This is a genomic window from Pseudomonas sp. SDO5215_S409 (assembly GCF_054071325.1).
On record NZ_JBSVWN010000002.1, the window covers coordinates 53,547 to 110,658 of the forward strand.

General features: G+C 63.3%; 51 protein-coding genes (2 of these 51 only partly in view). 22 read left to right on the top strand and 29 right to left on the bottom strand.

Going from position 1 to position 57,112, the window contains the following annotated elements:
* A protein-coding gene (locus ACW9H9_RS01090) for an MFS transporter (protein ID WP_457341157.1) crosses the window boundary here: on the bottom strand, positions 1–90 show its 5' end (the start). It extends 975 nt beyond the left edge of the window; the window shows 90 of its 1,065 coding nt (coding positions 1–90); its start codon is at positions 88–90; its stop codon lies beyond the left edge, outside the window.
* A 41-nt stretch (positions 91–131) separates the two neighbouring features.
* Positions 132–908 carry an SDR family NAD(P)-dependent oxidoreductase gene (locus tag ACW9H9_RS01095; RefSeq protein WP_457341158.1) on the bottom strand — a complete coding sequence of 259 codons (777 nt, stop codon included), beginning with the start codon at positions 906–908 and terminating at the stop codon, positions 132–134.
* Positions 909–1,047: 139 nt separating this feature from the next.
* On the opposite strand from ACW9H9_RS01095, the gene ACW9H9_RS01100 reads away from it, so the two are divergent.
* Complete coding sequence (locus tag ACW9H9_RS01100) at positions 1,048–1,953, top strand: LysR family transcriptional regulator (protein ID WP_457341159.1); 906 nt, start codon at positions 1,048–1,050, stop codon at positions 1,951–1,953.
* 45 nt (positions 1,954–1,998) lie between these two features.
* Here the strand turns inward: ACW9H9_RS01100 and ACW9H9_RS01105 are convergent, their stop codons facing one another.
* Together ACW9H9_RS01105 and ACW9H9_RS01110 are read right to left on the bottom strand one after the other, a co-directional pair.
* Positions 1,999–2,865 carry an NAD(P)-dependent oxidoreductase gene (locus tag ACW9H9_RS01105; RefSeq protein WP_457341160.1) on the bottom strand — a complete coding sequence of 289 codons (867 nt, stop codon included), beginning with the start codon at positions 2,863–2,865 and terminating at the stop codon, positions 1,999–2,001.
* Between the two features lie 29 nt (positions 2,866–2,894).
* Positions 2,895–3,584, bottom strand: coding sequence for a GntR family transcriptional regulator (locus ACW9H9_RS01110; protein WP_457341161.1), 690 nt, complete (start codon positions 3,582–3,584; stop codon positions 2,895–2,897).
* 121 nt (positions 3,585–3,705) lie between these two features.
* Between ACW9H9_RS01110 and ACW9H9_RS01115 the strand changes: the two genes are divergently transcribed.
* Complete coding sequence (locus tag ACW9H9_RS01115) at positions 3,706–4,152, top strand: NUDIX hydrolase (RefSeq protein ID WP_457341162.1); 447 nt, start codon at positions 3,706–3,708, stop codon at positions 4,150–4,152.
* On the opposite strand, the gene hpxZ is transcribed toward ACW9H9_RS01115, so the two are convergent.
* Genes hpxZ through ACW9H9_RS01155 form a run of 8 tightly spaced genes read right to left on the bottom strand, consistent with a single transcriptional unit; the run spans position 4,149 to position 11,602 of the window.
* On the bottom strand, positions 4,149–4,538 hold the full coding sequence (gene hpxZ / locus ACW9H9_RS01120; RefSeq protein ID WP_457341163.1) for an oxalurate catabolism protein HpxZ: 390 nt from the start codon (positions 4,536–4,538) through the stop codon (positions 4,149–4,151). The genes ACW9H9_RS01115 and hpxZ overlap by 4 nt on opposite strands.
* A complete protein-coding gene (locus ACW9H9_RS01125) occupies positions 4,538–5,209 on the bottom strand; it encodes a cysteine hydrolase family protein (RefSeq protein ID WP_457341164.1) in 672 nt (223 codons plus the stop codon). Before ACW9H9_RS01125 ends, hpxZ begins: the two co-directional genes overlap by 1 nt.
* Positions 5,206–6,741 (bottom strand): ABC transporter ATP-binding protein, encoded by a 1,536-nt coding sequence (locus tag ACW9H9_RS01130; RefSeq protein ID WP_457341165.1) that lies wholly within the window; start codon positions 6,739–6,741, stop codon positions 5,206–5,208. The genes ACW9H9_RS01125 and ACW9H9_RS01130 overlap by 4 nt, the downstream gene beginning before the upstream one ends.
* Before the next feature lie 2 nt (positions 6,742–6,743).
* On the bottom strand, positions 6,744–7,430 hold the full coding sequence (gene biuH / locus ACW9H9_RS01135) for a biuret amidohydrolase (RefSeq protein ID WP_457341166.1): 687 nt from the start codon (positions 7,428–7,430) through the stop codon (positions 6,744–6,746).
* A 4-nt stretch (positions 7,431–7,434) separates the two neighbouring features.
* Positions 7,435–8,451, bottom strand: a complete 1,017-nt coding sequence (locus ACW9H9_RS01140; protein WP_457341167.1) for a formamidase — start codon at positions 8,449–8,451, stop codon at positions 7,435–7,437.
* 27 nt (positions 8,452–8,478) lie between these two features.
* Positions 8,479–9,393: an ABC transporter permease gene (locus ACW9H9_RS01145; protein WP_457341168.1), complete on the bottom strand. Its 915-nt coding sequence runs from the start codon at positions 9,391–9,393 to the stop codon at positions 8,479–8,481.
* Positions 9,386–10,483 carry an ABC transporter permease gene (locus ACW9H9_RS01150; protein ID WP_457341169.1) on the bottom strand — a complete coding sequence of 366 codons (1,098 nt, stop codon included), beginning with the start codon at positions 10,481–10,483 and terminating at the stop codon, positions 9,386–9,388. The genes ACW9H9_RS01145 and ACW9H9_RS01150 overlap by 8 nt, the downstream gene beginning before the upstream one ends.
* Positions 10,484–10,492: 9 nt before the next feature.
* Positions 10,493–11,602, bottom strand: a complete 1,110-nt coding sequence (locus tag ACW9H9_RS01155; protein ID WP_457341170.1) for a BMP family ABC transporter substrate-binding protein — start codon at positions 11,600–11,602, stop codon at positions 10,493–10,495.
* 294 nt (positions 11,603–11,896) lie between these two features.
* Between ACW9H9_RS01155 and mnmA the strand changes: the two genes are divergently transcribed.
* The 20 genes from mnmA to nuoN all read left to right on the top strand — a co-directional run bounded on the left by mnmA (position 11,897) and on the right by nuoN (position 34,926).
* Entirely contained in the window at positions 11,897–13,021 is a 1,125-nt protein-coding gene (gene mnmA / locus ACW9H9_RS01160; protein ID WP_457341171.1) for a tRNA 2-thiouridine(34) synthase MnmA, read from the top strand.
* Positions 13,018–13,641, top strand: coding sequence for a high frequency lysogenization protein HflD (gene hflD / locus ACW9H9_RS01165; protein WP_457341172.1), 624 nt, complete (start codon positions 13,018–13,020; stop codon positions 13,639–13,641). Before mnmA ends, hflD begins: the two co-directional genes overlap by 4 nt.
* Positions 13,642–13,767: 126 nt before the next feature.
* Entirely contained in the window at positions 13,768–15,138 is a 1,371-nt protein-coding gene (purB, locus tag ACW9H9_RS01170) for an adenylosuccinate lyase (RefSeq protein WP_457341173.1), read from the top strand.
* 84 nt (positions 15,139–15,222) lie between these two features.
* Positions 15,223–16,389, top strand: coding sequence for a ribosomal protein uL16 3-hydroxylase (locus ACW9H9_RS01175; RefSeq protein WP_457341174.1), 1,167 nt, complete (start codon positions 15,223–15,225; stop codon positions 16,387–16,389).
* A complete protein-coding gene (locus ACW9H9_RS01180) occupies positions 16,382–16,804 on the top strand; it encodes a GNAT family N-acetyltransferase (protein WP_457341175.1) in 423 nt (140 codons plus the stop codon). Before ACW9H9_RS01175 ends, ACW9H9_RS01180 begins: the two co-directional genes overlap by 8 nt.
* Positions 16,805–16,910: 106 nt before the next feature.
* Complete coding sequence (locus tag ACW9H9_RS01185; protein ID WP_457341176.1) at positions 16,911–17,648, top strand: secretin N-terminal domain-containing protein; 738 nt, start codon at positions 16,911–16,913, stop codon at positions 17,646–17,648.
* Positions 17,649–18,135: 487 nt separating this feature from the next.
* Positions 18,136–19,461, top strand: a complete 1,326-nt coding sequence (gene aceA / locus ACW9H9_RS01190) for an isocitrate lyase (RefSeq protein ID WP_457341177.1) — start codon at positions 18,136–18,138, stop codon at positions 19,459–19,461.
* A gap of 525 nt (positions 19,462–19,986) precedes the next feature.
* A complete protein-coding gene (locus tag ACW9H9_RS01195; RefSeq protein ID WP_457341178.1) occupies positions 19,987–20,400 on the top strand; it encodes an NADH-quinone oxidoreductase subunit A in 414 nt (137 codons plus the stop codon).
* Between the two features lie 10 nt (positions 20,401–20,410).
* Complete coding sequence (locus ACW9H9_RS01200; RefSeq protein ID WP_457341179.1) at positions 20,411–21,085, top strand: NuoB/complex I 20 kDa subunit family protein; 675 nt, start codon at positions 20,411–20,413, stop codon at positions 21,083–21,085.
* 73 nt (positions 21,086–21,158) lie between these two features.
* A complete protein-coding gene (gene nuoC, locus ACW9H9_RS01205) occupies positions 21,159–22,943 on the top strand; it encodes an NADH-quinone oxidoreductase subunit C/D (protein WP_457341180.1) in 1,785 nt (594 codons plus the stop codon).
* Positions 22,944–22,945: 2 nt separating this feature from the next.
* Positions 22,946–23,443, top strand: coding sequence for an NADH-quinone oxidoreductase subunit NuoE (gene nuoE / locus ACW9H9_RS01210; protein ID WP_457341181.1), 498 nt, complete (start codon positions 22,946–22,948; stop codon positions 23,441–23,443).
* Positions 23,440–24,795: an NADH-quinone oxidoreductase subunit NuoF gene (nuoF, locus tag ACW9H9_RS01215; protein ID WP_457341182.1), complete on the top strand. Its 1,356-nt coding sequence runs from the start codon at positions 23,440–23,442 to the stop codon at positions 24,793–24,795. The genes nuoE and nuoF overlap by 4 nt, the downstream gene beginning before the upstream one ends.
* A gap of 134 nt (positions 24,796–24,929) precedes the next feature.
* Positions 24,930–27,644 carry an NADH-quinone oxidoreductase subunit NuoG gene (gene nuoG, locus ACW9H9_RS01220; RefSeq protein WP_457341183.1) on the top strand — a complete coding sequence of 905 codons (2,715 nt, stop codon included), beginning with the start codon at positions 24,930–24,932 and terminating at the stop codon, positions 27,642–27,644.
* Positions 27,641–28,648, top strand: a complete 1,008-nt coding sequence (gene nuoH, locus ACW9H9_RS01225; protein ID WP_457341184.1) for an NADH-quinone oxidoreductase subunit NuoH — start codon at positions 27,641–27,643, stop codon at positions 28,646–28,648. The genes nuoG and nuoH overlap by 4 nt, the downstream gene beginning before the upstream one ends.
* 11 nt (positions 28,649–28,659) lie before the next feature.
* Positions 28,660–29,208, top strand: a complete 549-nt coding sequence (gene nuoI, locus ACW9H9_RS01230) for an NADH-quinone oxidoreductase subunit NuoI (protein ID WP_003174725.1) — start codon at positions 28,660–28,662, stop codon at positions 29,206–29,208.
* Positions 29,209–29,217: 9 nt separating this feature from the next.
* On the top strand, positions 29,218–29,721 hold the full coding sequence (gene nuoJ, locus ACW9H9_RS01235; RefSeq protein WP_457341185.1) for an NADH-quinone oxidoreductase subunit J: 504 nt from the start codon (positions 29,218–29,220) through the stop codon (positions 29,719–29,721).
* 2 nt (positions 29,722–29,723) lie between these two features.
* Positions 29,724–30,032, top strand: a complete 309-nt coding sequence (gene nuoK, locus ACW9H9_RS01240) for an NADH-quinone oxidoreductase subunit NuoK (protein WP_457341186.1) — start codon at positions 29,724–29,726, stop codon at positions 30,030–30,032.
* Positions 30,029–31,882, top strand: a complete 1,854-nt coding sequence (gene nuoL, locus ACW9H9_RS01245; RefSeq protein ID WP_457341187.1) for an NADH-quinone oxidoreductase subunit L — start codon at positions 30,029–30,031, stop codon at positions 31,880–31,882. Before nuoK ends, nuoL begins: the two co-directional genes overlap by 4 nt.
* Positions 31,883–31,922: 40 nt before the next feature.
* Positions 31,923–33,455 (top strand): NADH-quinone oxidoreductase subunit M, encoded by a 1,533-nt coding sequence (nuoM, locus tag ACW9H9_RS01250; protein WP_457341188.1) that lies wholly within the window; start codon positions 31,923–31,925, stop codon positions 33,453–33,455.
* A gap of 7 nt (positions 33,456–33,462) precedes the next feature.
* Positions 33,463–34,926 carry an NADH-quinone oxidoreductase subunit NuoN gene (nuoN, locus tag ACW9H9_RS01255; RefSeq protein WP_457341189.1) on the top strand — a complete coding sequence of 488 codons (1,464 nt, stop codon included), beginning with the start codon at positions 33,463–33,465 and terminating at the stop codon, positions 34,924–34,926.
* Between the two features lie 68 nt (positions 34,927–34,994).
* Here the strand turns inward: nuoN and tagF are convergent, their stop codons facing one another.
* From tagF to ACW9H9_RS01340, 17 genes are all read right to left on the bottom strand, one after another.
* Positions 34,995–35,675: a type VI secretion system-associated protein TagF gene (tagF, locus tag ACW9H9_RS01260; RefSeq protein WP_457341190.1), complete on the bottom strand. Its 681-nt coding sequence runs from the start codon at positions 35,673–35,675 to the stop codon at positions 34,995–34,997.
* 11 nt (positions 35,676–35,686) lie between these two features.
* Positions 35,687–39,250, bottom strand: a complete 3,564-nt coding sequence (tssM, locus tag ACW9H9_RS01265) for a type VI secretion system membrane subunit TssM (RefSeq protein ID WP_457341191.1) — start codon at positions 39,248–39,250, stop codon at positions 35,687–35,689.
* Positions 39,251–39,254: 4 nt separating this feature from the next.
* Complete coding sequence (icmH, locus tag ACW9H9_RS01270; RefSeq protein WP_457341192.1) at positions 39,255–40,541, bottom strand: type IVB secretion system protein IcmH/DotU; 1,287 nt, start codon at positions 40,539–40,541, stop codon at positions 39,255–39,257.
* Positions 40,542–40,557: 16 nt separating this feature from the next.
* Positions 40,558–41,889, bottom strand: coding sequence for a type VI secretion system baseplate subunit TssK (gene tssK, locus ACW9H9_RS01275; protein WP_457341193.1), 1,332 nt, complete (start codon positions 41,887–41,889; stop codon positions 40,558–40,560).
* Positions 41,890–41,917: 28 nt separating this feature from the next.
* A complete protein-coding gene (gene tagH / locus ACW9H9_RS01280) occupies positions 41,918–43,339 on the bottom strand; it encodes a type VI secretion system-associated FHA domain protein TagH (RefSeq protein ID WP_457341194.1) in 1,422 nt (473 codons plus the stop codon).
* Positions 43,340–43,357: 18 nt separating this feature from the next.
* Entirely contained in the window at positions 43,358–45,319 is a 1,962-nt protein-coding gene (locus ACW9H9_RS01285; protein WP_457341195.1) for a type VI secretion system Vgr family protein, read from the bottom strand.
* 59 nt (positions 45,320–45,378) lie between these two features.
* Positions 45,379–46,122, bottom strand: coding sequence for a hypothetical protein (locus ACW9H9_RS01290; protein WP_457341196.1), 744 nt, complete (start codon positions 46,120–46,122; stop codon positions 45,379–45,381).
* Positions 46,123–46,277: 155 nt separating this feature from the next.
* Positions 46,278–46,919 (bottom strand): YopT-type cysteine protease domain-containing protein, encoded by a 642-nt coding sequence (locus tag ACW9H9_RS01295; protein ID WP_457341197.1) that lies wholly within the window; start codon positions 46,917–46,919, stop codon positions 46,278–46,280.
* A 5-nt stretch (positions 46,920–46,924) separates the two neighbouring features.
* On the bottom strand, positions 46,925–49,561 hold the full coding sequence (tssH, locus tag ACW9H9_RS01300; protein ID WP_457341198.1) for a type VI secretion system ATPase TssH: 2,637 nt from the start codon (positions 49,559–49,561) through the stop codon (positions 46,925–46,927).
* The gene (tssG, locus tag ACW9H9_RS01305) at positions 49,554–50,573 is read right to left on the bottom strand and encodes a type VI secretion system baseplate subunit TssG (protein WP_457341199.1); all 1,020 of its coding nucleotides are present in this window, start codon (positions 50,571–50,573) and stop codon (positions 49,554–49,556) included. Before tssG ends, tssH begins: the two co-directional genes overlap by 8 nt.
* The gene (gene tssF / locus ACW9H9_RS01310; RefSeq protein ID WP_457341200.1) at positions 50,558–52,435 is read right to left on the bottom strand and encodes a type VI secretion system baseplate subunit TssF; all 1,878 of its coding nucleotides are present in this window, start codon (positions 52,433–52,435) and stop codon (positions 50,558–50,560) included. Before tssF ends, tssG begins: the two co-directional genes overlap by 16 nt.
* Complete coding sequence (gene tssE, locus ACW9H9_RS01315) at positions 52,432–52,941, bottom strand: type VI secretion system baseplate subunit TssE (protein WP_457341201.1); 510 nt, start codon at positions 52,939–52,941, stop codon at positions 52,432–52,434. Before tssE ends, tssF begins: the two co-directional genes overlap by 4 nt.
* A gap of 67 nt (positions 52,942–53,008) precedes the next feature.
* A complete protein-coding gene (locus tag ACW9H9_RS01320; RefSeq protein ID WP_457341202.1) occupies positions 53,009–53,491 on the bottom strand; it encodes a type VI secretion system tube protein Hcp in 483 nt (160 codons plus the stop codon).
* 33 nt (positions 53,492–53,524) lie between these two features.
* A complete protein-coding gene (gene tssC / locus ACW9H9_RS01325; protein WP_457341203.1) occupies positions 53,525–55,024 on the bottom strand; it encodes a type VI secretion system contractile sheath large subunit in 1,500 nt (499 codons plus the stop codon).
* A 77-nt stretch (positions 55,025–55,101) separates the two neighbouring features.
* On the bottom strand, positions 55,102–55,602 hold the full coding sequence (gene tssB / locus ACW9H9_RS01330; protein ID WP_457341204.1) for a type VI secretion system contractile sheath small subunit: 501 nt from the start codon (positions 55,600–55,602) through the stop codon (positions 55,102–55,104).
* 44 nt (positions 55,603–55,646) lie between these two features.
* Complete coding sequence (gene tssA / locus ACW9H9_RS01335; RefSeq protein ID WP_457341205.1) at positions 55,647–56,669, bottom strand: type VI secretion system protein TssA; 1,023 nt, start codon at positions 56,667–56,669, stop codon at positions 55,647–55,649.
* Between the two features lie 93 nt (positions 56,670–56,762).
* Positions 56,763–57,112: the final stretch of a catalase family peroxidase gene (locus ACW9H9_RS01340; protein WP_457341206.1), read on the bottom strand. It continues 709 nt past the right edge of the window; the window shows 350 of its 1,059 coding nt (coding positions 710–1,059); its start codon lies beyond the right edge, outside the window; the stop codon is at positions 56,763–56,765.

Below are 57,112 nucleotides of genomic sequence, written 5' to 3' on the forward strand. Positions count from 1 at the left end.
TACCGCCGCCACGCTGCGCCCCCGCGAGAGGGCCAGCCGGTGGCCTTTGCCGGTCGCAGCCGGTGCGTCATGTGTTGCTACAGAGTCCATGAATCTATCCAGATTAAAGTGAAAAAAAGACCGAACAGGCCTCAGTGCAACGGCATCGCAACGCCGGACAACTGCGCACATTGCGCCAAAAAACGCTCCTGAAGCGCGGTGTCGAGCGCCGCCTTGAGTGGCACAGCGGCACGCTGGTGGTAGAAGTAACCGCCGGTCACGTAGCTGTCGCGGGCAACACCGGCGGCCAGCCAGGCCTGGGTGCGCGGGGCCAGTTCCAGGTCATCGATCGCACCCGGCCCGCCCAGCTTGGTCGCGACCCAGCCGGGCTCCAGCGAGTTGGACAGCACGTCCGGCCAGCGCCGGGCCACTGCAAAAGCCAGCAGGATGTTGTGCAGTTTCGAGTCGGAATAGGCCCGCGCACCGTTCCAGGGGCGCTGCTCCCAGGCCAGGTCCTGCAAGGACACATCGGCGCAGTAATGCATGCGTGAGCTCACATACACCAACCGGCTCGGGCGCTTCACCAGCGCCGTCAGAATGTACGGCGCCAGCGCGTTGACCGCGAACACCCGGGGCAAGCCATCCACCGTGGCAACCCGCGTCTGCTCTTCAAACCCGACACCGGCGTTATGCACGATGGCATCGAACGCCCCCATCGCATTGATGCGCCCGGCCAACTCGCGGGTTTCTTCAATGCTGGACAAGTCGGCGTAAAGGGCGGCTTCAGCACCGGGTACTTGCGCCATCGCGTCAGCGGCGCGCCGTTGATTACGGGCATGCAGCACCACACTGTGACCTTCTTCCACCAGTTGCCGGGCGGCCATCTGCCCAAGCCCATCGGACGAGCCGGTAATAAGAATTCGCGCCATGTTGATATCTCCTGAACTGAGGGGTTGGCCCGACAAGCCGGTGAAAGCCCCGGAATGCTTGCGTTGGAGAAATTTTGCAGGCGCAGGCTTATGATTGCGATAGCATGAAATGCATAACCTTTATGCGCCGGAGTCAAGAATGCCAACGTTCAGTTCACAGCTGCTGGAAGGCGTGGATGTCATGGCCGCGATTGTCGACACCCGCAGCTTCGGCGGCGCCGCCGAGGTACTGGACATGTCGCAATCGGGCATCAGCCGAGCGGTCGCGCGCCTGGAGGCGCGGCTGGGCATCCGGGTCTTCGAGCGCACCACGCGCTCGGTAAGGCTGACCGAAGAAGGCCGCCACTTTTACGAACAGGTCATGCCCCTGATCGCCGCGCTGGCAGACGCCACCGGCAGCGCCGCAGGCGACGCGCAAAAAATCAGCGGGCGCTTGCGCGTCAACGTCGACCCACTGTTCGCCCAACACATCCTCGCGCCGCGCCTTGGCCTGTTCATGGACACCCACCCAGACCTTGAGGTGGAACTGCGTTGCCTCGATGAACTCGGCGATCTGGTGGCCGACGGCTTCGACCTGGCCCTGCGGTTCGGCCACCCACACCCTTCATCGCTGGTGGCGCGCAAACTGTTCGATACTCGTGTGCTTACCGTGGCCTCGCCGGCGTACCTGGCGCGCTTCGGCCACCCCGTCCACCCCCGGGACCTAGAAGATGGGCACCATCGCTGCATCATGTTTCGCGAACCCATTACGGGCAGGCCTTTTGCGTGGGAGTTTCATCGCGGCCGCAAAAAACAGGTGGTCAAGCCCAAGGGCGCGCTCACGCTGAACGAGACCGGCACGTTGTTCAGCGCTTGCCTTGCAGGATTGGGTATCGGGCAACTGTTCGAGATGGGAGCCGAGCAATACATCGCAGCCAACGCATTGGTGCCGGTGTTTCCCGAGTGGTCGGACCTGCGGTTTCCGCTGTATGCGTACTACCCGTCACGTCATCATGTGCCGGCGAAAACCCGTGCGTTGCTGGAGTTTGTCGGCAAGCTGGTGTGAAGCCTTCCCTGAAAAGGCCCGGTGAAGGCACCGGGCCAGGCAGGCTCACTGCGGGGTGAACAACTTGACCACACCGGTCATGTTGAGGTCGCCCAGCCCCTGCTCGACGGCCGCGCTGAACACCTTGCGCGACGCTTCGATCGTGGGCGCCGACGCAGCGCCGCCTGCCGCATTCACCACATAACCAAAATCCTTTTCAATCAGTGCCACTGGAAACTGCGGGGCAAAGTTGCCGGCCGCCATGGACGCGACGCTGCGCTGGGCCGCGACGCTGGAAACGGACGTCGCCGCCACCGCATCAAAGGCCTTGGCCAAGTCCACACCCTGATTACCCAGCATGCCGAACAGCTCGGCCAAGGCCGTGACCTGGACGCCCAGCAGCGCATTGGTGGCCAGTTTGACCAGCGTCCCGGCGCCAAGCGGCCCCACGTGATGCAGCGCAGAGCCCATCGCCATCAGCGCTTGGCGGGCCTGCTCGACTGCCGAGCCTTCGCCGCCCACCAGAAACACCAGTTGCGCCGCTTCGGCCTGCGGGCGCGAGCCGGACACCGGCGCGTCGATCAGTTGCAAGCCCAAGCCCTGCAGCGCCTGGCTCAAGGCCACAATCCACGCGTGGGAAACCGTCGACGACTCGATAGCGATGCTTGCTGGCGTCATGCCAGCGGCCGCGCCATGCTCGGGGTTCAGCCATACATCACGGGACGCTGCGTCGTCGCGCACCATGCTCAAGACCATCGACGCCCCGCTGGCCGCCTCTTTTGGCGTGGCCGCGTGCCGTGCGCCCGCGGCCACCAGCTCAGCCACCGCGCCTGCGCTGCGGTTCCACACCGTCACCGCATGCCCCGCCCGCAACAGGTTCAACGCCATGCGCGAGCCCATTGCCCCAAGCCCCAATACTGCGATAGTTGCCATTGCTCACACTCCGATACGCTGATTAATCGTCACACTGAATCATCACAGCCCTGCGCCTTGAGCCCCGCCATCAGGGCCGCCGACGTTTCGCGAATATGCGCCGTCAGAAGCCCGGTGGCCCGGGCCACGTCTTTGTCCAAGGCCGCGTCCAGCAGGGCCTTGTGCTCGCCGCAAAGGTCCCGGTGCGCGGCGGTGAACGCCACCGACATCGCGCGGTAGCGGCTGTTCTGTTCAAACAGCATCGTGCGCATGCGCGACAGCCAGGCATTCGGGCAGGCGCCCACCAGGGCTTCATGAAACGCCCCATGGGCCGCGTTCCAGGCGTCGGCCTCGTAGTGGTCAGCGCTTTCCGGCCCCGGCACCCGCGACAGGCGGTGATAAGCCGCCACCAACGCAGATTCCCAGGCGATATCGGCATTTTCCAGGGAGTGGCGCAGGCAACTGGCATCGATCTCGACACGTGCCTGCGTCAGGTCCGCAAGGTCCGCCAACGAGATAGGCGCAATACGAAAGCCCTTTTGCGGCTCAGCCACCACCAACCCTTCGGCGGTCAAGCGCGACAGCGCTTCGCGCACTGCGCCGCCGCTGGCCTGATAGCGCTCGGCGAGTGCCTTGAGATTCACCCGGCTTGCGGGGCGCAACACACACGACAGCACCTCGGCGCGCAGGCGCTCGTAGGTCGCTTGAGTCAGGCTTTTGGCGGAGTTTTGCGCGGTCATGCCAGCTTACCTTGATAATATTTTTTATTACAAAAAATATATTTTTAAGCAAGGGCCGCCTTTTTGCAAGCGTCACAACCTCCCCCGTATGATGTCGAGCGCCTCACTCACCGAGACTTTTATGACCTGGCAACCTCACATCACCGTCGCAACCATCGTCGAAGACAACGGCCGTTTCCTGATGGTCGAAGAACTCAAAGGCGGTCGCGCCGTGCTCAACCAGCCCGCCGGGCACCTGGACCCCAACGAAACCCTGACCCAAGCCTGCGTGCGCGAAACCCTGGAAGAAACCGGCTGGGACGTCGAAGCCACCGGCATTGTGGGGATCTACCTGTACACCGCCCCCAGCAATGGCGTGACCTATCAGCGGGTGTGCTTTATCGCCAAGGCGCTGAAACACCACCCCGACTACACACTGGACGAAGGCATCGTGCGCGCCCGCTGGCTGACGCGCGACGAATTGATGGACCTGCGCGAGCACTGGCGCAGCGAGTTGATCATCCGCTGCATCGACGACTACCTGGACGGCAAAAACCACAGCCTTGAGTTGATCCGCCCTTCGCTTTAAGGCGCCAACGAGCTCAGGTCTATGCTGACGTGGGCCGCCACGACTTTCCAGCCGCCCTCAAGTCGCGCCCAGGTTTGCATCTGCCGTCCCAGGCGCGAGCTGACACCGTCGCGAAACTCGGTGCTGACCGTAGCGAAGTCTTCGCCAAAGGTGCTGATCACCGTGCGCTCCAACTGTCGGCCCGGGCCCACCGGCTGGCAGTGACGCCGGTAACGGGCAATCGCTGCGGCGCCGTGCAGGTTTTCCGCGACCCCGTAACGCACGGTGTGCGGCGAGTCCCAAAAGTAGGCGTCCAGCGTGGCCAGCTCGTCGGCCACCAGCGCCCGCTCGTAATCGAGGAACGCTGCGCTGACTTGCGCCACGATGTGCGGCAAGTTGATGTCCATCAGTGACCTCCGTGAAACGCCTGTTCCAGTGCCGCCAGTGTGGCGACACGCCCCACAATCCCACCCTGCGCCGTGATCATGGCCAGCGTGGCCTGCTTGAATGCCGGGAAGTAACTGTCGGTGGCGTCTTCGATCAGCAGGCAGCGAAAGCCACGATCGTTGGCCTCGCGCAGGCTGGTCTGCACGCACACCTCTGTCGTCACCCCGGCAAAAATCAGATGCGTGATGCCCTGCGCGGCCAGCCGCTCATGCAGCCCGGTGGCGTAGAACATGCCCTTGCCCGGCTTGTCGATCACCCACTCCCCGGCCACCGGGGCGAGCGAGCCGATGATCTGGTTACCGGGCTCATCGCGCACCAGAATCCTGCCCATGGGCCCCGCATCGCCGATGCGCAGGCCCGGCACACCGTGCTCACGCTTGGCGGGCGGGCAGTCGGCAAGGTCCGCGGCATGGGACTCCCGGGTATGAATGACGCACACCCCCTGCGCGCGGGCCAGTGCCAATAACCGCTGCACCGTAGGCACGATCGCTTGCAAAAGCGTCACGTCGTTTCCCAGCGCCGCGCCAAAACCACCCGGCTCCAGAAAGTCGCGCTGCATGTCAATGATCACCAGCGCCGTATGGCCGGGCTCAAAGCTGAAGGGGCTTGGCTGGCTGTGAACGGCGATCATGCGGGCACCTGCAAGGCCGTGTCGGCACCGGCCATGCAGCGCCCCAGTGCTGCGCGATCGGCCTCGCCCACCAAGGTTTCGTGGACCAGGTGCCCGTCATGAATCACCACGATACGGTCCGCCAGGTCCAGTAACTCGTCCAGGTCCTCGCTGAGCAACAGCACCGCCGCCCCGGCGTTACGCGCATCCAGCAGGCGCTGGTGAATCAGCGCGACCGACGCGAAGTCCAGGCCGAACACCGGGTTGGAAACGATCAATACCGAGACATCGGCCGGCAACTCACGCGCCAGCACCGCACGCTGCACGTTACCGCCGGACAAGGTGCCGATGGGCCGCTGCGGATCCGCCGGGGTGACCTTGAATTGCTCGATCAACCGGCGCGCCTGCTCACCGATGGCCCGTGGGTTGATCCACCCACCCGCACGGCACAACGGCGGCTGGTCAAAATTACGCAAGGCCAGGTTTTGCGCCACGCTCATGCTGGCAATACAGGCATTGCGCAGCGGCTCCTCGGGCAGGCTGTGCACCCGCAGCCGCTGCATTTGCTCGCGCCGCGCCGTGTAGGGCTGGCCGTCGATCTGCACCGTGCCTGCGCTGGCAACCCGCTGCCCCAACAGCGCCTCGGTCAATTCCCGCTGGCCGTTGCCCGAGATCCCGGCAATGCCGACGATCTCCCCCGGCCTCACGGCCAACGACACCCCGCGCACCGCCAGTGTGCCCTTGTCGCCGGGCACCTCCAGCGCCAGCACCTCGAGGCGCGGGGGCTGCTGCGTCACCGGCGGGCGTTCGGTCAGCACCGCCCGGGGCGGCGAGTGGCCCATCATCCAGGTGGCTAGGGCCTGGGGCGAGGTGTCTGCCACCGCGCTGCTACCCACCCAGCGGCCTTTGCGCAACACCGTGACGTGGTCGGCGTAGGTGCTCACTTCACGAAATTTATGGGTGATCATCAGCACCGTCAGCTCGCCACGGTGCGCCATGTCGCGCATCAGGCCCAACACCTCGTCTGCCTCCTGCGGGGTCAGCACCGACGTCGGCTCGTCCAGAATCACCAGGCGGCACTCCAGGTACAGTTGCTTGAGAATTTCCAGCTTCTGTTTTTCCCCGGCCGCCAAGCTGCTCACCGGCCGCTCGATGTCCAGCCGGAACGGCATGCGCGCCATAAACGCACGCAGCTGTTCATATTCCGCTTTCCAGTCGACCCGCCACGGCAGGCTGCCCCGGGCCAGCACCAGGTTTTCCGCCACGCTCAAGCCCGGCGCCACGGTGAAGTGCTGATACACCATGCCCACGCCCAACTCGCGCGCATCCCTCGGGCTTCGGATGGCGCGCTCACGGTCACCGATCAGGATGCTGCCCGATTGCAGCGGGCCGTAGCCGATGATGCCCTTCACCAAGGTGCTCTTGCCCGCGCCGTTTTCGCCCAGCAAGGCGTGCACCGTACCGGCGCGCACTTTGAACGACACGTCGTCCAGGGCGCGAAACGCGCCAAAGGTCTTGGTTGCCCCGATCGTCTCCAGGCTCAGCGCACGCATGTTCAGCCCCCCAGCACGTCGATCAGCGCCGAGGAATGCGCCACCGCGCCAAACACGCCGCCCTGCATCTTCACCATGCTCAGCGCGGCGGCATGATTGGCCGGGTCGGTGGCGCCGCAACAGTCTTCCACCAGCAGGCATTCAAACCCGCGGTCATTGGCTTCGCGCAGGGTCGTGTGCACGCACACGTCGGTGGTAATGCCGGTGAGGATCAGGTTATCGATACCTCGGGTACGCAGGATCAACTCCAGGTCGGTCGCGCAGAACGAGCCTTTGCCGGGTTTGTCGATGATGATTTCACCGGGCTGGGGGGCCAGCGCCTCGATGATTTCCCAGCCGGGCTCGCCACGCACCAGGATGCGCCCGCAAGGCCCGGGGTCACCGATACCAGCGCCGATGCGCTGTGAACGCCAGCGCTTGTTGGGCGGTAGGTCGCTCAGGTCGGGGCGATGGCCCTCGCGGGTGTGGATGATGGTGAAGCCCTGTTGGCGCATGACCGCCAGCAATGCCTGGATGGGCTGGATCGGCGCCTGGGTCAGCGAGAGGTCATAGCCCATACTGTCGACATAGCCCCCGACGCCGCAAAAATCGGTCTGCATGTCGATGACGATCAGCGCGGTGTTGTGCGGGTGCAACTGCCCGTTCCACGGCCATCGGTAGGGGTCGCCAGCTACATAGCGTTCGCTCATGGGGTTAGTCCTTCCAGGTGGTGGGCACGGGCGCGTATGGGCGCGAAGGGGTGGCAAAGCCGCAGGCGGCGCCGTCGGTGTGCAGCACCTCGGTTTCCCACGGCAAGCGGTACTGGCCGGCGGCCAGGTCGTGCATGTAGGTGTAGGGGCAGTCTTGCGCGCCGCCCTTGACCGCCACGTAACCGCGATGGCCGAACTGGTAGATGTTGTTCTCCACGCCCCAGTGCAAACGGGCCTCGCGCACCAGGTCGGGGCGCAACTCACAACTGACGATTTCATCGGCGCGCCCGCCGCCCTGGGTCATGATGGTGCCGTCGAAATCAACGAACATCGCCTCGCCCATGGAGTCGAAGGTGCCGTCGGAGCCGCACATGCACACGCTGGCGGTCTGCATCAGGTTGGTGAAGGCGTTTACCTGGTTGGTGATCGACCACGAATGGCGGATGGGCGCGGTGTACCCGGCGGTACGCAGCAGGATGTCGGCGCCTTTGTACGCACATTCCCGGGCCATCTCCGGAAACTGGCCGTCGTGGCAGATGATCAACGCCAATGTGCTGCCGCGCGGGCCTTTGCACACGGGAATGCCCAGGTCGCCCGGCTCCCAGGGCTCCACCGGCACCCAAGGGTGCAGCTTGCGGTAGTAGAGGCGGATCTGGCCCTCGTCATCGACGATCAAACCGCTGTTGAACGGGTTGCCATGCGGGTTGGCTTCCATGATCGAGAAGCACCCCCAGATGGCGTGCACACGGCAGGCCTCGCGCAATGCCGCGACTTCCGGGCCGTCCAGGTGGCACATGATCTCGGGCGCGGTGCTCATGGAGAGCCCGTGCAGGGCGTACTCGGGAAACACAATCAGGTCCATGCCGGGGTTACTGCGCCGCGCCTTGGCCACCATGCCCACGACTTTTTGCGTTTGCGCCCACAACGCTTCGCGGGTGTGCGGGTCGGGCAGCGCCAACTGCGCCAGACCGATCACCACACCGTTGGGCGACTTGTTCAAACCACCAAGACCACTGGCCATGCCTTATCTCCTCCAACGTTTGAGTCGTTAACGGGTCAAGCTCAATTCACCCGGCGCACCGTTCAGGGTGCGGCCACGCCGACACGTCGCAATCATCACCAGCAGCGTCAAGCCATAGGGCGCCGCCGCGAACAGGTAATAACCGCTGCTGATGCCCACCGCTTGCAGCGCCGGGCCAATCGCCCCCGCAGCACCGAACAGCAAGGAGGCCCACAGGCAGGCCAATGGCCGCCAGCGGGCAAAGATCACCAGCGCCACTGCCATCAAGCCCTGGCCACTGGACAAGCCTTCATTCCAACTGCCGGGGTAATACAGCGACAGATACGCCCCGCCGATACCGGCAAGGGCGCCGCCGATCACGGTGGCCACAATGCGCACGTAGACCGGCCGATAACCCAGTGCCTGCGCGGCCTCGGCGTGGTCGCCCACCAAGCGCACCTGCAGCCCCCAGCGTGTGCTGCGCAGGCCCCAATGCAGCGCGAATGCCAGGGCCACGCCCAGAAAGAACAGCACGTTGATATTCAGTGCCGAGCGCACGCGCTCCACGCTGCTCCAGCCGCCCAGTGCCAGCGAAGGCAGTAGGGGCGCCTGGGGCTGGATAAACGGCTTGCCCAGGAAAAACGCCAGCCCGGAACCCAGCAGGATCAGGGCGATGCCAAACGCGATGTCATTCACCCGGGGCAGCGAGCAGGCAATCCCGTGCAACAGGCCCAGCAACGCGCCCAGCCCGGCGGCGGCCATGACCCCGAGCCAGGCCGACCCACTGAGGCAGGCAACGGCATAACCGGCCATGGCCCCGGCCACCAGAATGCCTTCGAGCCCCAGGTTGATCCGGCCGCTTTTTTCGGTGAGGCACTCGCCCAGGCTGACAAACAAAAACGGTGTGCCAACCCGAATGGAGCCCGCCAGCAGGGCCAGCAGAAACGTGGTGAGATCAGCCATGGTGCAGGCCTCCGGTACGAGCCGTGGCAAGCCGCAGGCGCCAGGCCGCGATGCGCCCGCCCAGCGCCTCCCACAGCAACAGATTGATGAACAACAGGCCTTCAAGGATCAAGGTGGTGGCGTCCGGCAAGCCCAGCCTGCGTTGCAGCAGACTGCCGCTGGCCTCCAGGCCGCCCAGCAACACCGCACACACGATGATCGCCAACGGGTGGTGACGCGCGGCGAACGCCACCAGAATCCCGCTGGTGCCATAGCCCGCAATCAAGGCGGCGTTGGCACTGCCCTGCACGGCCGCCACTTCAAACATCCCGGCCAGGCCCGCCGCCGCGCCGCCGAGCAGGCAACTGAGCAGCACCAGGCGGTCCACCGGCAGTCCCAGCATCTGCGCCGTGCGCAAATTGCCGCCGACCACGTACAGGGCAAACCCTTTGACGCTGTGGCGCACCAGCGCATACGCGAGCAGGCACGCCACCACACCGGCCACCAGCCCCCAATGCACCTCAACGTTCTCGCCAATGTTGCCTATCAGGTAGGCGTCGGCCAGCGGCACGGTCGACGGTTTGTTCAGGCTCGCCGGGTCACGCAACACGCCTTCCACCAGTTGGCGAAACACCGCCAGGGCGATGTACGAAAGCAACAGGCTGCTGATGGTTTCATTGACGCCCCGGTACTGACGCAACCCGCCGCTGAGCCCGATCCAGAGGCCGCCCACCAGCATCGCGCTGCCCGCCATCACACACAGCATCACGCCGGACGGCAGCGGCCCCAGCCATAACGGCACCACCGCTGCCGTCAAGCCGCCCAGTACCAGCGCGCCTTCGCCGCCGATGACAATCAACCCTGCACGCGCCGGCAAGGCCACGCACAATGCGGTGAGCATCAACGGCGCCGCGCGCTGCAAGGTGTTTTCCCAGGCAAACCAGGACCCAAAGGCGCCCTCGCCGACCCAACGCAGTGCCTGCCACGCGGACAGGCCTTGCACCGCCAGAAACAGCATGAACAGCAGGGCCGACGAAAACACCGCCAGCAGGCTCGGCAAGCCAGGCAACAGGGCACCTGCCGTGTGGCATGCACGCTTGAAAACGCTCATGGGCCTTCCTCAGATCTGACCGCGCACACCGTCAACCAGGTAATTCATGCTTTCGAGCGCAATGTCGGTTTGCGCATGGGAGACGCCGTCGGCAATCACCAACGCCCCGGTGTTGTCGTTGAGCGGCCCTTTGAAAATCACGAAGTTGCCCGCCAGCATCTGCGCCTTGACCGCATCAGCCTGCTGCTTGGCCGCCTCGCTGACCGCCGGGCCATAGGCCGAGGTCTTGACGAAGCCGTCCTTGAGCCCGCCGCGCAGGAAATTGATCATGGGTGCGCCGCTCTGGGACGCCGCCACGTGCGCCTTGTAGGGCGTTTCCCAGTTCCACTCGGCGCCGGTGAGGTAGCCCTTGGGGGCCAGCGGCGCCTGGCTTGCGTGATAACCGCAGGTCATGACCCCACGTTTTTCTGCGGTTTCGACGATCACTTTGGGGCCGTCCACATGGCAGGTCAGCACGTCACTGCCCTGGTCGATCAGGCTGTTGGCGGCTTCCGCCTCCTTGACCGGCAACGACCAGTCGCCGGTAAAAATCACCGTGGTCACAATGCTCGGGTCAACCGAACGGGCGCCCAAGGCAAAGGCATTCAGGTTGCGCAACACCTGAGGCACGGGTTTGGCGGCAATAAAGCCCAGCTTTTTCGATCGGCTCATGTGGCCCGCCACCACGCCGTTGAGGTATTGCGCCTCGTCGATGTAGCCAAAAAAGCTGCCGGCGTTGATCGGGTCGTGGTCTTTGCGCCACAGGCCGCCGCAGTGGGCGAAGTGCACATCGGGGTATTTTTTCGCGACCTTGACCACATGCGGGTCGAAATAGCCAAACGAGGTCGGGAAGATCAGCGTGGCGCCGTCCTGACGAATCATGGCTTCCATGGTTTTCTGTACGGCCACGGTTTCGGGCACGTTTTCTTCTTCGATGACTTTGACATTGGGCAACGTCTTGATAATGGCCGCTGCCTGGGCATGTGCCTGGTTGTAGCCGAAATCGTCACGGGCACCGACATAAATGAACCCCACCACCAAGGGGGCATCGGCCGAAAACGCGCGGTTGAACGGCAGCGCTGCCGCCAGGCCGATGACGCCAGCCAATTTGATAAAACTGCGACGGTCAAAATCAGACATCCGGATACCCCTGTTCAATGAATGGTGGGAGCGCCCTGGGTGAGTCCATTCATGTATACAAGGCAACCCTACCAAAGCATCTCTCATGCCAATCGCCTTGAACCCCGGTTTATCGGGGCTTGCAAGCCAGGGGCTGCGCGCAGGTGCGCCGAAGGGGGCCTGTTTTAGCGCGCGCCCCTGGCACCTGCGCCGAAACAGCGCAAGTGCGCCGGTCACTCAGACGTCCTTCTGTTTAGCCTTGAAGGCCGGGGCCTGATAGAATCGCGTCCTTTTTCAAGACACCCGTTGAAACCTATGCGTGATCCAGCCCCTTCTGACACACAAAAGAAGCGCGTCATCGTCGGCATGTCCGGCGGCGTGGATTCTTCCGTTTCCGCCGTCCTGCTGATGGAGCAGGGTTATGAGGTGGAAGGCCTGTTCATGAAGAACTGGGAGGAAGACGATGGAACGGAATATTGCACCGCCATGGACGACCTGGCCGACGCCCAGGCCGTGTGCGACAAGATCGGCATCAAGCTGCACACCGCCAACTTCGCTGCCGAGTACTGGGACAACGTGTTCGAGCACTTCCTGGCCGAATACAAGGCCGGGCGCACGCCGAACCCGGACATCCTGTGTAACCGCGAAATCAAGTTCAAGGCGTTCCTCGACTACGCCCTGATGCTGGGCGCCGACCTGATCGCCACCGGCCACTACGTGCGCCGCCGCGATATCGATGGCCGCACCGAACTGCTCAAGGGCCTGGACCCGAACAAGGACCAGAGCTATTTCCTGCACGCCGTCGGTGGCGAGCAAATCGCCAAGACCCTGTTCCCGGTGGGCGAACTGGAAAAGCCGCAAGTGCGCGCCATCGCCGAAAAACACGGCCTGGCCACGGCCAAGAAAAAGGACTCCACCGGCATCTGCTTTATTGGCGAGCGCCGTTTCAGCGACTTCCTCAAGCAGTACCTGCCCGCGCAACCGGGCGAGATCAAGACCACCGAAGGTGACGTGATCGGCCGCCACCATGGCCTGATGTACCACACCATCGGCCAGCGCCAGGGCCTGGGCATCGGCGGCCTCAAAGACGCCGGTGAAGAGCCGTGGTACGTGCTGGTCAAGGACCTAGAACACAACGAACTGATTGTGGGCCAGGGCAACGAACACCCGTGGCTGTTCTCGGGCGCCCTGCTCGCCTCCGACATTTATTGGGTCAACCCGATCGACTTGAGCGCTCCGCGCCGCCTGACCGCCAAAGTGCGTTATCGCCAGGGCGACCAGGCCTGCACGCTGGAGAAAACCGCCAGCGGCTACCGCGCCACGTTCGACGTACCGCAACGCGCGGTGACGCCGGGGCAATCGGTGGTGTTTTACGACGGTGAAATCTGCCTGGGCGGCGGTGTGATTGAAGTCGCGCAAGCCTGGAGCAGCCCGGCATGAGCCCGATCCAGGAGCAATTGACGGCGCTGGGCGGCGTGTTTCTGGCGGCGGTCCTGGTGGACAAGATCGCCCGGACCGGCCAGGTGACCGAAGCGGGCCTGGCCTGCATGCTGGGCAGCCTGCTGATCCGCGACCCCAAGGACACCCTTGAAGTGTACGGCGGCGATGACCTGGCGCTGCGCGACGGTTATCGCGCCCTGGTCGGCGCACTGGAGCGCGACCCGAGCACCTTGCAGCGCGAACCACTGCGCTACGCCCTGTCGATGCTTGGCCTTGAGCGCCAACTGGCCAAGCGCGACGACTTGCTCGACACCATTGGCAAGCGCCTGCCGCAGATCCAGTCGCAGGTGGAGCACTTCGGCCCGGCCCACGAAAACGTGATCGCGGCCGTCGGCGGCCTGTACCAGGACACCCTGAGCACCTTGCGCCAGCGTATCCAGGTGCATGGCGACATGCGCAACCTGCAGCAACCCAACAACGCGTCCAAGATCCGCGCCTTGCTGCTGGCCGGTATTCGTTCGGCGCGGTTGTGGCGCCAACTGGGCGGCCACCGCTGGCAGTTGGTGGTCAGCCGCCGCAAATTGCTCAAAGAGCTTTACCCGTTGATGCGCAACGAATAAGTCGCAGCAGCACGTCTTTTTCAGTAGTCCACGCGTAATACGCCGGTCAGTTGGCAACGGACCGGCGGATTTTTTTCATGTATGATGCGCGCCCCATTTCGTTGCCCGACTGTCCGAGAACACCCCATGCAGCTTTCTTCGCTCACTGCGGTTTCCCCTGTTGACGGCCGCTACGCCGGCAAAACCCAGGCCCTGCGCCCTATTTTCAGCGAGTACGGCCTGATCCGTGCCCGTGTTCTGGTTGAAGTGCGCTGGCTCCAGCGCCTGGCCGCTCACCCGGGCATTGGTGAAGTCCCGGCGTTTTCCGCCGAGGCCAACGCCGTGCTCAACGCCCTGGCCGACAATTTCGCGCTGGAGCACGCCGAGCGCGTCAAAGAGATCGAACGCACCACCAACCACGACGTCAAAGCCATTGAGTACCTGCTCAAGGAGCAGGCGGCCCAGTTGCCGGAACTGGCCAAGGTCAGCGAGTTCATCCACTTCGCCTGCACCAGCGAGGACATCAACAACCTGTCCCACGCCCTGATGCTGCGTGAAGGCCGTGATGACGTGATGCTGCCGCTGATGCGCCAGACCGCCAACGCCATCCGCGAGCTGGCCATCCGTTTTGCCGACGTGCCGATGCTGTCGCGCACCCACGGCCAACCGGCTTCGCCGACCACGCTGGGCAAAGAACTGGCCAACGTGGTGTACCGCCTTGAGCGTCAGATCGCTCAAGTGGCCGCCGTGCCGCTGCTGGGTAAAATCAACGGCGCCGTGGGCAACTACAACGCCCACCTGTCGGCCTACCCGCAGATCGACTGGGAAGAAAACGCCCGCGCCTTCATCGAAGACGAACTGGGCCTGGGCTTTAACCCCTACACCACGCAGATCGAACCGCACGACTACATCGCCGAGCTGTTCGACGCCATTGCGCGCTTCAACACCATCCTGATCGACTTCGATCGCGATATCTGGGGCTACATCTCCCTGGGCTACTTCAAGCAGCGCACCATTGCCGGTGAAATCGGTTCCTCGACCATGCCACACAAGGTCAACCCGATCGACTTCGAAAACTCCGAAGGCAACCTGGGCATCGCCAACGCACTGTTCCAGCACCTGGCCAGCAAATTGCCGATCTCGCGCTGGCAGCGCGACCTGACCGACTCCACCGTACTGCGCAACCTCGGCGTGGGCTTTGCCCACAGCGTGATCGCGTACGAAGCGAGCCTGAAGGGCATCAGCAAGCTTGAGCTCAACGAGCAGAAAATCGCGGCCGACCTGGACGCCTGCTGGGAAGTCCTGGCCGAGCCGATCCAGACCGTGATGCGCCGTTACAACATCGAAAACCCCTACGAAAAACTGAAGGAATTGACGCGCGGCAAGGGCATCAGCCCAGAAGCGCTGCAAACTTTCATCGATTCGCTGGACATGCCCGCGGCAGCCAAGGCCGAGCTGAAACAGCTCACCCCGGCCAACTACATCGGCAACGCCGTGGCGCAAGCCAAACGCATCTGATACATCGCAGCACCCTTGAGACGCCCGGCAGCGCCGGGCGTTTTCATTCCCGGCTGAAAAACGCTTTTTTTCAATAGGTTACATATGAATCCCGATATTCCACTTCAACTTCTGGGCGGCATCACGGCACGGGAATTCCTGCGCGACTACTGGCAGAAAAAACCGCTGCTGATCCGCCAGGCCATCCCTGACTTCGAAAGCCCGATCGACGCCGACGAACTGGCCGGCCTGGCCCTGGAAGAAGAAGTCGAGTCGCGCATCGTGATCGAACACGGCGAGCGCCCTTGGGAACTGCGCCGCGGCCCGTTCGCCGAAGACGCGTTCAGCACCCTGCCTGCGCGCGAGTGGACCCTGCTGGTGCAGGCCGTCGACCAGTTCGTACCGGAAGTCGCCGAGCTGCTGGAGCAGTTCCGCTTCCTGCCGAGCTGGCGCATCGACGACGTGATGATCAGCTTTGCCGCCCCGGGTGGCAGCGTGGGTCCGCACTTTGATAACTACGACGTGTTCCTGCTGCAAGGCCAAGGCAAGCGCAACTGGAAGATCGGCCAGATGTGCAACGCCGAAAGCCCGCTGCTGCAACACGCAGACCTGCGCATCCTCGCCGAATTCGAAGAGAGCGCCGAATGGGTGCTGGAACCGGGCGACATGCTTTACCTGCCGCCGCGCCTGGCCCACTACGGCATTGCAGAAGATGACTGCATGACCTATTCGGTGGGCTTTCGTGCACCGAGCGCCGCCGAAGTCCTGACCCATTTCACCGACTTTTTGAGCCAGTACCTGTCGGACGAAGAACGTTACACCGACGCCGACGCGCAGCCGGTCAGCGACCCGCATCAAATCCAGACGGACGCCCTGGACCGCCTGAAAAGCCTGCTGGCCGAGCACATGAGCGACGAGCGCATGCTGCTGACCTGGTTCGGCCAGTTCATGACCGAGCCGCGCTACCCAGAGCTGGTGGCGGGCGAAGAGCTGGAAGAACACGACTTTATCGGCAGCCTGGAAGACGGCGCGATACTGGTCCGCAACCCGAGCGCGCGCCTGGCCTGGTCAGAAGTGGACGACGACCTGCTGCTGTTCGCCAGCGGCCAGAGCCGCTACCTGCCGGGCAAACTGCGCGAGCTGTTGAAACTGATCTGCGCGGCCGATGCCCTGCACCTCGAAAACCTTACGCCATGGTTGGCGGACGAAGACGGCCGCGATCTGCTGTGCGAACTGGTCAAGCAAGGAAGCCTGGGGTTTGCCGATGAATAAAATTCACGTAAGTGTCGCGGACTGGCAAAAGGATATCGCCGAGATACGGCGCATTCGTGAAGCGGTATTCATCGCTGAACAATCGGTTCCACCTGAGCTTGAATGGGACGCAGACGACGCGGGCGCGGTGCATTTCCTCGCGTTTGAAGGCGACTTTCCTATCGGAACCGCCCGCTTGCTGCCCAGCGGTGAAATCGGGCGCGTGTCAGTCCTCAAGGACTGGCGCGGGCTCAAAGTGGGCGACAAGCTGATGGAAGCGGTGATTGGCGAGGCCGAAAAACGCGGCCAGGCCAAGCAGTTTCTGAGCGCACAGGTGTATGCCGCGCCGTTTTACGAGCGGCTGGGCTTCAAGATCGTCAGCGAGGAGTTCCTGGAAGTCGGCATTCCCCACGTCGACATGGTGCGCGAGGGCTGATCGCAGCCTTTGCCAGCCTCACACAATGCCCCACTATCATGTCGATAGCGGGGCATTTTGCTATCTTGGCCCCGTCGACTTTTTTCCTTCCGCAGAGATAACGGACATGTCCCTACGCACCCTGCTCACCACCCTGCTCCTGGCAACCAGCTTCCAGGTGTTGGCCGCCACCGAAGTCCTGCCCCTGAACAACCGCACCAGCACCGACCTGCTGCCCGTCGCGCAACACTTCCTCGGCAAGGACGGCACGGTCAGCGCCTATGGCAACCAACTGATCGTCAACGCCGAGCCGGACAAGATCCAGGGCTTGCGCGCCCTGCTCTCACAACTGGACACACCCGCCAAGCGCTTGCTGATCACCGTCGACACCAATGAAAGCAATCAGCAGAGCAGCGGCGACAGCCAGACGCGCATCATCAGCTACGGCACCGAAAGCCGCGACGATGGCATCCAGCAGATCCAGGCCAGCGAGGGCGTGCCGGCGCTGATTCAGGTGGGGCAAAGCGTACCTTTGACCACCACTCAGCAGGACAGCTACGGCCGCCTGCAAAATCAGACGCAATATCGCAACGTCACGCAGGGGTTCTATGTCACCGCCAGCGTCACCGGCGAAACCGTTCACCTGAGCATCAGTACCAATCGTGACCGCATGAGCCAGGAACGTCCCGATGTAGTGAATGTGCAAAGCACCGACACAACGGTCAGCGGGCAACTGGGTGAGTGGATCACCCTCGCGGGCGTCAACGGCCAGACCCAAGCCGACAAACAGGCTGGAACCCGCAGCTACTCTACCCAAGGGCGCGATGACCTGACGGTACGGGTGAAAGTCGACACCCTGAACTAAAGCACCAAAAACTGACTGACAAGTCGTATTAGACCAAAGATGTAGTGACCATAAAAAAGCACTACAAATCATTTGACGCCCCAAAAAAGCATGGGCATGATGGCCTCGCTCCCGCTAATCAGGGGCCCTGGCAAGGGCCTTCGGATCGCGCTCAAGGCCACCCCACCGAGCCGATCCGTGTCTGTACCGCCCACAAGGCGTGCTTGACGAGGTTGCGACTGGAACGAAGTTGTCCCGAGGGACGGAAGCTAACCAGGTAACCCGGCAACACTGACTTGCGCGCTCAAGGCCCACGACGCCCGAAGACCGTTTGCAGCACGCCCTTACCTGCTCGTCTCCCCCTCGAGCCCATCGTTCATCCCGTCGCCGCCTGCGCCGAACCCGACTTGACCGCCTACGCTTCTGGTCAGCGAGCCGCCATACCCACGCCCGAATACGTGGTTGGCAAACGGAATTTTCCACCCAAGACGCGACGAGGTTTATCTCCATGGCACTGACACGCGAACAGCAAATTGCAGCCCTTGAAAAAGACTGGGCTGAAAACCCGCGCTGGAAAGGCGTGACACGCACTTACTCCGCTGCTGACGTCGTCCGCCTGCGTGGCTCGGTTCAACCTGAGCACACTTTTGCAAAAATGGGCGCCGAGAAGCTGTGGAACCTGGTGACTCAGGGTGCCAAGCCGTCCTTTCGTCCCGACAAAGATTTCGTCAACTGCATGGGCGCCCTCACCGGGGGCCAGGCCGTGCAACAGGTAAAAGCCGGTATCCAGGCCATCTACCTGTCCGGCTGGCAAGTGGCGGCGGACAACAACTCCGCCGAGTCCATGTACCCCGACCAGTCGCTGTACCCGGTGGACTCCGTGCCTACCGTGGTCAAGCGCATCAACAACGCGTTCCGCCGGGCCGACCAGATCCAGTGGAAAGCCGGCAAGAACCCGGGCGACAAAGACTACATCGACTACTTCGCCCCGATCGTGGCCGACGCCGAAGCCGGTTTCGGCGGCGTGTTGAACGCCTATGAGCTGATGAAGAGCATGATCGAGGCGGGCGCTGCCGGTGTGCACTTCGAAGACCAATTGGCTTCGGTGAAAAAATGCGGCCACATGGGCGGCAAAGTACTGGTGCCGACCCAGGAAGCCGTCCAAAAGCTGACCGCTGCCCGCCTGGCCGCTGACGTTGCGGGCACGCCGACCATCATCCTGGCCCGCACCGACGCCAACGCAGCCGACCTTTTGACCTCGGACTGCGACCCGTACGACCAACCGTTCGTCACCGGCGAGCGCACCCAGGAAGGCTTCTATAAAGTGCGCGCAGGCCTCGACCAGGCCATCGCCCGCGGCCTGGCCTACGCGCCGTATGCCGACCTGATCTGGTGTGAAACCGCCAAGCCAGACCTGGACGAAGCCCGTCGCTTTGCCGAGGCGATCAAGAAGGAATACCCGGACCAACTGCTGTCCTACAACTGCTCGCCTTCCTTTAACTGGAAGAAGAACCTGGACGACGCGACCATCGCCAAATTCCAGCGCGAGCTGTCGGCCATGGGCTACAAGCACCAGTTCATCACCCTGGCGGGCATCCACAATATGTGGCACAGCATGTTCAACCTGGCGCACGACTACGCCCGCAATGACATGACCGCCTACGTGAAGCTGCAGGAACAGGAGTTCGCCGATGCGGCCAAAGGCTACACCTTTGTGGCGCACCAGCAGGAAGTGGGCACGGGTTACTTCGATGACATGACCACCGTGATCCAGGGCGGCAGCTCGTCCGTGACCGCACTGACCGGCTCCACCGAAGAAGAACAGTTCCACTAAGCACCCAATAACCGGCCATTGCGGGCCCAGGGAAGCACTCACCGCACTGCCGCACGCTTTGACGCCCCGACCTGTTCGGGGCGTTTTTTGCCCGTCAGAAAACGCCCGGTCGACTGCAAAAACATTGATCCAGAGCGGTACTTTCCCGCGCCAACTCGGTTAAAAGATCCCACTCAACAACTTGCGTAAATAGGAGCAAGTAACAACAACTTGCCCTGCTGCACCGCGGCGCTCTGCTTAGATCACCCGCAAACAATAACTATTATCATTTGGAGCATGAAAACTTCGTTACACGCTAAACAAAACATAATTCGCTAAAACCCGGCTAATGCCCGCCGCACAAGGGCTGCAGCCGCTCAGGACGCCAACAAGTGCTTATTCCAGCGAATAATTTCACTCTCGGAATTTTACTTGCCCGGTGTTTAGCCATAAAATCACCGCGATTGATTGCGCTGCGACATATCGTCACTGCATCGTTACTTTTTCAAGCTCAGAGACATTTGCTCTCTGTTAAGGATTCCCAGCATGACCGAAGCGACAGGACTCATGGCCCACAACTGGGGCTTTGCCATTTTCCTTCTCGGTGTTGGCGGCCTCTGCGCCTTCATGCTCGGTGTCTCCAGCCTCCTCGGGTCAAAAGCCTGGGGCCGCAGCAAAAACGAACCGTTCGAGTCCGGCATGCTACCCACAGGTGGCGCCCGCTTGCGGCTCTCTGCCAAATTCTATCTGGTCGCGATGCTCTTCGTGATCTTCGATATCGAAGCCCTTTTTCTCTTTGCCTGGTCTGTGTCCGTCCGCGAAAGCGGCTGGACCGGATTCGTCGAAGCCCTCGTTTTCATAGCAATTCTGTTGGCAGGCCTTGTCTACCTATTTCGAGTGGGCGCCCTTGACTGGGCTCCGGAAGCTCGTCGCAAGCGGCAAGCGAAGCTGAAACAATGAGGCTTTGGCGATGCAATACAATCTCACCAGGATCGACCCGGATGCTCCTAACGAGCAGTACCCCATCGGCCAACGGGAAACCGTTGCCGATCCGTTAGAAGACCAAGTCCACAAAAACATCTTCATGGGCAAGCTGGAAGACGTGCTGAGCGGCGCGGTCAACTGGGGGCGTAAAAACTCCCTGTGGCCGTACAACTTCGGCCTGTCCTGCTGCTACGTGGAAATGACCACTGCCTTCACGGCGCCCCACGACATCGCGCGCTTTGGCGCCGAAGTTATCCGGGCATCACCGCGCCAGGCAGACTTCATGGTCATCGCCGGTACGTGCTTTGTGAAAATGGCCCCCATCATCCAGCGTCTGTACGAGCAAATGCTCGAACCGAAGTGGGTGATTTCCATGGGTTCGTGCGCCAACTCCGGTGGCATGTACGACATCTACTCCGTTGTTCAAGGGGTGGACAAGTTCCTGCCCGTTGACGTCTACGTGCCTGGCTGCCCGCCTCGCCCTGAAGCGTTCCTGCAAGGCTTGATGCTGCTGCAAGAATCGATCGGCAAGGAGCGTCGCCCACTTTCCTGGGTTGTCGGAGATCAAGGCGTGTACCGCGCCGAGATGCCGTCACAAAAGGAAACGCGCCGTGAACAGCGTATTCAGGTAACCAACCTGCGCAGCCCCGACGAAGTCTGATCCAGACCGCTTGTTCTATTAGAACGAAAACCTGGCTTCATTCTTTACGTTGACCCAAAGCGATAAAAAGACCATGACTACAGGCAGTGCTCTGTACATCCCGCCTTATAAGGCAGACGACCAGGATGTGGTCGTCGAACTCAATAACCGTTTTGGCCCTGATGCCTTCACCGCACAGGCCACCCGCACCGGCATGCCGGTGCTGTGGGTGTCGCGTGCCAAGCTCGTCGAAGTCCTGACCTTCCTGCGCAACCTGCCCAAGCCGTACGTCATGCTCTATGACCTGCATGGCGTGGACGAGCGTCTGCGCACCAAGCGTCAAGGGCTGCCGAGCGGCGTCGACTTCACCGTGTTCTACCACCTGATGTCGATCGAACGTAACAGTGACGTGATGATCAAGGTCGCGCTGTCCGAAGGCGACCTGAGCGTGCCGTCCGTGACCAGCATCTGGCCTAATGCCAACTGGTACGAGCGTGAAGTCTGGGACATGTTCGGTATCGACTTCCCGGGCCACCCGCATCTGTCGCGCATCATGATGCCGCCGACCTGGGAAGGTCACCCGCTGCGCAAGGACTTCCCTGCCCGCGCCACCGAATTCGACCCGTTCAGCCTGAGCCTGGCCAAACAGCAACTGGAAGAGGAAGCCGCGCGTTTCCGTCCGGAAGACTGGGGCATGAAGCGCTCCGGCGCGAACGAGGACTACATGTTCCTCAACCTGGGCCCTAACCACCCTTCGGCCCACGGTGCCTTCCGTATCATCCTGCAACTGGACGGCGAAGAAATCGTCGACTGCGTGCCGGACATCGGCTACCACCACCGCGGCGCCGAGAAGATGGGCGAGCGCCAGTCCTGGCACAGCTACATCCCCTACACCGACCGTATCGACTACCTCGGCGGCGTGATGAACAACCTGCCGTACGTGCTCTCGGTCGAGAAGCTGGCCGGCATCCAGGTTCCGCAGAAGGTCGACACCATCCGCATCATGATGGCCGAGTTCTTCCGCATCACCAGCCACCTGCTGTTCCTGGGGACGTACATCCAGGACGTGGGCGCCATGACCCCGGTGTTCTTTACCTTCACCGACCGTCAGCGCGCCTACAAGGTCATCGAAGCCATCACCGGTTTCCGCCTGCACCCGGCCTGGTATCGCATCGGCGGCGTCGCCCACGACCTGCCACGCGGCTGGGAAAAGCTGGTCAAGGAATTCGTCGAATGGATGCCCAAGCGTCTGGACGAGTACACCAAGGCCGCCCTGCAAAACAGCATCCTCAAAGGCCGTACCATCGGCGTTGCCGCCTACAACACCAAAGAGGCCCTGGAATGGGGCGTCACCGGTGCAGGCCTGCGCTCGACCGGCTGCGACTTCGACCTGCGCAAAGCCCGCCCTTACTCCGGCTACGAGAACTTCGAGTTCGAAGTCCCGCTGGCGGCGAACGGCGACGCCTACGACCGTTGCATGGTGCGCGTCGAAGAGATGCGCCAGAGCATCAAGATCATCGACCAGTGCATGCGCAACATGCCGGAAGGCCCGTACAAGGCGGATCACCCGCTGACCACGCCGCCGCCTAAAGAGCGCACGCTGCAGCACATCGAAACCTTGATCACCCACTTCCTGCAGGTTTCGTGGGGCCCGGTCATGCCGGCCAACGAATCCTTCCAGATGATTGAAGCGACCAAGGGCATCAACAGTTATTACCTGACGAGCGACGGCGGCACCATGAGCTACCGCACCCGGATTCGCACCCCAAGCTTCCCGCACCTGCAACAGATCCCTTCGGTGATCAAAGGCGAAATGGTCGCGGACTTGATTGCGTACCTGGGGAGTATCGATTTCGTTATGGCCGACGTGGACCGCTAAGCATGAACAGCACGCTTATCCAGACAGACCGCTTCACCTTGAGTGAAGCCGAGCGCTCGGCCATCGAGCACGAGATGCATCACTACGAAGACCCGCGCGCGGCGTCGATCGAAGCCTTGAAGATCGTGCAAAAGGCACGTGGCTGGGTGCCGGATGGCGCCGTGTACGCCATCGGCGAACTGCTCGGCATCCCGGCCAGCGACGTTGAAGGTGTGGCCACGTTCTACAGCCAGATCTTCCGCCAGCCGGTCGGCCGCCACATCATCCGCGTGTGCGACAGCATGGTCTGCTACATCGGTGGCCACGAGTCCGTGGTCAGCGAGATCCAGAACAAGCTCGGCATCGGCCTGGGCCAGACCACCGCAGACGGGCGTTTCACGCTGCTGCCGGTGTGCTGCCTGGGCAACTGCGACAAGGCGCCGGCGTTGATGATCGACGACGACACATTCGGCGACGTCCAGCCTGCGGGCGTCACCCAATTGCTCGAGGGCTACCCATGACCCTGACCTCTTTCGGCCCGGCCAACCGCATCCAGCGGTCGCCCGAGACTCATCCGCTGACCTGGCGCCTGCGCGACGACGCCGAGCCTGTGTGGCTCGACGAGTACCAGGCCAAGAACGGCTACGCGGCAGCGCGCAAAGCCTTTGCCGACATGGCCCAGGACGACATCGTCCAGACCGTGAAAGACGCAGGCCTCAAAGGCCGCGGCGGTGCAGGCTTCCCCACGGGTGTGAAGTGGGGCCTGATGCCAAAGGACGAATCCATCAACATCCGCTACCTGCTGTGCAACGCGGACGAAATGGAGCCCAACACCTGGAAAGACCGCATGCTGATGGAGCAACTGCCCCATCTGTTGATCGAAGGCATGCTGATCAGCGCCCGTGCGCTGAAAACCTACCGGGGCTACATCTTCCTGCGCGGCGAATACACCACCGCCGCCAAGCACCTGAACCGTGCGGTGCAAGAAGCCAAGGCTGCGGGCCTGCTGGGCAAGAACATCCTGGGTTCGGGGTTTGACTTCGAACTGTTCGTGCACACCGGTGCCGGGCGTTATATCTGCGGTGAAGAAACCGCCCTGATCAACTCCCTCGAAGGCCGCCGCGCCAACCCGCGCTCCAAGCCGCCCTTCCCTGCCGCCGTGGGCGTGTGGGGCAAGCCGACTTGCGTGAACAACGTCGAAACCCTGTGCAACGTGCCGGCGATCATCGCCGACGGCGTGGACTGGTACAAATCCCTGGCCCGCGAAGGCAGCGAAGACATGGGCACCAAGCTCATGGGCTTCTCCGGCAAGGTCAAGAACCCTGGCCTGTGGGAGCTGCCCTTCGGCGTGACCGCACGCGAGCTGTTCGAGGACTACGCCGGTGGCATGCGCGACGGCTACACCTTGAAAGCCTGGCAGCCGGGTGGTGCTGGCACCGGGTTCCTGCTGCCCGAGCACCTGGACGCCCAAATGTACGCCGGTGGCATCGGCAAAGTCGGCACCCGCATGGGCACCGGCCTGGCCATGGCGGTGGACAACACCGTCAACATGGTGTCGCTGCTGCGCAACATGGAGCAGTTCTTTGCCCGCGAATCCTGCGGCTTCTGCACCCCATGCCGCGACGGTTTGCCGTGGAGCGTGAAGCTCTTGATGTCCCTGGAAAAAGGCGAAGGCCGCGAGGGTGATATCGAAACCCTGCTGGGTCTGGTCGGTTTCCTGGGCCCGGGCAAGACCTTCTGTGCTCACGCACCGGGCGCCGTAGAGCCATTGGGCAGCGCAATCAAATACTTCCGCTCGGAGTTCGAAGCCGGCATCGCGCCCACCAGCGCCGCCGTCCCGCCTCTGGCAAGGCCGATCGTAGTCGGCGCGTAACGCTTAAAAAAGCGGAGGGGCACCCCCTTCGCTTTGTCATGTGATGGCGCCTTCAAGGCTGTGTTGATGCACATGAATAACAAGATTCCATTAGCCACGCCCGCTGACACCGGGCCAACGAAGAACTTTGAACCATGGCCACTATCCACGTAGACGGCAAAGCGCTCGAAGTCGACGGGGCGGACAACCTGTTACAGGCTTGTCTGTCGCTAGGCCTCGACATCCCGTATTTCTGCTGGCACCCCGCTTTAGGTAGCGTCGGTGCCTGTCGCCAGTGCGCGGTCAAGCAGTACACCGACGAGAACGACACCCGGGGTCGTATCGTCATGTCCTGCATGACGCCTGCCACCGACAACACCTGGATCTCCATCGACGATGAAGAGTCCAAGGCCTTTCGCGCAAGCGTTGTGGAATGGCTGATGACCAACCACCCACACGACTGCCCGGTGTGTGAGGAAGGCGGTCACTGCCACCTGCAAGACATGACCGTGATGACCGGCCACAACGAGCGCCGTTATCGCTTCACCAAACGCACCCACCAGAACCAGGACCTCGGCCCGTTCATTTCCCACGAAATGAACCGCTGCATCGCCTGCTACCGTTGCGTGCGTTTCTACAAGGACTACGCGGGCGGCACCGACCTGGGCGTGTACGGCGCCCACGACAACGTGTACTTCGGTCGCATCGAAGACGGCGTGCTGGAAAGCGAGTTCTCCGGCAACCTCACCGAGGTCTGCCCGACCGGTGTGTTCACCGACAAGACGCACTCCGAGCGCTACAACCGCAAGTGGGACATGCAGTTCGCCCCGAGCATCTGCCATGGCTGCTCCAGCGGTTGCAACATCTCGCCGGGCGAACGTTATGGCGAACTGCGCCGTATCGAAAACCGCTTCAACGGTTCCGTGAACCAGTACTTCCTGTGCGACCGTGGCCGTTTCGGCTATGGCTACGTCAACCGCGAAGACCGCCCACGCCAGCCATTGCTGGCCAACGGCGCCAAGCTGAGCCTGGACGACGCACTGGACAAGGCCGCCGAGCTACTGCGCGGGCGCAACATCGTGGGTATCGGTTCGCCCCGCGCAAGCCTTGAGAGCAACTACGCGTTGCGCGAGCTGGTGGGTGCCGAGCACTTCTACTCGGGTATCGAGGCCGGTGAGCTGGAGCGCATCCGCCTGGTGCTGCAAGTGCTCAACGACAGCCCGCTGCCCGTGCCGAACATGCGCGACATCGAAGACCACGACGCCATCTTCGTGCTTGGTGAAGACCTGACCCAAACCGCTGCCCGCGTAGCCCTGGCCCTGCGCCAGTCGGTCAAGGGCAAGGCCGAAGACATGGCCGAAGCCATGCGCGTTCAGCCTTGGCTCGACGCGGCCGTGAAAAACATCGGCCAGCACGCGCTGAACCCGCTGTTTATCGCAAGCCTGGCAGAAACCAAGCTGGACGACATCGCCGAAGAGTGCGTGCACGCAGCCCCCGACGACCTGGCTCGCATCGGTTTCGCCGTGGCCCACGCCCTGGACGCCAGCGCCCCTGCCGTCGAAGGCCTGGACGCCGAAGCCCTGGAACTGGCCAAGCGCATCGCCGAGGCCCTGCTGGCCGCCAAGCGTCCCTTGATCATTGCCGGGACCTCGCTGGGTTCCAAGGCCCTGATCGAAGCCGCCGCCAACATCGCCAAGGCCCTGAAGCTGCGCGACAAGAACGGTTCAATCAGCCTGGTCGTGCCAGAGGCCAACAGCCTCGGCCTGGCCATGCTCGGTGGTGAATCGGTCGATGCGGCGCTGCAAAGCGTGATCGACGGTAAAGCCGACGCCATCGTGGTACTGGAAAACGACCTGTTCACCCGCACCGACGCCGCCAAGGTGGACGCCGCGCTGAACGCAGCCAAAGTGCTGATCGTGGCCGACCACCAGAAGACCGCCACCAGCGATCGTGCCGACCTGGTCCTGCCCGCTGCCAGCTTCGCTGAAGGCGACGGTACGTTGGTGAGCCAGGAAGGCCGCGCCCAGCGCTTCTTCCAAGTGTTCGATCCCAAGTACATGGACGCCAGCATCCTGGTTCACGAAGGCTGGCGCTGGCTGCATGCCCTGCGCGCAACCTTGCTGAACCAACCGATCGACTGGACCCAACTCGACCACGTCACCTCTGCCGTTGCCTCGAGCACCGCGCAACTGGCGGGCATCGTCGACGCGGCGCCGTCTGCCGCGTTCCGCATCAAGGGCATGAAACTGGCGCGCGAGCCGCTGCGTTACTCCGGTCGTACGGCCATGCGCGCCAACATCAGCGTGCACGAACCGCGTACCCCGCAAGACCCGGACACCGCGTTTGCCTTCTCCATGGAAGGTTACTCGGGCTCCGCCGAGCCGCGCCAACAAGTGCCGTTCGCCTGGTCGCCGGGCTGGAACTCGCCGCAGGCCTGGAACAAGTTCCAGGACGAAGTCGGTGGTCACCTGCGCGCTGGCGACCCAGGCACCCGCCTGATCGAAAGCACCGGTGATGCGCTGAACTGGTTCCCGGCCGCCACCCGGCCGTTCAACCCGGCCCAGGGCACCTGGCAGGTCGTGCCGTTCTTCCACCTGTTCGGCAGCGAAGAGAACTCGTCCAAGGCCGCGCCGGTGCAAGGGCGCATTCCAGAGGCCTACGTGTCCCTGGCCAAGTCCGAAGCCGATCGCCTGGGCGTCAACGACGGTGCCCTGCTCAGCCTGAACGTCGCGGGCCAGACCCTGCGCTTGCCGCTGCGCATCAACGAAGAACTGGGCGCCGGCCTGGTGGCCTTGCCTAAAGGCATCGCTGGCATTCCGCCTGCCATCTTTGGCAAAACCGTTGACGGTCTGCAGGAGGCAGCGCAATGACCTGGTTCACCCCTGAAGTGATCGACGTGATCATTGCGGTCCTCAAGGCGATCGTGGTGCTGCTGGCCGTGGTGGTCGCCGGTGCCCTGCTCTCCTTTGTGGAACGTCGCCTGCTGGGCTGGTGGCAGGACCGTTACGGTCCGAACCGCGTCGGCCCGTTCGGCATGTTCCAGATCGCTGCCGACATGCTCAAAATGTTCTTCAAGGAAGACTGGACACCGCCCTTTGCCGACAAGGTGATCTTCACCCTGGCACCGGTCGTGGCCATGAGCGCCTTGCTGATCGCCTTCGCGATCATCCCGATCACCCCGACCTGGGGCGTGGCGGACCTGAACATCGGCCTGCTGTTCTTCTTTGCCATGGCGGGCCTGTCGGTCTACGCGGTGCTGTTCGCCGGTTGGTCGAGCAACAACAAGTTCGCCCTGCTGGGCAGCTTGCGGGCTTCGGCCCAAACCGTGTCCTACGAAGTGTTCATGGGCCTGGCGCTGATGGGCATCGTGGTGCAGGTTGGCTCGTTCAACATGCGCGACATCGTTGAGTACCAGGCACAGAACTGGTGGTTCATCCTTCCGCAGTTCTTTGGTTTCTGCACCTTCTTCATCGCAGGCGTCGCCGTGACTCACCGTCACCCGTTCGACCAGCCGGAAGCGGAACAGGAACTGGCCGACGGTTACCACATTGAATACGCCGGCATGAAATGGGGCATGTTCTTCGTTGGCGAGTACATCGGCATCATCTTGATCTCGGCCCTGCTGGTCACGCTGTTCTTTGGCGGCTGGCACGGTCCGTTCGGCATCCTGCCGCAGTTGGCTTTCTTCTGGTTCTTCTTGAAGACCGCGTTCTTCATCATGCTGTTCATCCTGCTGCGCGCTTCCATCCCGCGTCCACGGTATGACCAGGTGATGGATTTCAGCTGGAGATTCTGCCTGCCGCTGACCCTGATCAATTTGCTGGTGACTGCTGCCGTGGTGCTGATGCACACGCCAGCGGGCGCGGTTCAGTGAGGATTTGACCCATGTTCAAATATATTGGCGACATCGTTAAGGGTACTGGTACCCAACTGCGAAGCCTGGTGATGGTGTTCGGTCACGGCTTTCGCAAACGCGACACCCTGCAATACCCGGAAGAAGCGGTGTACCTGCCGCCGCGCTATCGCGGCCGCATTGTGCTGACCCGCGACCCCGATGGCGAGGAGCGCTGCGTGGCCTGCAACCTGTGCGCCGTGGCGTGCCCGGTGGGCTGCATCTCCCTGCAGAAAGCTGAAACCGAAGACGGTCGCTGGTACCCGGACTTCTTCCGCATCAACTTCTCGCGTTGCATTTTCTGCGGCCTCTGCGAGGAAGCTTGCCCGACCACCGCGATCCAGCTGACACCGGATTTCGAAATGGCCGAGTTCAAACGTCAGGACCTGGTGTACGAGAAAGAAGATCTGCTGATCTCTGGTCCCGGTAAAAACCCTGATTACAACTTCTATCGTGTTGCAGGTATGGCCGTTGCCGGTAAGCCCAAGGGCGCCGCACAAAACGAAGCCGAGCCGATCAACGTGAAGAGCTTGCTGCCTTAAGGAAGAAAGATGGAATTCGCTTTCTATTTCGCGTCCGGTATTGCAGTGGTGTCCACGCTTCGCGTGATCACCAACACCAATCCTGTGCACGCCCTGCTCTACCTGATCATTTCGTTGATCGCCGTGGCCATGACGTTCTTCAGCCTCGGCGCACCGTTCGCCGGTGTGCTGGAAGTGATCGCCTATGCCGGCGCCATCATGGTGCTGTTCGTGTTTGTGGTGATGATGCTCAACCTGGGGCCGGCTTCGGTCGCCCAGGAACGCGTCTGGCTCAAGCCCGGCATCTGGCTCGGCCCGGTGGTACTGGCCGCCTTGCTGCTGGCTGAACTGCTGTATGTCTTGTTCGCTCACCAGAGCGGCCAGGCCATCGGCCACACCACCGTAGATGCCAAGGCCGTGGGCGTCAGCCTGTTCGGCCCGTACCTGCTGGTGGTCGAACTGGCGTCGATGCTGCTGCTTGCCGCAGCCGTCACCGCCTTCCACTTGGGCCGCAACGAAGCCAAGGAGCAATGACGATGCCTGCTATCCCTTTGGAGCATGGTCTGGCGGTCGCCGGCATCCTGTTCTGCCTTGGCCTGGTCGGCCTGATGGTCCGCCGTAACATTCTGTTCGTGTTGATGAGCCTGGAAATCATGATGAACGCTGCGGCACTGGCATTCATCGTGGCGGGCAGTCGTTGGGCGCAGCCGGATGGACAAGTCATGTTCATCCTGGTGATCAGCCTGGCAGCCGCCGAGGCCAGTATCGGCCTGGCGATCCTGCTGCAACTGTATCGTCGCTTCCACACGCTTGATATCGACGCTGCCAGTGAGATGCGCGGATGAACATGATCTTTCTGACTTTCGTATTTCCCCTGATCGGTTTCCTGCTGCTGTCGTTCTCTCGCGGGCGCTGGTCAGAAAACCTCTCGGCCCTGGTGGGCGTGGGGTCCATTGGCCTGTCGGCGATCGTCGCCGCCTACGTCATCTGGCAATTCAACGTGGCGCCGCCAGAAGGCGGCCACTACACCCTGGTCTTGTGGAAATGGATGGCGGTGGAAGGCTTCAAGCCGGACTTCGCCCTCTACATCGACGGCCTGTCGATCACCATGCTGGGCGTGGTGGTGGGCGTAGGCTTCTTGATCCACCTGTTCGCCTCCTGGTACATGCGCGGTGAAGCGGGCTACTCGCGCTTCTTCTCGTACACCAACCTGTTTATCGCCAGCATGCTGTTTTTGGTACTGGGCGATAACCTGTTGTTCCTGTACTTCGGCTGGGAAGGCGTGGGCCTGTGCTCGTACCTGTTGATCGGTTTCTACTACAGCAACCGCAACAACGGGAACGCCGCACTCAAGGCGTTCATCGTGACCCGGATCGGCGACGTGTTCATGGCCATCGGCCTGTTCATCCTGTTCCAACAAGTGGGCACGCTGAACATCCAGGAACTGCTGGTGCTGGCACCGCAAAAGTTCCAGGTCGGCGACTTCTGGATCACCCTCGCGACCCTGATGCTGCTGGGCGGCGCCGTCGGTAAATCTGCGCAACTGCCGCTGCAAACCTGGCTGGCGGACGCGATGGCTGGTCCTACCCCTGTTTCGGCACTGATCCACGCCGCCACGATGGTAACCGCCGGTGTCTACCTGATCGCACGTACCCACGGCCTGTTCACCCTGGCGCCGGAGATCCTGCACCTGGTTGGCCTGGTGGGTGGCGTGACGCTGGTGCTGGCAGGTTTTGCCGCACTGGTGCAGACCGACATCAAGCGTATCCTCGCCTACTCCACCATGAGCCAGATCGGCTACATGTTCCTGGCCCTGGGCGTGGGTGCCTGGGACGCGGCGATTTTCCACCTGATGACCCACGCCTTCTTCAAGGCCCTGCTGTTCCTTGCCTCCGGTGCGGTGATCGTTGCCTGCCACCACGAGCAGAACATCTTCAAGATGGGCGGCCTGTGGAAGAAACTGCCGTTGGCCTACGCAAGCTTCATCGTCGGCGGTGCCGCCCTGGCCGCCCTGCCGCTGGTGACCGCCGGTTTCTACTCCAAGGACGAAATCCTCTGGGAAGCCTTTGCCAGCGGTAGCCAGGGTCTGCTGTATGCAGGCCTGGTCGGCGCGTTCATGACCTCGCTGTACACCTTCCGCCTGATCTTCATCACCTTCCACGGTGAAGCCAAGACCGAAGCACACGCAGGCCACGGCATTTCCCACTGGCTGCCGTTGTCGGTGCTGATCATTCTGTCGACCTTCGTCGGCGCCCTGATCACGCCGCCACTACACGGTGTACTGCCACAAAGCGTCGGCCATGCCGGCGGCGAAGCCAAGCACAGCCTGGAGATCGCCTCGGGCGCTATCGCCCTGGCCGGTATCCTGCTGGCCGCGCTGCTGTTCCTGGGCAAGCGCCGCTTCGTCAGCGCCATCGCCAACAGCGGCATCGGCCGCTTCCTGTCGGCCTGGTGGTTCGCGGCGTGGGGCTTCGACTGGATCTACGACAAACTGTTCGTCAAGCCTTACCTTGCGATCAGCCATGTACTGCGCAAAGACCCGCTCGACCAGACCATCGGTTTGATCCCGCGTGCAGCCAAAGGCGGTCATAACGCCATGAGCCGCAGCGAGACAGGCCAATTGCGTTGGTACGCAGCCTCCATGGCGGCGGGTGCCGTGCTGGTGATCGGCGCCATTGTTTTGGTAGCGGTCTGACTATGAACGTTGCGAAATTGCACAAGGAAACGAGCCCGTCATGATTCTGCCCTGGCTAATCCTGATCCCCTTTATCGGCGGCCTGCTCTGCTGGCTGGGTGAGCGCTTCGGCGCCACCCTCCCCCGCTGGATCGCGTTGCTGACCATGTCCCTGGAACTCGCACTCGGCCTCTGGCTGTGGGCCCACGGCAACTATTCCTTCGCTCCGGCACCGGGCGTCGATCCCACCTTCGCGCTTGAGTTCAAGCACGTCTGGATCCAGCGCTTTGGCATCAACGTGCACCTGGCCCTCGACGGCCTGTCGCTGTTGATGATCCTGCTGACCGGCCTCTTGGGTATCCTCTCGGTACTCTGCTCCTGGAAAGAGATCCAGCGTCACGTGGGCTTCTTCCACCTGAACCTGATGTGGATCCTGGGCGGCGTCGTCGGCGTGTTCCTGGCGCTGGACCTGTTCATGTTCTTCTTCTTCTGGGAAATGATGCTGGTGCCGATGTACTTCCTCATCGCGCTCTGGGGTCACAGCTCTTCGGACGGCAAGAAAACCCGGATCTACGCAGCGACCAAGTTCTTCATCTTCACCCAGGCGTCCGGCCTGATCATGTTGGTGGCGATCATTGGCCTGGTGCTGGTCAACTTCAACAACACCGGCGTGATTACCTTCAACTACGCCGACCTGTTGAAGACCAAGATGTCGCTCACCACCGAGTACATCCTGATGCTGGGCTTCTTCATCGCCTTTGCCGTGAAGCTGCCGGTCGTACCGTTCCACTCCTGGTTGCCTGACGCTCACGCCCAGGCGCCGACCGCAGGTTCCGTGGACCTGGCCGGTATCCTGCTCAAGACCGCGGCCTATGGCCTGCTGCGTTTCGCCCTGCCGCTGTTCCCGAACGCGTCGGCCGAGTTCGCACCCATCGCCATGACCCTGGGCCTGATCGGGATTTTCTACGGCGCGTTCCTGGCCTTCGCGCAAACCGACATCAAGCGTCTGATCGCCTTCTCGTCCGTTTCCCACATGGGTTTCGTACTGATCGGCATCTACTCCGGCAGCCAGCTGGCGTTGCAAGGCGCAGTGATCCAGATGCTGGCCCACGGTGTTTCGGCCGCCGCGCTGTTTATCCTCAGCGGCCAGTTGTACGAGCGCCTGCACACCCGTGACATGCGTGAAATGGGTGGCGTGTGGTCACGCATCGCGTACCTGCCGGCCATCAGCCTGTTCTTTGCAGCCGCGTCCCTGGGCTTGCCGGGCACCGGTAACTTCGTCGGCGAGTTCCTGATCCTGATCGGCAGCTTCGTCGGGGCTCCGTGGATCACCGCCATCGCCACCTCCGGCCTGGTGTTCGGTTCGGTGTACTCGCTGATCATGATCCACCGTGCGTACTTCGGCCCGGCCAAGTCCGACACCGTCCTGCAAGGGATGGATGCCCGTGAACTGATCATGGTGCTCGGCCTTGCGGTCTTGCTGATCTACATCGGCGTGTACCCACAGCCGTTCCTGGACACCTCCGCCGCCACCATGCATGGCGTGCAGCAGTGGTTCAGCACCGCCTTCACTCAACTCGCTTCGGCCCGGTAAGAGCGCTATGGAATTCACGATCCAACACTTTATCGCGCTTGCGCCGCTGCTGATCACCAGCCTCACCATCGTGGTGGTGATGCTGGCGATCGCCTGGCGCCGCAATCACTCGCAAACGTTCCTGCTGTCCTGCGCCGGTCTGAACCTGGCCTTGCTGTCGATCATCCCGGCCCTCAAGGTCGCGCCACTGGCGGTCACGCCGCTGATGATGGTCGATGACTTCGCGCTGCTGTACATCGCGTTGATCCTGGTGGCCACCCTGGCTTGCGTCACCCTCGCCCATGCCTACCTGGGCGAAGGCGGCACCGGCTACCCGGGCAACCGCGAAGAGCTGTACCTGCTGATCCTGCTGGCGGCGGCCGGCGGTATCGTGCTGGTCAGCGCGCAGCACCTGGCTGGCTTGTTCATCGGCCTGGAACTGCTGTCCATCCCGACCTACGGCCTGGTGGCGTATGCCTTCTTCAACAAACGCTCCCTGGAAGCGGGCATCAAGTACATGGTGCTGTCGGCTGCCGGTTCCGCGTTCCTGTTGTTCGGTATGGCCCTGCTTTACGCAGAAGCGGGCAGCCTGAGCTTCACCGGTATCGGCCACGCTCTGGCGGGCACCGGCCTGCCAGCGCCGATCGCCCAGCTGGGCCTGGCCATGATGTTCATTGGCCTGGCGTTCAAGCTGTCCCTGGTGCCGTTCCATCTGTGGACCCCGGACGTGTACGAAGGCGCCCCGGCGCCGGTGGCCGCGTTCCTGGCCACGGCCTCTAAAGTGGCCGTGTTCGCGGTGATGGTGCGCCTGTTCCAGATCTCCCCGGCGGCCAACACCGGTGTGCTGAGCAGCGTCCTGACCGTGATCGCGATTGCCTCGATCCTGTTCGGTAACCTGGCGGCCCTGACCCAGAACAACCTCAAGCGTCTGCTGGGTTACTCCTCCATCGCTCACTTTGGCTACCTGCTGATCGCCCTGGTGGCGAGCAAAGGCCTGGCCGTGGAAGCCATGGGCGTGTACCTGGTCACCTACGTCATCACAAGCCTGGGTGCATTTGGCGTGATCACGCTGATGTCCTCGCCGTTCAAAGGCCGCGATGCCGACGCCCTGTACGAATACCGTGGCCTGTTCTGGCGCCGTCCGTACCTGACCGCCGTGCTGACCGTGATGATGCTGTCCCTGGCCGGTATCCCGCTGACCGCGGGCTTCATCGGCAAGTTCTACATCATGGCCACCGGCGTTGAAGCCCACGAATGGTGGCTGGTCGGTTCGCTAGTACTGGGCAGCGCCATCGGCGTGTTCTACTACCTGCGCGTGATGGTCACCCTGTACCTGATCGAGCCTAACCTGCGCCGTGTGGACGCCCAACTGCACTGGGAACAGAAAGCAGGCGGCGTGATGCTGCTGGCAATCGCCCTGCTGGCGTTCTTCCTGGGCGTGTACCCACAACCGTTGCTGACCCTGGTGCAGCATGCGGTGATGGCGGGTTGATCGCTTAAGTTTGATGCAAAAAAAAACGGCACCTTCGGGTGCCGTTTTGCATTAATGGAGCCGAACCTTCAACCGCGTTCACGTCCCGCCAGCATGTCCACAAACGCGTCCACCCCCGGCAACCCCTCCCCCACCCAGGCCGACGGGCCCATGTGCGGGCACCCTTCGGTCCAGAACAACGCGCTGCGTGCCAACGTGCGGGGGTCGATCTGCGCAACCAGTGGCGGCGTAGTGTCGCCAGGGCGGTCCGGGTCTGGCAGGTCAAGCCAGCGTGGCGGTGCAGGGCTTGCGGGCAGGTCACCCGGCGCCATCGAGCCCGAGGGCGGCGCCAAGGCCGCCACGGCCGCATCAAACGCCTCCAGGGAAAACCCTTCGTTCAAACTCGACAACGCCAGGCGCTCGACCTGGCCATACCAGGCGGCGTCCTGTTCAACCCGCGCCAACAACGGTGCGTCCTCCCCGGCCACCGCAATGGTCAGCGGAAAGTAGCGGCCCACCCGGTCGACACTGGGGATCATCACCCCTGCCCACCCTTGCTGGTCACACACCCCCGCTGCCAACGCGAAATACCAGATGGGGCTGCACAGGTACACCTTCAGCCACCGCTCGCCCAGACGCTCACGGCTGTGCTGCAAACCACTCTGCAACCACCCGTCCCACGTGTTCAGAAACGCCAGGGGCAAGCGACGGCTGACAAAGTCGCCGTGGCTGATCACCTTGCCGAAAAAACCACTCAGAGGCTGATCCATAGCGGCCCTCCTCACAGACTGGTGGGGCAGCGGAACGACTCGATACTGTCGCGGCGAAACGGGTTGATCACACTGCTGGCGCGCAATTGGTACACCACACGGTGGCCCTCCACGGTAAACGTCAGTTGCAGCTGTTCGCCCTGAGGGCTCACCACCGCCTTGTCCATCATGCGCAGCCAGCCCCAGGGGCCGTCGCTGCGCAGTGGGCTGACCAGGGCCGGGGTAGCGTCCAGGCGCACCAGGCCACCGGACTTGCCGCTGGGCAATGAGATGCTGGTGAAGTCGGCCACGCTGCCGGCGTCGTACACCACCGGCTGGCCGTCGATGTCCAGTGTGACCTTGCTCAGGGCCGGATCGGCGCTCACCGTCTTCAAGTCAAAGCGCAGCGACGGTTGACGTGCACCGGCCACAAAAAACATATCCCGCAGCTTGGCGCCGCGCTGGAACTGGTTGATCACGTCCTGGGAAATGTTCAACGGCGCCGCCGCCGTGGAGCGCAGGCGCCATTGGGCACCGCTGGTGTCGACATACGGTGCGAGGTTTTTGCTGAAGAAGTCGTCCATCAGCCCACCCGGGCCGAAAAACTTGCCAAAGTCATCAGCGGTGGCATCCCGGCTGGCGCTGCGCACCAGCGGGTAACGGTCCTCGATGGCGGCCCGGCAGAACGGCGCCGCCGTGGCTTGCCACAGGGCGTTCAGGCGGGCCTTTTCATTGCCCAGGGTCAGCGCCGCACCGCCCGATTGCACGTCGCGCAGCACCGTCGACAACGGCGCAGGCTGGGTGTCGCCGTCACGCTTCAAACGCTCCAGCACCTCACCCGACGGCGCAGGCGCGGCGCTACGACGGGCAGCATCGGCGCTGTCGAAGTATTGGCCCGCATCCTTGAGCGACGTCAGCACATCGTCCACCGGCTGCGGCCCGGTGCCGCTCCCCACCAGCCGGTGCAACGCGGCGAAGTGCTGGTCCACCGGGTTGGCCGAGGCATCCGGCGCAGGCGCCGGGTTGTCATTACCCAGCGCGGCCTGCAGCTTTTGCGTGGCCTGCGCGAGTTTTTCGCGCACGCGCTGGTCGGTGCTTTTGACCGGGGCGGCGGTCAACGCGCCTTCCAGGGTGGTTTCCCGCGACACGGCTTGCAGTAACGCGCGCAGTGGTGAATCGGCGGCGGCCAGTTGGCCGGTGACCTGGGACGCCTGGCCCAGACTGGTCAACGACACGACGTGCACATCGGCCAAAAACGTATCCCACTGGCGGATGTAATCGGCGTAGTACAAGTCGAGCACGGCCGCCTGCATCGCGGCGCTGCCGCCCGCGACCTGCTCCGACTCCTGGCGGTCGAGCACCCAGCTGTCCTTGGCCATGTCGGCCACGGCTTGCGGGGTCTTGTCGTTCAGCTCGCGGTAGCCGATCACCCGGTACAGGCCGCTCACGCCACGGGTCAACGGCTCGCCGCTGGCACGGGTAAACACCGCGGACACGTCACGCCCTACGGCGGCGTTGACGCTAAGCTCCGGCAAATGCGCCTGGCCTACCTGGCGCTTGACCCGCTCATAAATACGCTGGGACAGCGGCATGCCCGCCAGGGCCAGGCGCACCTTGGCAATCAGGGCCTTGTCCAGTTGCACAGGCTCGGCCTCGTCGTCCGCTTCCAACAGCGCCGCCACATGCGCCGACAGCTGCTGCAACTGTTGCGGGCTGGCCTGGGTCAGCTCGCGGCGCCAGTCCACGTCCACCCACGCCTGCACCGACGGCGCATCGAAGTACTGCCGCTCACCCAGCATCAGGTACACCCGCAGGGTTTCGTAGAGAAACTCCTGGTTGCTGGCATCGCCCCGGCGCAGGGCGTTTTCCATGTTGTCCACGATGTGCGGCAACAAGGTACTGCGCAGCAGGCGACGGTACGCCGTCATGGCCCCCGCCCCCAGTTTGTTGCCCTGGTACAGGCCCATGCGGCTGAGCAACGGCACGCTGACCTCTGCGTCGTCATACCCGCCGGGCAATGCCCGCGCGGCATTGAGCAGCGGCAGCGTCACCAGCACGTCGCCCTCGGCGGGCAGCTCCTTGGCCAATTGCGCGACATTGGTGGCGGCGGTGGCCGCATCGGCGATCAGTTGCAGGTTGCGTGTGTAGCTGATGGTCATGCCCAGCAACAGCAATACAAACACCGCCGCGGCAACAATCCGCCCGGCCCGCGCGCGCAAGCGGCGGCGGCGCTCTTCCTGATGGTTGACGCCCGCCAGGCCCGCTTCCTTGAAGATCACCTCACGCAGCAAGCGCGTGATGAAGTAACTGCGACCGCTGGCGACGTTGGGCGCCAGCACTTTGCGGCCCAGGCCAAAGGAAGACGCCAGCGACGCCAGCACCCGGTCAATCGGGTTGCCTTCCTGGGTGCCGCTGGTGAAATACACCCCGCGCAGCAACGCCGGTTCCTGGTAGCGATTGGTTTCGAACACGCTGTTAAGAAAGCGCGTGAGGCCATCGCCCAGGCTGGCGAACTGTTGCGGGAAACTGTAGAGCAATGCCCTGCGTGACAGGTCACGCTCTTGCTGCACCCGCTCCAGCACCTTGCCTTGCAGCTGGCGCTCCAGCGCGTCGAACTCGGCGGGAAACGACGCCAGGCTGGTGTCGGCCTGCGGGTCTTGCGTGAGCGGGAAGGTCACGCCCCACACCTGCGCCCGCTCATCGCGGCCAAACGTCTCGAAAAACTCCGAGAAACCCGCCAGCAAGTCGCACTTGGTGATGACCACGTACACCGGGAACCGCAAGCCCAGGCGCTCGTACAACTCGTTGATCCGTGCGCGGATCGCCAAGGCCTGCGCCTGGCGCTGGGCTTCGGTTTGTTGCAACAGGTCACTGACACTCAACGCCACGATCACGCCGTTGACCGGGCGCTGGCGCCGGTGTTTTTTCAGCAGATCGAGGAAACCGCCCCAGGCTGCCTTGTCCACTTCGGTGTAGCTGTCTTGGGTGGTGTAGCGCCCGGCGGTGTCGAGCAGCACCGCTTCATCGGTGAACCACCAATCGCAATGGCGGGTGCCGCCCACGCCGCCGATCGCGCCCGAGCCCATGGCATCGCGCAGCGGAAATTGCAGGCCCGAATGCGTCAGTGCGGTGGTCTTGCCGCTGCCGGGCGCCCCCACAAACATGTACCACGGCAGCTGATACAGGTACTGGCCGCTCATCTTCCAGCCTGGGTTGGCCTTGCGCAGCACGGCCATCGCCGACCGCATGCGCTCGCCCAGTTCAGCCACTTCGGCCTGGGACTCGCGCACCCCGGGCGCCACCGCCGGGGCCTCGGCCACACCGGCCATCAGGCTGCGGTTGGCACGCCAGGCGCGCCACACACGCCAGGCAAAATACGCCGCCCAGATCAGCACGAACAGCGCGATCAAGCCCCAGCGCCGGGCCTCGGGCGCCAGCGGCTCATCACCGTTGAACGCCAGCAACGGGCCTTCGTACCACACCAGCAACGACAGCAGCGCCACGCCGATCAGCGACAACAACCACGGTTTGAGCAGCCACAGGATAAAGCGCTCGACCGGGGACCATAACAGCGAGAAAAAAGTAGACAGGTTCATGGCTCTATTGCGCCTGGGAAGGGATCAACACGGTGATATCAACGCGACGGTTACGCGCGCGATTCGCCGCTGAATCGTTGGGGACCAGGGGTTCGGTTTCGCCACGGCCTTCGCTGCGATAACGCTCGTCCGGCCCCGCACGCTGGGCCAGCAAACGCGCCACGGTCTTGGCCCGGGCCTGGGACAAATCGAAGTTGGAGCCCAGCCGCGAGGTCGCCGACGGGCGCACGTTGTCGGTGTGCCCAACCACCACCACATTGCCCGGCACCGTGGACAGCGCATCACCGGTACGCGCAAGCAAGCCATCGAAACTGCTCGACACTTCGGCGCTGCCGGAGGCGAACACACCGTCGCCACGCAGGGTGATCACCGAGCGGTCGGCGCTGTCCTTGACCGTCACCAGGCCCTGGGCGACTTCCGGCGCGAGGAACCCCGACAACCGCACCGGCGCAGGTTCCACCGACACCGGCGTCTTGAGCGGCGACGCCACGCGAATCGCTCCCAGTTGGGCAAACACCGGGTCGGAGGCGCGGTTGAGCAGCCAGCTGTAGGTCAACTGCACGCTCAACAGCAGCACCGCCGCCACCGACGCCAGCACCCACAACGGCACCCGACGCAGCATCGAGGCCTGCGGCGCCTGCGCACCGCGCCAACGGGGCGACAGGTCCAGGTCACGGGTGCCGCGTTGCTGGTTGATCAGTTGCAACAGGCGCTCACGCAGCAGGCCGAGTTGATCCAGGCCCCGGTCCAGCACCCGATAACGCCCTTCCAGGCCCAGCGCCATGCACAGGTACATCAGCTCGAGCACGTCGATGTGGGTGCGCGGGTCTTGGCTGAGGCGTTGCAGGATCAGGAAGAATTTTTCGCCGCCCCAGGCTTCGTTGTGAAAGGTCACCAACAGGCTGCGGCTGCCCCACACCCCGGCGCCCCACGGCGTGCTGGCGATGGTTTCGTCCACCAGCGTGCACAGCGCGTAGCGCGCCGCCGCCACGGTTTCCACGTTGACTTGGCTGGCCCGAGCCTGCGCCTCGAACGCCTGCACGGCCAGGATCAGGCGCTGGCGCAGGCTTTCCATGTCGGGCATCACCGCCGTGGTGCGCAGGGGCACCACCAGGTCCAGCAAGGGGTTGGCCGCGTGCACCAGCGGGTTCAGGCCCTGGCCCTTGAGCAGCAACGCGGCGCCTGGGGTTTCTGGCGCCGGGGTCACCGGCGGGGTCACTCGCCGCCCGCCCGGGGTGGGCACCAGCAAGGTGCGGTCCGGGTCCTGGGCGCCATCGAAAATATCGTTCACGTGAGTCACCTAACCCTTAGAGCCGAATGGCCCAGAACTGCAGTTCCAGCCCCGGGAAAACACCGGCGATGTGCATGGCAAAGCCCGCCGAGTTGCTCAGTTGCTGCCAGTAATCGCTGCCGCGATCGAGCTCGAAATAGGTAAACCCTGCGTGGAACGGCAACTGCCGTGGCGCCACCGGCAACGGGCGCAGGCCAATGCCCGGCAGTTGCAGGTTGACCAGGTCGCGGATCTTTTCCACGGAGCCGATCTTGACCTGCGGCGGGAAGCCGTTGCGCACGGTTTCGGCGGACACCTGGGCCTGCACCGCCAGGATAAAGGTGGCCGAGCGCAGCAAATCCTGGTCGGGCAACACCGCCACACGGATGCCGTACTGGCGCTCTTCCAGCGGGATGGCAATGGCGCGGGCGTCCATCACCGTAGACAGCGAACGGCGCAGGTCGAGCATCACCGGCGCGAACGTTGGCGCCAGCGCGTCATGGCGGTACACCGGGTAGGCCGAGGCCCGTTTGTCGGGCTGGGTGAAGGTGGCCAGTTCACCGGCCAGGGCGACGAGGTCACGGTACAACAGCTCCGGGTGCAGCCCGGTCATGGCCGCCAAGTGACGCACCAACGGCTGGCTGCGGTTGAGCACTTGCAGCAGCAAAAAGTCGGCGATTTCGGCGGCGCCGCCGCCATCAGGACGGTTCAGGCGCGCGGCCAGGGCTTCGCCGCGCTGCTGCAACAGGCCCAGCAGTTCATCGACAAACGCCCCCAGGCGTTCGGCGGCGCGCACGTCCAGGCATGGCGGGCAGTAATCGCGGTCGAGCACCACGCTTTTGTCGGCGCGTTTTTCGACCACATGGGCAATCCCTAAGGTGGTGTGGGTGTCGGTCACATCGCCTTCAAACGCCAGGCGCAGGCGCAATTTGCCCACGCTCATCAGCGCGCTGCTGTCCAGGCCGTTGCTGTCCCAGGCTTCGTATTCGCTGCTGCGGTGGCGGGCGAAGTTTTCAAAGCTTGGGCGGTCGTCCACTTCGGCCACGCCCGGGCGCAGGCTGGGCAGGGCCAGCACCACTTTAAGGTCACGGGCGTCGGCGGGGATCTCCAGCGGCAGCGGCATTTCATCGTCGAACGGCAAGCCCACCGGGGTGCCGTCGGGCAACACGCCGCTGTAGGACAGCAATGACAACTTGCCCATGGCCAGTTGCTGCGGGTCGATCTCCAGCCGCGAAAAACCGTAGCCGTAAGCACGCAAGCCGGCCACCCGGGCCTCTAGCTGGGTTTGCAGAAAACGGTCGTGCTGCTGCAGGTGCTGGGGTTGCAGCAGCATGCCTTCGGACCAGACTACTTTGTTATTCCAGGACATGAATTCTTCTCAAAAAAGGGCGCGGGGATCAGGAACGCAGGCGTGCGACCTGCTCCTCATAGGCCTTGGAAAACAGCTCGCCAAACAAGCGCTGCAAATCTTCGTCGGCATCGCGGGCCAAGTCGTCGTAACGTTCCACCAAGCGGTCCCACAAACGCGCTTTGCGACGGGCCGGCATCCATTTGTCCATGGCACCCCGGGTGCTCGGGCGCTGCTCGACACGGGCCGGGTCAAAGCGCTGCACCACGGCGCCCAGCGCGGCTTTCATGCCCGCAATCACTGCCAGCTCATGGGCCTTGAGGTCGTCGAACGCTGCGCCCATGGCCTTGACCGGGCGCATGTACGCCGGGGAGTCGGCGCTGAGCATTTGCGTGAGGGCGCTGTGGGGGTCGGGGAAAAACTTCAGCGGGTTGTTGGAGTGCGCGCCGATCATGGTCATGTCGATGTGGCTTTCACGTTTGGTCAGCGCACGGGCCATGAGCACATCCATGGTGCCGCCGGTGGCGGCGCGCAGCATTTCGCCCACCAGCTGGGCCAGCTCGGCGGGGGTGCGGGTGGTGTGCAGGTTTTCCAGCCCTAGCCCTTTGAGCAGCGCACCGAGTACCAGGTCATCACCGTTACCGCCCGGCTCGGGCACGGTCTGAGCGGGTGCGGGCGAACTCACGACGGGCGCATGGGCAACGGGCACGGCCTGAACCACAGGCTCCTCGTAAACGGGTGCCGCAGGCAGGTCCACCGCCACCGGCAAAAGGGCGGCAGTCGGGAGGGTCGCCAGGCCCATCAGCGGGTCGTAGTCATGGGGGATCACCAACGGCTCTGCCTGTTGCTTGGGCAGGCTGAACGCTTGCATCTGCGGCGCCACGTGATCGCTTTCGGTGCCACGAAACGCAGGCGTCAGCGCCGGGTTCAGGCCCAGCGGATCGGCCAGCGGCAGCGCGCCGTCAAACAGCGAGCCGCCCTCCAGAATGCGCGCACCGGCCAGGTCATCGTGCAGCAGCACCACCTCGGGTTCACGCACCACCGGCGCCGGGACTTCCAGTGGTGGCAACGGCGCGGCCACCGGGGCCGGTGGCGGCACGAACAGCGGCGGCAAAATCCGCGTGGCCTGGGCATCGTCTTCCACCGGCGCCACAGGCTGTTCCAGTTGCACCTGCAAGCCATAGTCGCCGATCACCAGGCGATCGCCCTCCTCCAGCAGACGCTCGCGGCCGTTGCCCAGCGGGCGCTCGTTGATCAGGCTGGGGTTGCTGCCGGTGTCGATGAGGTAGAACTGGCCGTCGCGCAGTTCGATGCGTGCGTGCACCCGCGAGATGTATTTGCCCGGGTCGTCCAAGGTCAGCTCGTTGTCGGGGCTGCGACCGATCGAGCCGCCCGCTTCGGTGAAACGACAAATGACGTCACCCGGCATTGGCTGGTCGCGGTAGCTTTTAACCAGGAGGATCAAGTTCATAGCAGGCTCCAGAAATAATTATTTGCCATCGTCGGCTTCCTTCGGTGGCAGCGGCACACCGGCAGGCCCGGTGGCGGCAGACAAGGCCAACGCAGTGGCCGCGCTCCCGGCCTGGGGCAAGGGGATGGGAATGGTCGAGGCCAGGATCATGGCCGGGGTGATGGTCAAAAACGTGGTGCCGACCTTCATGGTGATGGTCGCCGTGGCCTCGATCACCACGTTCATGCCGCCCTTGATGTGCACGTCCATGCCGGCGGTGATGCCGGTCTTGAGCTTGCCGTCGATGATCATCTCGGTGCCGGCGCTCATGGACACGGCGCCCGTGGCCTTTTCATTGCGATTGCCGCCCACGGAGGAGTGACGGTTACCGCCGATTTTTTCGCGCAGTTCGTTATCGACCTTGGAGTGGCGGTCGCCGCCGACCCAGTCCAGCGAGTCCTTGAGCACGCGCTGGTCGAGGTTTTTCTGGGCATGCAGGAACACCTGCTCCGAGCCTTTCTTGTCTTCGAACCGCAGCTCGTTATAGCCCCCGCCGCCCTTGGACGAGTTGCTCTTGAGGGTCGAGCGGGTGGCGTTTTCCGGCAGCGAATACGGCGGCATGGTGTCGGCGTTGTAGACGCTGCCGGTCACCAGTGGCTGGTCGGGATCGCCTTCCAGGAAGCTCACGATCACTTCCTGGCCGATGCGCGGGGTAAACAGGTTGCCCCAGCGTTTACCGGCCCACCCCTGCCCCACGCGAATCCAGCACGAACTGTTTTCGTCGTTCTTGCCTTCGCGGTCCCAATGGAACTGCACCTTGATGCGCCCGTACTTGTCGGTCCAGATCTCCTCGCCGGCCTTGCCCACCACCATGGCGGTCTGCGGGCCATGCATCAGCGGCTTGGGGGTGGTGCACGGTGCACGGAACTGCTGCTGACGGGACAGGGCGACGAATTCACAGGTGAGGACCGGCGCAGGGTTGGCCGGGGGGGTCGGTTCGTAGGTGTCAGAGGACAGGCTGTAGCGTGCCTCCAGCAACAGGAACTGCGCGTTCTGTTCGCTGCGCGGGTGTTCGGTCAGGCTCATCAACGCCCCCGGGAACAGGCCGCGCGCACGGGTGGCGGCGGTCACGCGCTGGGTGCCGGTGTGCTGCGATTCAATCAAGGTGCGTGCGTAGGTTTCGCCCTGTTTGCGCTCGGTGTAGCGGCCCGGATAGTCGTAGCGCTCATGCCGCGATTGCGGGTAATTGCCCGCCAGGTTGGACTTGGCCAGCAGGTTGGCCGAGGGCTTTTCAAAGTCGAAATCCTGCAACACCTGCCCGCCCGGCTCCACTTCACCGCTCATGCGCCAGTCGTAGATCACTTCGCTTTCGCGCATGGTGTGGTCTTCGGACGGCAGGTAGCGCACCTGCGCATAACCGGGCGCTGGCGAGTGCGCGCCATACGAGTCGGCCAGCACCAGGGTGTGGCGCCCGGCCGCGCTCTTGAAGAAGTAGTAAATGCCCTCTTGCTCCATCAGGCGGCTGACGAAGTTGAAGTCGCTTTCGCGGTACTGCACGCAATAGGTCAACGGCTTGTAGCTGGCACTGAGGCCGGAGGTGTCGACATCGGCGATGCTGTAGGGCGCGAACACCTGCTTGAGGATGTCCGGCACGCTCAGTTCCTGGAAAATCCGGCAGTCGCTGGCCAGTGTCAGGAACCACAGCCACGGGCGCAGCACCGCCTTGTAGGTGGCGAAACGGCCCTGGCGCCCGGTGAAGGAAAAGTGACTGACGTGCCCGCTGAAATAACGGCTGCCGCCTTTGGGCAGGTCGACCGCCACGGTCATTTGCGTGGCCAGCAGGTCGTCAATGTTCAGGTCGGCGCGCTCGCTGTAGAGCTCTACCTGGTACTCGCTGAGCCGGGACATGCCCTCGAAGGCCTGCATGCGCCGGAACAGCAGCACATCGGCGCCGAGTACGCTGGTGACTTGAATCTCGCGATGGAGTTGCGTGGTTGCCATGTTGTTCTACCTGCAAGGCTTTGAAAGCGGCACCGTGTTTGCCGCCTGACCGGCCAGCCTTATGAAAAGCTGCCCGAGGGTGGAAACGGTCCGCCAACGGAGCGGTAGAACGCCATGACCTGTTCGCTGTAAGTCTTGCCCGACAGGCAGCCAGCGAAGGTTTCTGCGACAAACTCCAAGGCGTTGTTGGTGGCGTAAAGGCTCACGTCACAGCCCTTGCTGACCACCCCGGAAACCGTCGCCGTGTCCTGACGCCCCAGCTTGAGGTCCCAGAACAACGGGCCTGCCGAAATCTCGTGGAGCACGTGACCGATTTCGTGGATCACCACGGTGGCGGCATGGTTGTGCATGCGGGGGTTGCCGAACCAGCGTTGGGTGCCGTCATAGACCTGGTCGGCAAGGCCGCGTGGCCCGTCTTTGCCCAGACCGCCCGGCACACCGTTCTGCAACGTCAGCGGGTTGTGTACGCCGGTCTTGGGGCCCATGAAGATGGTGTATTGGCTGCCGCCGGTGGCGTTGCCCATGTAGGCCACGCACGGCACACCTTCGGCGTCGGTGAACTGGAACTCTATCGACGGCAGGGTGAACCCCTTGGCGGCCAGCAAGGCCAGGGCCATGTCCACCGCCTTGAGCTTCAACGCCGACTTGTCGTCGCCCGCCTCGGTACAGATCGACATCATCGCGCCGCCGGGGCCGGGATACGCCTTATGCACGAACGACATGAGGCCGGTCTTGCCCCGGTTGCGGCGCACCTCCAGCGCTTCCCGTTGCCGGGCACTCTTGATCTCTTCGGCGGTCGCCATCGCTACCCTCCTGACTGAATGCTGTTCACTCAGAAAGAACAGTCAGCGAACGCGATTTATTCCGCGCCGACGCGTTTTTATCTGCACCCCGCGCCCACCACTCAGGCAGGGCGGATCACGCCCAAGCACCCCTTCGACAATCGAGGCCCGCGGCGTCAGGAGCCCAGTTGCACCAGATGATGCTCATGCATCAGGTGCGGCACCCTCACCCCCGTGCCAGACAGATAGTTGACGTAATGCTTGTAGAGCAACCCGAAGAACGCCTGCTTGCCGATGGAAGGCACGCGGTATTCGCCCGAGTTGGGGTCGAAAAACGTCATCGTGCTGCCGTTGTCGTAGAGCGCGCACACGTGAGCGGGCCCGCCACCTTCAAAGGTAAAGAGCCACACGTAATAACCCGGCCCGGTGGCATTGATGTGCTGCGCCAACGCCGACAAGCCGCCATAGCCCTCGGCCGTCGTCGACGAGCGGTCCAACACCCCACACAGGTTCGGCAAGTTACGGTTGATACGGCCGACTTGCGTGGCCGCGCCCGTGGTGTTGAACGCGCTGCAATAACTCTCGATCCGGCACCAGGTGTCATCCTGGCCCAGGAATGCGCAGCGCTTGGTGGCGGACTCGGCTGGCTGCTGGGTGTGCCGGTTCAGCCAACAGAACGTCACGCCCACGCACGCGCCGCCAGACAGGCTGGGCATGCTCGCCAGGTACGGGTTCTTGGACAGCTGCGCACGCTGCTTGAACTTCGCAACGCGAAACATCTTCATCGCAATCGGGGTTTTCCACGCTACATAAGGCATCGGATTTAACCTTGCTCGAACACATAAACAAATTCGCCATCCTCGACACTCACCTGCACCTGCGTCGCCGGGTGACCGGCCAACAGGCGGTTGAGGAATTCGGTGCTGATGGCCGGCAACATGGAGTTGGTCAGGATCGCGTCGATCATCCGCCCGCCGCTTTCCAGTTCCGTGCAACGGCTGGCGATCAACTGCACCACCTCTTCGGTAAAGGTGAACGGGATCTTGTGGCCCTCGGCGATGCGCTTCTCGATGCGCCCCAGTTGCAGGCGGATGATGCTGCCCAGCATGGTGTCGCTCAGCGGGTAATACGGGATCACCACCAGGCGGCCCAGCAGCGCGGGCGGGAACACCTCCAACAGCGGCTGGCGCAGGGCCTTGGCGATGTCTTCCGGCGCCGGGGTGGTCTGCGGGTCGCGGCACAGGTGGCTGATCAGCGCAGTCCCGGCGTTGGTGGTGAGCAGGATCAAGGTGTTCTTGAAATCGATGATCCGGCCTTCACCGTCTTCCATCCAGCCCTTGTCGAACACCTGGAAAAACAGCTCGTGCACGTCCGGATGCGCCTTCTCCACCTCGTCCAGCAGCACCACGCTGTAGGGCTTGCGCCGCACCGCTTCGGTCAGCACGCCGCCTTCGCCATAGCCCACGTAGCCGGGCGGCGCCCCCTTGAGGGTCGAGACGGTGTGCGCTTCCTGGTACTCGCTCATGTTGATGGTGATGACGTTCTGCTCACCGCCATACAACGACTCGGCCAGGGCCAGCGCCGTCTCGGTCTTGCCCACCCCCGAGGTGCCGGCGAGCATGAACACGCCGACCGGTTTGCCGGGGTTGTCCAGGCCCGCGCGCGAGGTCTGGATACGCCGGGCGATCATCTGCAAGGCGTGGTCCTGGCCAATGATGCGTTGGGACAAACGCTGCGCCAGGTTGAGCACGTTTTCGATTTCGTTCTTGACCATGCGCCCCACGGGAATGCCGGTCCAGTCCTGCACCACCGAGGCCACCGCCTGCTCGTCCACGCTGATCAGCACCAGCGGGGTTTCACCCTGCACCTCGGCGAGTTCGGCTTGCAGCTGGCGCAATTCCACCAGGCCCGCTTCGCGCTCTTCAAGCTCGGGCAGTTTTGTACGCAATGTAAGGATCTGTTCCACCAGCGACAGCTCGTGGTCCCAACGGCTTTCCAGGCCCTCGAGGCGCTCACGCTCGCTGCCCAGCAAGGCATCCACGGCCGCACGGCGGCTGGCGGTTTCCACGCCAATGGCCGCTTCACGCTCGATGATCGCACCCTCGGTTTCCAACGCTTCGATGCGCCGCCGACTGTCATCCACCTCGGCGGGCGTGGCATGCAGGCTGATGGCGACGCGGGCACAGGCGGTGTCGATCAGGCTCACGGCCTTGTCCGGCAGCTGGCGCGCCGGGATGTAGCGGTTGGACAAGCGCACCGCGGCTTCCAGGGCCGAGTCGAGGATCTGCACCTTGTGGTGCTGCTGCATGGTGTCGGCGATGCCGCGCAGCATCAGCAAGGCGCGGGCTTCGTCGGGCTCGTCGACCTGCACGGTCTGGAAACGCCGGGTCAGCGCCGGGTCTTTTTCGATGTGTTTTTTGTACTCGGCAAAGGTGGTCGCGCCAATGGTGCGCAGCGTGCCGCGGGCCAGCGCGGGCTTGAGCAGGTTGGCCGCATCGCCAGTGCCCGCTGCACCGCCCGCGCCCACCAGGGTGTGGGTTTCGTCGATAAACAGCACCACCGGTTTGACGCTGGTCTGCACCTCGTCGATCACCGAGCGCAGGCGCTGCTCGAACTCACCTTTCATGCTCGCCCCGGCCTGCAACAGGCCCACATCAAGGGCCAGCAATTGCACGTCTTTAAGGCTGGGCGGCACGTCGCCACGGGCGATGCGCTGGGCAAAACCCTCGACCACGGCGGTCTTGCCCACACCGGCTTCGCCCACCAGGATCGGGTTGTTCTGGCGGCGGCGCATAAGGATGTCGATCACCTGGCGGATCTCTTCGTCGCGCCCCACGATCGGGTCCATCTTGGTGGTGCGCGCCTGCTCAGTGAGGTCGACGGTAAAACGCTTCAACGCTTCCTGCTTGCCCATGGCCGCCGGGGCCAGGGCGCCAGCGTCTTCACCGGGCACCTGGAAGCCGTCGCTGGCGGTCATCTGGGCTTCGGGCGAGTCCTTGAGCAACGCGGCGAACTGTTCGCTGAAGTCGTCGATGCCGATCTTGTTGAACTCGCGGGACACGCCATACACACCGTTGCGCAGCCCCGGGGTCTTGAGCAGCGCCAGCAGCAAGTGCCCGGAACGCACCTGGGACTCGCCAAACATCAAGGTGGCGTAGACCCACGCACGCTCCACGGCCTCCTCAACCTGGGAGGACAGGTCGGTCACCGAAGTGGAGCCACGGGGCAGGCGGTCCAGCGCGCCTGTCAGGTCGCGGGCGAGTACCGCCGGGTCGATCTCGTAATGACGGATCAGGCGCAGCAGGTCAGAGTCGGTCAGTTGCAGGATCTGCTGCAACCAGTGCACCAGTTCCACATAGGGGTTGCCGCGCATTTTGCAAAACACGGTGCTGCTTTCGATCGCCCGGTAGCACAGGCTGTTGAGTTTGCCGAAAAGCGCGACGCGACTGATATCAGCCATGGGCAGATCCTTCAGGGGTAAGGGAGACACGCGGGTTGATCAGCAACTGCCGGTCATCCTGCAAGGGGGCCCGGCTGCTGACCCAACTGGTCCAGCCCAATGGCGCAGACCCCAGGCGCAAGCCAGGCAATTGTTCTTTCTTGACGATCAGGTTGACGTCCCAGTCCATCGCCAGGCCGACGTATTGGCGCACCCAGTCCTGCACCCGCTTGAGGCTGTCGCCTCCCGGCAGCAGGCGGCGGGTTTGCGCCAGGTCGAGCGGGCCGATGAGCAGGCGGAATTTGTGTTGGGTGTTCCAGACTTTCTTGCCCATGACCGTGGTCTGGCCCAGCACCGCCGCTTGCGGGCCGCTGCGCAGCGCGCACAGGCCGTCGGCGGGCAAGGTCATCCAGTGGCCCACGAACTGCTCGACTTTGACCGGCACTTGCAGGTAGTCGCTGAGCAACGCCGCCAGGCCGCCCGCATTGCGAGTCTGCGGGCCCAGGCGCCCGGCGAAATGCAGCTTGGCGACGTCCGCCACCGCGTCGCGGTTTTGCAGTGAGGGCATGCCCAGGCCGATCAGCGAACCCAGGTAACGCGCAAAGTTGTCCGCCTGCGGACGGTCCAGGCTCACCGCGGGCTGGGCACTGGCCCAGGCGCGGTAGAACAGGCTGATCATGCGGTGGTGGAACACGTCGCAAAACGCGGCCAGGGTCGGGTCGTTGAGGTTGCGCTGGCGATCGCGAATGTATTCGCTCAAGTGAATCGGCAACGGGCCGTTGGCGCCCAACAGGCCGAAAAAATTCAGCAGCAGTTTGGGCGTCGCGCCCGGCTTGAGCGCCGCGATCATCGAAGGCTCGAAGGCCAGCGACGGTTGCTGGCCAAAGCGCACGGCTTCATCGGCCGGGCGCGCGGCTTCGCCGATACGCGGCAGTTGGGGGAACGCGCACTCGAGTTGGCGCAAGGCGCCGTAAAAATCGAAACGGCCCGGGTGCGCCTCCAGGGCGCTGAGCAGGGTCAGAGGATCTCGCATCGCCCTACCCTCGCCGGCCACTGCATGATCACACCGCGCGCGGCGCTCTTGATCACCGTTTCAGTGAACGAGTTGAGCGACACGTACTTGGCGAAAAACTGCTCCAGTACCGAGCCCAGCACAAACACGCCGCTGCCTTCAAAGGCCGACTCATCAAGGGTCACGCTGATGTGCAAGCCACGGCCATAGGTGATCGGCCCCGGCAGGGGCAGGCGCCGCACGATACTTTCGGCGGTTACCGACAGCAGGCCGTCGATCTGCTTGTGCGCCGCCTCGTCATCCACCCGGCAATACAGGCGCAGCAGGTCACGCATGGCCGCCGCACCTTGTTCTTTGTCCTGGTCGAGCAACGACAGGTAGTTGAGCGACAAATGACTGACCAGCCGCCAGGCGGTTTCGCCTTCGGCAAACGACGGCGCGGGCACCGTAGGCCCGGCCACGCACCGCACGCTGTGCACGGGTGCGCCGGACTCGACGCTGAAGTCGGTCTTGCCGCTGCCCACCGGCATGCTCAACACCAGGTCGCGGTTGCTGCACAGGGTGTCGATGCCCAACTGGCGCAAGCTGCTGCGGTGCGGCGCTTCCTGGGCGTCCACCAGCGACAGGAACAACTCACTGCCAATGTAACTGGAGCGCGGGCCCTGGCGGCGTTGCTGCTCGGACAACAAACGGGCGTCGCGCCGCACCTGGTAATAGGCACTGGGCGGTTTGCGCGCATGCAGGTCATTGGCCCGGTAAAACGACTCGAAGGTCTGCGCCGCTTCAGCGCCGCTGCCGTAGCCGGTGACGTTTTCGATCTGGTAGATCTCGTAATCCATCGGCCGCGTGCGGTCGGGGATCACGTGGTATTCGGCTTGCTGGTCGGACAGGTGCACGCGCTCGGTGCGCATCGGGAACAGGTTGATCGCCGGGGTGCAATACAGGCCGAAGTTGGCGGCGCTGAGGCTTTGCTCCAGCACCGGGTCAAGCTTTTTGAACAGCACGATCACGTCCAATTGCTCGGCGGCGCAGCGGCTGACGCTGTTGGCCAGGCCCGCCAGTTCGGCGAACATGAAGCGCTGGGGCATGGCGAAGTATTCCTGCAACAGCCGATAGCCCTGGAACGAGCGGGCTCCGGCGGGCAGCAGCGCTTCTTCATCGCTGTAGCCAATGGCGCGCAGGCAGCTTTTGGGCAGGAACTGGTGCCAGTCCACATGCTCTTGCACCGGCATCACCAACACGCCAGCGGACTGCGCCAGCAGCTGTTCGAGGATGCGCGAGGGCATGGCCTCGCCGCCGCGAATGTGCAGGGGCAGCGTGTCCAGGGCGAGGTCACTGAAGGCAAGCCCGGCACCCGCTTTAAAGCGCAGGCGCAACGCGGCTTTCACCCCGCCCAGGCGCGCCAGATCGACACCGGCCACCTGGCCACCACAGGCAAAATAGCGCGCCTCGGTCAGCTCCACCGGCCACAGGTCCACGTCGTGGGCCGTGCGAAACTCGCAGGCGGTCTGGTCGCCCTTGCCCAACTGGCTGTGCAACGCGGTCCCGCGCGGCACCTTGAAACCTGCGGCCAGGCTGCCTTCGCTCATGTCCGGCTGCAACTGCACCACGGCCATGGACGGCGTAGGCGCCAGGTACTGCGGGTACACCAGCTCCAGCAAGTGGTTGGTAAAACGCGGAAACTCGGCGTCGATCTTCAACTGCACCCGCGCCGCCAGAAAACTAAAGCCTTCCAGCAGGCGCTCCACATAGGGGTCGGCGCAGGCATAGGTTTCCAGGCCCAGGCGCCCGGCGACCTTGGGGTAGTCGCGGGCGAATTCACCGCCCACTTCACGCAGGTGGGCCAGTTCACGTTCGTAATAGCGCAGCAGTTTGGCGTTCACCGCACGTCCCTTGTCTCGATATCGAAAACCCTGGCCTCACCGGCTTCAAGGTCCAGTTCAGTCTTGAGGTACAGGCGCTCGGGCAGCGGTTGGCCCCAGAGTTCGCCATGAATTTCAAAGGCCATCTGGTTAGGAATGGCAGCGGTGCCCAGTGGCACCACGCGCAGGCTGTCACGCAGGATGCGCGGCTCGAAGTCCAGGATGGCCTGGCGGATTCGCCGCCCCAGCTCCTCACGGTCAAGCCCGGCGGCGGTCTTGCCGGACAAGTCCGGCAGACCAAAATTGATGACCGATTGCGCGGCCAGCGGGTAAAAACCCAAGTCACGAAAACTGCCAAGGCTGGTGCTGTTGAGCAGCCAACCCAGGTCGCGCAGCACTGCTTTGCGCAAGCCGCTCATGGACAGCACGCGCTTGTCGCGCGATTCCACGGCGTGCTCGGTGTCGTCGTCGCTCAAGCGGTCGAGCAAGGACGGCTGCAGGCGTTCGCGGCTGGTGAGTTCAGCCATGAGTCAGCCCTCGTGTAAACGTCAATCAAAGGGAGCGGGGTCGCCCGCTCCCACCCGTGCAAGCGCCTTAGATCTTGGCGTTGGCTTCCAGGTCCCACTTCTTCGGTGTACCGGTGATCACGGTGTCGCCGGTGAAGGAGTCGTACTCGTAGCTGATGGTCACGAAGTTGATGGAGAAGGTTTCGCTCGGACGCTCGCCGTTACTGCTGGCGGAGTAGGAGCTGATGATCGCGCCGCCCAGGATGAGCTTGAGGAACACCTGTTGCTTCTTGTCCGGGCCGCCGGTCTGGATGAAGTGGATCTCGGCATCGCCCAGGCTCTTGCCGCACACCGCTTCCATGAACAGGTCCGCCGACGCCAGGTCAGTGGCCTTGGTCAGGGAGATTTCCGAGAAAGACGGGTTGCTGGTGTCACGGTCGGCGCCGCCGCCGCTGGTGGAAATGGCGCGGCCTACGCCCATCTGGATCGCGTCGATGGTGATCCAGTCCTTGTGCGCTTCGACGGTGGAAGTGCCTTTGATTTGTTTGCCTTTGAAGTTAAGCAGGATCATGGTCAGTACCTGTGTTGGGTAAAAATAGGGTTATCAGGACGCTTTGGTCGACGGCAGCTTGGAAACCAGACGCAGGGACACGGTCAGGCCTTCGAGCTGGTAGTGCGGACGCAGGAAAAACTTGGAGCTGTAGTAGCCGGGGTTGCCCTCGACTTCCTCGACAATCACTTCGGCACCGGCCAGTGGCTTGCGGGCCTTGTCGGCGTCGGTGGCGGTGGCCGGGTTGTGTTCGACGTAGCGGCCGATCCAGTTGTTGAGCCAGATCTGCATGTCCTGGCGCTCTTTGAACGAGCCGATCTTGTCGCGCACGATGCACTTCAAGTAGTGCGCAAAACGGCAGGTGGCGAACAGGTACGGCAGGCGCGCCGCCAGGTTGGCGTTGGCGGTGGCGTCCGGGTCGTCGTATTCGGCCGGCTTGTGCATGGACTGGGCACCGATAAAGGCGGCCAGGTCGCTGTTTTTCTTGTGCACCAGGGGCATGAAGCCGTTCTTCGCCAGCTCCGCTTCACGGCGGTCGCTGATGGCGATTTCGGTCGGGCAGGTCATGTCCACGCCGCCGTCATCGGTCGGGAAGGTGTGCACAGGCAAGCCTTCTACCGCACCACCGGACTCGATGCCGCGAATCTGCGAGCACCAACCGTAATGCTTGAAGGAGCGGTTGATGTTCACGGCCATGGCGTAGGCGGCGTTGGCCCAGGTGAAGTCCTTGGCGCCGGGTCTGTCGGTGGTTTCTTCAAAGTCGAAGTCTTCCACCGGGTTGGTCTTGGCGCCGTACGGGGCACGGGACAGGAAACGCGGCATGGCCAGGCCCACGTAGCGCGAGTCTTCACTGGCGCGGAAGCTGCGCCAGGCGGCGTGTTCCGGGGTCTGGAAAATCTTGGTCAGGTCACGCGGGTTGGCCAGCTCCTGCCACGACTCCATCAGCATCACGCTGGGGTCGGCAGCAGTGATCAGCGGGCAGTGCGCCGCGGCGCTGACCTGGGCCATCTGGGTCAGCAGCTCGACGTCCGGCGCGCTGTTGTTGAAGTAGTAGTCAGCCACGAACGCACCGTAGGGCTCGCCGCCGAACTGGCCGTATTCTTCTTCGTAAAGCTTCTTGAAGATCGGGCTCTGGTCCCACGCCACACCCTTGAACTTGCGCAGGGTCTTGTGCACTTCGTTCTTGGAAATGTTCATCACACGAATCTTCAGCGACTCGTCGGTTTCGGTGTTGTTGACCAAGTAGTGCAGGCCACGCCAGGCGCTTTCCACGCCCTGGAATTCCTCGTGGTGCAGGATGTGGTTGATCTGCTCGGTGAGCTTCTGGTCGAGGGCCGCGATCAGGCCTTCGATGGTGCCCAGCACGTCGTTGGACACCAGGTGCGTGCCTTGCAGCGCCTGTTCGGCGAGGGTGCGCACGGCGGTTTCCACCGCTTCCTTAGCCTTGTCGGTCTTGGGCTTGAACTCTTTTTGCAAGAGGCTGGCGAAGTCGCCGGCGTCAAAACTGACAGCGGCTTCGGGCAGTCCTGGTTGTTCCGATTGCGTAGTGGACATGACGGTATCCTTGAAATTTGGGCAAAGCGTCCCCGTACCGAGGCAAACAGGCGTCGGCAGAGTCAGCGGTTGTTCAATTACTCAGGTTGTTTGGGGCTGCTGCTCAGCGCTTGCATTACGGTGGGGTCGTTGAGCAGTTTGGCGATCAGTTCTTCGGCGCCCACTTTGCCGTCCATGTAGGTCAGCAGGTTCGACAGTTGGCTGCGGGCGGTCAGCAACTGGTTGAGGCTCGGCACCTTGCGGGCAATGGCGGCCGGGGTGAAGTCGTCCATGTTTTCAAAGGTGATTTCCACCGGCAGGTTGCCTTCGCCGCTCAGGGTGTTGGGCACCTGGAAGGCCACGCGCGGCTTCATCGACTTGAGGCGCTCATCGAAGTTGTCGACGTCGACTTCCAGGAACTTGCGCTCGGCCACCGGTGGCAACGGCTCGGCCGGTTTGCCGGACAGGTCGGAAAACACGCCCATCACGAAGGGCAGTTGCACGGTTTTTTCTGCACCGTAGATTTCCACGTCGTATTCGATCTGAACGCGAGGGGCGCGGTTACGGGCAATGAATTTCTGACTGCTTTCTTTGGCCACGGGATAACTCCAGTGAAGGGTTGAGTACGGTCGGTTCAGGCTGTTCAGTTATCGCTGTTGCGAACGCCACTGATCAGCGCCAGTTGTGCGAGGCCATCCGGGGCCAGGTCTTGGAGCAATTCCATGAAGTTTTTGTCGATCAGTTTTTTGGCCCGCTGCAACAAAAATGGCACAGGGCTGGCGGGTTCGTGGGTGTTGAAGTAGACGCACAGGCGGTCGATGGCCTGGCGCGCGTCTTCGCGGCTGTTGATCTCGCCACGCGGTGCTTGCGGGGCTGCAACCACGGTGGCGTCTGTCTGCACAACGGCCTCCTCGGCCGGGCTGTCCGGTACGCGGCGGGCAATGGCCTCGCCTGCGCGGCGCAGCAGCGTGGCCAGGCCACTGAGGTCGATGGCGCGGCCGACACCGACATTTTCGGTGAGGCGCTGTTCGATATTCAGGCTGTGTTGCAAGGCAGCGCCGAACGCGGCTTCGGTGGCGCGCAGTTGCAGCGGGTCGGCCTGCGCAAACGCGCCTTCGATCATGGCCAGGGTTTCGGTGCTGCCCTGCTCGCCGCTGGCGAGGTCCAGGTCACGCAGGCTGAAAGGGCCGACGCTGCGTGCACTGACCAGCGGCGTGTCCAGCAGGTCACGCAACAGGCCAGCGGGCTCGCGCAGGGACGCCAGGATATTGATGCGCAGCAACGGGTCGTTGTCGTCGTCCGGGTCCAGCTGGGGGTGCATGTGCTCCCAGCAGTTGACCAGCAACGCTTCGATCAGACCCAGGCCGGCGGCAAGGCCTTCGATGCCGTTGAGGTGCAGCTGCGCGCGGGTAAGCCAGGCAGCCAGACGCAGGTCGCGACTGCGTTCCATCAACGCCTGCGCCTGGGCGCTCACCGCTTTCCAGTTGGGCTCGATGGCTTGGGTGATGGTGTCGCCGTATTGCACTTCGGGCTTGCCCAGGGCTTCCTCTTCGAGCAGCAAAAATTGCGGGTCGTATTCGAGGTTTTCACCGCACGGCGCCACGTCGCCCAATGGCAGGGCCAGCGCGGTGAAATCCAGAGGTTGCGACGGGGTCGGGTGAGTCATGGGGCAAGGCTCGTCGAATAAGTTCTGGGGATAGAACGGGCGAGGCCTTGGATTTATTCCTGTGGGGGCTTAAAAAAAAGCGCACGGCGCCCCTCAGTGCCGAGCGCCCTCCTCGACCCGGCGCCGATGCGACTCGGCGTAAGCCGCCGCGCGCGCCAGCAACAGCGGGTCGTCCGAGGGTTCGATGCCGGGGGGCAATTGCAGCGGGTTGAAGTCGACATCGCGGCAGGGACCGTCCATCTGCGACTGCTGATCGTCAATCACCAGCACGCCCGCATCGATACGCTGCCGGGGTTCAGCCCATTGCAAGGTCGCATCCGTCGTAGGGTCGCCGGGTTCGGCCAAGGTGATCAGCAAATGCCAGCGCACCGCACTCTGCTCGAGCCGCGAGGCAAAACCAAAAGCGAGAAAATCGGGGTCTTTGCGCTGGGCATCGGTCATGG

Excerpts from the sequence above, each read along its gene's own strand:
- ACW9H9_RS01100 (WP_457341159.1), top strand. The coding sequence starts at position 1,048 with ATGCCAACGTTCAGTTCACAGCTGCTGGAAGGCGTGGATGTCATGGCC.
- ACW9H9_RS01295 (WP_457341197.1), bottom strand. The coding sequence starts at position 46,919 with ATGCCTTATGTAGCGTGGAAAACCCCGATTGCGATGAAGATGTTTCGC.
- nuoK (WP_457341186.1), top strand. The coding sequence starts at position 29,724 with ATGCCTGCTATCCCTTTGGAGCATGGTCTGGCGGTCGCCGGCATCCTG.
- biuH (WP_457341166.1), bottom strand. The coding sequence starts at position 7,430 with ATGAGCGAACGCTATGTAGCTGGCGACCCCTACCGATGGCCGTGGAAC.
- nuoJ (WP_457341185.1), top strand. The coding sequence starts at position 29,218 with ATGGAATTCGCTTTCTATTTCGCGTCCGGTATTGCAGTGGTGTCCACG.
- ACW9H9_RS01145 (WP_457341168.1), bottom strand. The coding sequence starts at position 9,393 with ATGGCTGATCTCACCACGTTTCTGCTGGCCCTGCTGGCGGGCTCCATT.
- nuoC (WP_457341180.1), top strand. The coding sequence starts at position 21,159 with ATGACTACAGGCAGTGCTCTGTACATCCCGCCTTATAAGGCAGACGAC.
- ACW9H9_RS01180 (WP_457341175.1), top strand. The coding sequence starts at position 16,382 with ATGAATAAAATTCACGTAAGTGTCGCGGACTGGCAAAAGGATATCGCC.
- ACW9H9_RS01110 (WP_457341161.1), bottom strand. The coding sequence starts at position 3,584 with ATGACCGCGCAAAACTCCGCCAAAAGCCTGACTCAAGCGACCTACGAG.
- ACW9H9_RS01150 (WP_457341169.1), bottom strand. The coding sequence starts at position 10,483 with ATGAGCGTTTTCAAGCGTGCATGCCACACGGCAGGTGCCCTGTTGCCT.
- nuoG (WP_457341183.1), top strand. The coding sequence starts at position 24,930 with ATGGCCACTATCCACGTAGACGGCAAAGCGCTCGAAGTCGACGGGGCG.
- ACW9H9_RS01320 (WP_457341202.1), bottom strand. The coding sequence starts at position 53,491 with ATGATCCTGCTTAACTTCAAAGGCAAACAAATCAAAGGCACTTCCACC.
- nuoF (WP_457341182.1), top strand. The coding sequence starts at position 23,440 with ATGACCCTGACCTCTTTCGGCCCGGCCAACCGCATCCAGCGGTCGCCC.
- ACW9H9_RS01140 (WP_457341167.1), bottom strand. The coding sequence starts at position 8,451 with ATGGCCAGTGGTCTTGGTGGTTTGAACAAGTCGCCCAACGGTGTGGTG.
- tssG (WP_457341199.1), bottom strand. The coding sequence starts at position 50,573 with ATGCGAGATCCTCTGACCCTGCTCAGCGCCCTGGAGGCGCACCCGGGC.
- ACW9H9_RS01105 (WP_457341160.1), bottom strand. The coding sequence starts at position 2,865 with ATGGCAACTATCGCAGTATTGGGGCTTGGGGCAATGGGCTCGCGCATG.
- nuoH (WP_457341184.1), top strand. The coding sequence starts at position 27,641 with ATGACCTGGTTCACCCCTGAAGTGATCGACGTGATCATTGCGGTCCTC.
- ACW9H9_RS01285 (WP_457341195.1), bottom strand. The coding sequence starts at position 45,319 with ATGGCAACCACGCAACTCCATCGCGAGATTCAAGTCACCAGCGTACTC.
- ACW9H9_RS01115 (WP_457341162.1), top strand. The coding sequence starts at position 3,706 with ATGACCTGGCAACCTCACATCACCGTCGCAACCATCGTCGAAGACAAC.
- ACW9H9_RS01125 (WP_457341164.1), bottom strand. The coding sequence starts at position 5,209 with ATGATCGCCGTTCACAGCCAGCCAAGCCCCTTCAGCTTTGAGCCCGGC.
- nuoN (WP_457341189.1), top strand. The coding sequence starts at position 33,463 with ATGGAATTCACGATCCAACACTTTATCGCGCTTGCGCCGCTGCTGATC.
- nuoM (WP_457341188.1), top strand. The coding sequence starts at position 31,923 with ATGATTCTGCCCTGGCTAATCCTGATCCCCTTTATCGGCGGCCTGCTC.
- tssA (WP_457341205.1), bottom strand. The coding sequence starts at position 56,669 with ATGACTCACCCGACCCCGTCGCAACCTCTGGATTTCACCGCGCTGGCC.
- ACW9H9_RS01200 (WP_457341179.1), top strand. The coding sequence starts at position 20,411 with ATGCAATACAATCTCACCAGGATCGACCCGGATGCTCCTAACGAGCAG.
- ACW9H9_RS01095 (WP_457341158.1), bottom strand. The coding sequence starts at position 908 with ATGGCGCGAATTCTTATTACCGGCTCGTCCGATGGGCTTGGGCAGATG.
- nuoE (WP_457341181.1), top strand. The coding sequence starts at position 22,946 with ATGAACAGCACGCTTATCCAGACAGACCGCTTCACCTTGAGTGAAGCC.
- aceA (WP_457341177.1), top strand. The coding sequence starts at position 18,136 with ATGGCACTGACACGCGAACAGCAAATTGCAGCCCTTGAAAAAGACTGG.
- purB (WP_457341173.1), top strand. The coding sequence starts at position 13,768 with ATGCAGCTTTCTTCGCTCACTGCGGTTTCCCCTGTTGACGGCCGCTAC.
- ACW9H9_RS01195 (WP_457341178.1), top strand. The coding sequence starts at position 19,987 with ATGACCGAAGCGACAGGACTCATGGCCCACAACTGGGGCTTTGCCATT.
- tssH (WP_457341198.1), bottom strand. The coding sequence starts at position 49,561 with ATGGCTGATATCAGTCGCGTCGCGCTTTTCGGCAAACTCAACAGCCTG.
- tssK (WP_457341193.1), bottom strand. The coding sequence starts at position 41,889 with ATGTCCTGGAATAACAAAGTAGTCTGGTCCGAAGGCATGCTGCTGCAA.
- ACW9H9_RS01175 (WP_457341174.1), top strand. The coding sequence starts at position 15,223 with ATGAATCCCGATATTCCACTTCAACTTCTGGGCGGCATCACGGCACGG.
- tssM (WP_457341191.1), bottom strand. The coding sequence starts at position 39,250 with ATGAACCTGTCTACTTTTTTCTCGCTGTTATGGTCCCCGGTCGAGCGC.
- ACW9H9_RS01130 (WP_457341165.1), bottom strand. The coding sequence starts at position 6,741 with ATGCGTGCGCTGAGCCTGGAGACGATCGGGGCAACCAAGACCTTTGGC.
- hflD (WP_457341172.1), top strand. The coding sequence starts at position 13,018 with ATGAGCCCGATCCAGGAGCAATTGACGGCGCTGGGCGGCGTGTTTCTG.
- mnmA (WP_457341171.1), top strand. The coding sequence starts at position 11,897 with ATGCGTGATCCAGCCCCTTCTGACACACAAAAGAAGCGCGTCATCGTC.
- tssC (WP_457341203.1), bottom strand. The coding sequence starts at position 55,024 with ATGTCCACTACGCAATCGGAACAACCAGGACTGCCCGAAGCCGCTGTC.
- tagH (WP_457341194.1), bottom strand. The coding sequence starts at position 43,339 with ATGAACTTGATCCTCCTGGTTAAAAGCTACCGCGACCAGCCAATGCCG.
- tssE (WP_457341201.1), bottom strand. The coding sequence starts at position 52,941 with ATGGCTGAACTCACCAGCCGCGAACGCCTGCAGCCGTCCTTGCTCGAC.
- nuoI (WP_003174725.1), top strand. The coding sequence starts at position 28,660 with ATGTTCAAATATATTGGCGACATCGTTAAGGGTACTGGTACCCAACTG.
- hpxZ (WP_457341163.1), bottom strand. The coding sequence starts at position 4,538 with ATGGACATCAACTTGCCGCACATCGTGGCGCAAGTCAGCGCAGCGTTC.
- ACW9H9_RS01290 (WP_457341196.1), bottom strand. The coding sequence starts at position 46,122 with ATGGCGACCGCCGAAGAGATCAAGAGTGCCCGGCAACGGGAAGCGCTG.
- ACW9H9_RS01185 (WP_457341176.1), top strand. The coding sequence starts at position 16,911 with ATGTCCCTACGCACCCTGCTCACCACCCTGCTCCTGGCAACCAGCTTC.
- ACW9H9_RS01155 (WP_457341170.1), bottom strand. The coding sequence starts at position 11,602 with ATGTCTGATTTTGACCGTCGCAGTTTTATCAAATTGGCTGGCGTCATC.
- tagF (WP_457341190.1), bottom strand. The coding sequence starts at position 35,675 with ATGGATCAGCCTCTGAGTGGTTTTTTCGGCAAGGTGATCAGCCACGGC.
- nuoL (WP_457341187.1), top strand. The coding sequence starts at position 30,029 with ATGAACATGATCTTTCTGACTTTCGTATTTCCCCTGATCGGTTTCCTG.